Annotated in this window: 53 protein-coding genes and 1 other RNA gene (1 of these 54 only partly in view); 27 read left to right on the top strand and 27 right to left on the bottom strand. The window is 72.3% G+C overall.

Annotation, left to right across the window (positions count from 1 at the left end):
• Together H958_RS41945 and H958_RS0132040 are read left to right on the top strand one after the other, a co-directional pair.
• Nucleotides 1-202 (top strand): hypothetical protein (locus H958_RS41945; protein ID WP_037412205.1); only part of this gene is annotated, 202 nt, incomplete at its 5' end.
• 806 nt (nt 203-1,008) lie between these two features.
• The gene (locus H958_RS0132040) at nt 1,009-3,498 is read left to right on the top strand and encodes an aminotransferase class III-fold pyridoxal phosphate-dependent enzyme (RefSeq protein ID WP_028061643.1); all 2,490 of its coding nucleotides are present in this window, start codon (nt 1,009-1,011) and stop codon (nt 3,496-3,498) included.
• Here H958_RS0132040 and H958_RS0132045 read toward each other — a convergent pair.
• Nucleotides 3,470-4,504, bottom strand: coding sequence for an ATP-dependent DNA ligase (locus H958_RS0132045; protein WP_196807668.1), 1,035 nt, complete (start codon nt 4,502-4,504; stop codon nt 3,470-3,472). The genes H958_RS0132040 and H958_RS0132045 overlap by 29 nt on opposite strands.
• A gap of 74 nt (nt 4,505-4,578) precedes the next feature.
• On the bottom strand, nt 4,579-5,373 hold the full coding sequence (locus tag H958_RS0132050) for a helix-turn-helix domain-containing protein (protein ID WP_028061645.1): 795 nt from the start codon (nt 5,371-5,373) through the stop codon (nt 4,579-4,581).
• Nucleotides 5,374-5,460: 87 nt separating this feature from the next.
• Between H958_RS0132050 and H958_RS41950 the strand changes: the two genes are divergently transcribed.
• From H958_RS41950 to H958_RS41955, 4 genes are all read left to right on the top strand, one after another.
• Nucleotides 5,461-6,861, top strand: coding sequence for an MFS transporter (locus H958_RS41950; protein WP_081686498.1), 1,401 nt, complete (start codon nt 5,461-5,463; stop codon nt 6,859-6,861).
• Nucleotides 6,862-7,057: 196 nt separating this feature from the next.
• Nucleotides 7,058-7,390, top strand: a complete 333-nt coding sequence (locus tag H958_RS0132060) for a hypothetical protein (protein ID WP_028061646.1) — start codon at nt 7,058-7,060, stop codon at nt 7,388-7,390.
• Complete coding sequence (locus tag H958_RS0132065) at nt 7,387-8,565, top strand: helix-turn-helix transcriptional regulator (protein WP_028061647.1); 1,179 nt, start codon at nt 7,387-7,389, stop codon at nt 8,563-8,565. The genes H958_RS0132060 and H958_RS0132065 overlap by 4 nt, the downstream gene beginning before the upstream one ends.
• Before the next feature lie 86 nt (nt 8,566-8,651).
• Nucleotides 8,652-9,437: a class I SAM-dependent methyltransferase gene (locus H958_RS41955; RefSeq protein WP_051325101.1), complete on the top strand. Its 786-nt coding sequence runs from the start codon at nt 8,652-8,654 to the stop codon at nt 9,435-9,437.
• Nucleotide 9,438: 1 nt separating this feature from the next.
• On the opposite strand, the gene H958_RS0132075 is transcribed toward H958_RS41955, so the two are convergent.
• Complete coding sequence (locus H958_RS0132075; RefSeq protein WP_156028449.1) at nt 9,439-9,906, bottom strand: hypothetical protein; 468 nt, start codon at nt 9,904-9,906, stop codon at nt 9,439-9,441.
• Between the two features lie 587 nt (nt 9,907-10,493).
• Between H958_RS0132075 and H958_RS44520 the strand changes: the two genes are divergently transcribed.
• Complete coding sequence (locus tag H958_RS44520; protein WP_156028450.1) at nt 10,494-11,126, top strand: hypothetical protein; 633 nt, start codon at nt 10,494-10,496, stop codon at nt 11,124-11,126.
• A gap of 644 nt (nt 11,127-11,770) precedes the next feature.
• Here H958_RS44520 and H958_RS0132085 read toward each other — a convergent pair.
• On the bottom strand, nt 11,771-12,373 hold the full coding sequence (locus H958_RS0132085; protein ID WP_196807669.1) for a MarR family winged helix-turn-helix transcriptional regulator: 603 nt from the start codon (nt 12,371-12,373) through the stop codon (nt 11,771-11,773).
• Nucleotides 12,374-12,399: 26 nt separating this feature from the next.
• On the opposite strand from H958_RS0132085, the gene H958_RS41965 reads away from it, so the two are divergent.
• From H958_RS41965 to H958_RS41975, 4 genes are read left to right on the top strand one after another with little or no spacing between them, the layout of a single operon-like run.
• A complete protein-coding gene (locus H958_RS41965; protein ID WP_051325104.1) occupies nt 12,400-12,945 on the top strand; it encodes a YceI family protein in 546 nt (181 codons plus the stop codon).
• Nucleotides 12,926-13,858, top strand: coding sequence for an NADP-dependent oxidoreductase (locus H958_RS0132095; protein ID WP_028061650.1), 933 nt, complete (start codon nt 12,926-12,928; stop codon nt 13,856-13,858). The genes H958_RS41965 and H958_RS0132095 overlap by 20 nt, the downstream gene beginning before the upstream one ends.
• Complete coding sequence (locus H958_RS44525; protein WP_051325105.1) at nt 13,858-14,727, top strand: NmrA family NAD(P)-binding protein; 870 nt, start codon at nt 13,858-13,860, stop codon at nt 14,725-14,727. The genes H958_RS0132095 and H958_RS44525 overlap by 1 nt, the downstream gene beginning before the upstream one ends.
• A gap of 6 nt (nt 14,728-14,733) precedes the next feature.
• Nucleotides 14,734-15,792: an LLM class flavin-dependent oxidoreductase gene (locus H958_RS41975; protein ID WP_037412212.1), complete on the top strand. Its 1,059-nt coding sequence runs from the start codon at nt 14,734-14,736 to the stop codon at nt 15,790-15,792.
• A gap of 106 nt (nt 15,793-15,898) precedes the next feature.
• On the opposite strand, the gene H958_RS0132110 is transcribed toward H958_RS41975, so the two are convergent.
• Nucleotides 15,899-16,924 (bottom strand): hypothetical protein, encoded by a 1,026-nt coding sequence (locus H958_RS0132110; protein WP_028061651.1) that lies wholly within the window; start codon nt 16,922-16,924, stop codon nt 15,899-15,901.
• Nucleotides 16,925-16,974: 50 nt separating this feature from the next.
• Here H958_RS0132110 and H958_RS45690 point away from each other — a divergent pair, with 50 nt between their 5' ends.
• Nucleotides 16,975-17,244 (top strand): helix-turn-helix domain-containing protein, encoded by a 270-nt coding sequence (locus tag H958_RS45690; RefSeq protein ID WP_081686499.1) that lies wholly within the window; start codon nt 16,975-16,977, stop codon nt 17,242-17,244.
• 11 nt (nt 17,245-17,255) lie between these two features.
• Here the strand turns inward: H958_RS45690 and H958_RS0132125 are convergent, their stop codons facing one another.
• Nucleotides 17,256-17,663 carry a hypothetical protein gene (locus tag H958_RS0132125; protein ID WP_156028451.1) on the bottom strand — a complete coding sequence of 136 codons (408 nt, stop codon included), beginning with the start codon at nt 17,661-17,663 and terminating at the stop codon, nt 17,256-17,258.
• A gap of 237 nt (nt 17,664-17,900) precedes the next feature.
• On the opposite strand from H958_RS0132125, the gene H958_RS0132130 reads away from it, so the two are divergent.
• Together H958_RS0132130 and H958_RS0132135 are read left to right on the top strand one after the other, a co-directional pair.
• A complete protein-coding gene (locus H958_RS0132130) occupies nt 17,901-18,620 on the top strand; it encodes a hypothetical protein (protein ID WP_196807670.1) in 720 nt (239 codons plus the stop codon).
• A 145-nt stretch (nt 18,621-18,765) separates the two neighbouring features.
• A complete protein-coding gene (locus tag H958_RS0132135) occupies nt 18,766-19,989 on the top strand; it encodes a hypothetical protein (RefSeq protein WP_028061654.1) in 1,224 nt (407 codons plus the stop codon).
• A gap of 270 nt (nt 19,990-20,259) precedes the next feature.
• Here the strand turns inward: H958_RS0132135 and ssrA are convergent.
• Nucleotides 20,260-20,643, bottom strand: a transfer-messenger RNA (tmRNA) gene (gene ssrA, locus H958_RS45695).
• 45 nt (nt 20,644-20,688) lie between these two features.
• Here ssrA and H958_RS0132140 point away from each other — a divergent pair.
• Together H958_RS0132140 and H958_RS41980 are read left to right on the top strand one after the other, a co-directional pair.
• Nucleotides 20,689-22,059, top strand: coding sequence for a dihydrolipoyl dehydrogenase family protein (locus H958_RS0132140; RefSeq protein ID WP_028061655.1), 1,371 nt, complete (start codon nt 20,689-20,691; stop codon nt 22,057-22,059).
• Nucleotides 22,060-22,293: 234 nt separating this feature from the next.
• Nucleotides 22,294-23,139: a glutathione S-transferase family protein gene (locus tag H958_RS41980; protein ID WP_037412222.1), complete on the top strand. Its 846-nt coding sequence runs from the start codon at nt 22,294-22,296 to the stop codon at nt 23,137-23,139.
• Here the strand turns inward: H958_RS41980 and smpB are convergent.
• From smpB to ftsE, 7 genes are all read right to left on the bottom strand, one after another.
• On the bottom strand, nt 23,129-23,569 hold the full coding sequence (gene smpB / locus H958_RS0132150) for an SsrA-binding protein SmpB (RefSeq protein ID WP_028061656.1): 441 nt from the start codon (nt 23,567-23,569) through the stop codon (nt 23,129-23,131). The two genes, H958_RS41980 and smpB, sit on opposite strands and share 11 nt — an antisense overlap.
• A gap of 12 nt (nt 23,570-23,581) precedes the next feature.
• Nucleotides 23,582-24,898: a transaminase gene (locus H958_RS0132155; RefSeq protein ID WP_028061657.1), complete on the bottom strand. Its 1,317-nt coding sequence runs from the start codon at nt 24,896-24,898 to the stop codon at nt 23,582-23,584.
• Entirely contained in the window at nt 24,895-26,589 is a 1,695-nt protein-coding gene (locus H958_RS41985; protein WP_037412560.1) for a ribonuclease R family protein, read from the bottom strand. The genes H958_RS0132155 and H958_RS41985 overlap by 4 nt, the downstream gene beginning before the upstream one ends.
• 65 nt (nt 26,590-26,654) lie before the next feature.
• Entirely contained in the window at nt 26,655-27,848 is a 1,194-nt protein-coding gene (locus H958_RS0132165; protein ID WP_028061658.1) for a S41 family peptidase, read from the bottom strand.
• Nucleotides 27,849-27,908: 60 nt separating this feature from the next.
• Nucleotides 27,909-28,298, bottom strand: coding sequence for an ATP-binding protein (locus tag H958_RS44530; RefSeq protein WP_081686502.1), 390 nt, complete (start codon nt 28,296-28,298; stop codon nt 27,909-27,911).
• An 87-nt stretch (nt 28,299-28,385) separates the two neighbouring features.
• Entirely contained in the window at nt 28,386-29,279 is an 894-nt protein-coding gene (ftsX, locus tag H958_RS0132175; protein WP_028061659.1) for a permease-like cell division protein FtsX, read from the bottom strand.
• Entirely contained in the window at nt 29,276-30,094 is an 819-nt protein-coding gene (ftsE, locus tag H958_RS41995) for a cell division ATP-binding protein FtsE (RefSeq protein ID WP_081686503.1), read from the bottom strand. The genes ftsX and ftsE overlap by 4 nt, the downstream gene beginning before the upstream one ends.
• A gap of 81 nt (nt 30,095-30,175) precedes the next feature.
• Here ftsE and H958_RS0132185 point away from each other — a divergent pair, with 81 nt between their 5' ends.
• The 3 genes from H958_RS0132185 (at nt 30,176) to H958_RS0132195 (ending at nt 32,718) form a co-directional block, all read left to right on the top strand.
• Nucleotides 30,176-31,423: a M16 family metallopeptidase gene (locus H958_RS0132185; protein WP_028061660.1), complete on the top strand. Its 1,248-nt coding sequence runs from the start codon at nt 30,176-30,178 to the stop codon at nt 31,421-31,423.
• A gap of 86 nt (nt 31,424-31,509) precedes the next feature.
• Nucleotides 31,510-31,869 carry a hypothetical protein gene (locus H958_RS0132190; protein WP_028061661.1) on the top strand — a complete coding sequence of 120 codons (360 nt, stop codon included), beginning with the start codon at nt 31,510-31,512 and terminating at the stop codon, nt 31,867-31,869.
• Nucleotides 31,870-31,989: 120 nt separating this feature from the next.
• Nucleotides 31,990-32,718 (top strand): hypothetical protein, encoded by a 729-nt coding sequence (locus H958_RS0132195; protein WP_028061662.1) that lies wholly within the window; start codon nt 31,990-31,992, stop codon nt 32,716-32,718.
• On the opposite strand, the gene nadA is transcribed toward H958_RS0132195, so the two are convergent.
• A complete protein-coding gene (gene nadA / locus H958_RS0132200) occupies nt 32,715-33,692 on the bottom strand; it encodes a quinolinate synthase NadA (protein WP_028061663.1) in 978 nt (325 codons plus the stop codon). The two genes, H958_RS0132195 and nadA, sit on opposite strands and share 4 nt — an antisense overlap.
• Nucleotides 33,689-34,525 (bottom strand): carboxylating nicotinate-nucleotide diphosphorylase, encoded by an 837-nt coding sequence (gene nadC / locus H958_RS0132205; protein ID WP_028061664.1) that lies wholly within the window; start codon nt 34,523-34,525, stop codon nt 33,689-33,691. Before nadC ends, nadA begins: the two co-directional genes overlap by 4 nt.
• 108 nt (nt 34,526-34,633) lie before the next feature.
• On the opposite strand from nadC, the gene H958_RS0132210 reads away from it, so the two are divergent.
• Entirely contained in the window at nt 34,634-35,752 is a 1,119-nt protein-coding gene (locus H958_RS0132210; RefSeq protein ID WP_037412225.1) for a hypothetical protein, read from the top strand.
• On the opposite strand, the gene prfB is transcribed toward H958_RS0132210, so the two are convergent.
• A protein-coding gene (prfB, locus tag H958_RS0132215; protein ID WP_156028452.1) for a peptide chain release factor 2 occupies nt 35,749-36,859 on the bottom strand; the annotation gives its coding sequence in 2 pieces (ribosomal slippage) (nt 35,749-36,780 and nt 36,782-36,859; 1,110 coding nt in all). The genes H958_RS0132210 and prfB overlap by 4 nt on opposite strands.
• 36 nt (nt 36,860-36,895) lie before the next feature.
• Between prfB and H958_RS0132220 the strand changes: the two genes are divergently transcribed.
• Nucleotides 36,896-38,365: a phospholipase D-like domain-containing protein gene (locus H958_RS0132220; protein ID WP_028061667.1), complete on the top strand. Its 1,470-nt coding sequence runs from the start codon at nt 36,896-36,898 to the stop codon at nt 38,363-38,365.
• Between the two features lie 160 nt (nt 38,366-38,525).
• Here the strand turns inward: H958_RS0132220 and H958_RS42000 are convergent, their stop codons facing one another.
• From H958_RS42000 to H958_RS0132240, 3 genes are read right to left on the bottom strand one after another with little or no spacing between them, the layout of a single operon-like run.
• Nucleotides 38,526-39,902, bottom strand: coding sequence for a circularly permuted type 2 ATP-grasp protein (locus tag H958_RS42000; RefSeq protein ID WP_051325108.1), 1,377 nt, complete (start codon nt 39,900-39,902; stop codon nt 38,526-38,528).
• The gene (purU, locus tag H958_RS0132235; RefSeq protein WP_037412228.1) at nt 39,899-40,720 is read right to left on the bottom strand and encodes a formyltetrahydrofolate deformylase; all 822 of its coding nucleotides are present in this window, start codon (nt 40,718-40,720) and stop codon (nt 39,899-39,901) included. Before purU ends, H958_RS42000 begins: the two co-directional genes overlap by 4 nt.
• The gene (locus tag H958_RS0132240) at nt 40,717-41,598 is read right to left on the bottom strand and encodes a LysR family transcriptional regulator (RefSeq protein WP_028061669.1); all 882 of its coding nucleotides are present in this window, start codon (nt 41,596-41,598) and stop codon (nt 40,717-40,719) included. The genes purU and H958_RS0132240 overlap by 4 nt, the downstream gene beginning before the upstream one ends.
• A 69-nt stretch (nt 41,599-41,667) precedes the next feature.
• Between H958_RS0132240 and H958_RS0132245 the strand changes: the two genes are divergently transcribed.
• Nucleotides 41,668-41,862 (top strand): hypothetical protein, encoded by a 195-nt coding sequence (locus tag H958_RS0132245; protein WP_156028453.1) that lies wholly within the window; start codon nt 41,668-41,670, stop codon nt 41,860-41,862.
• Here H958_RS0132245 and secA read toward each other — a convergent pair.
• Both secA and hpf read right to left on the bottom strand, forming a co-directional pair.
• Complete coding sequence (gene secA / locus H958_RS0132250; RefSeq protein ID WP_028061671.1) at nt 41,840-44,683, bottom strand: preprotein translocase subunit SecA; 2,844 nt, start codon at nt 44,681-44,683, stop codon at nt 41,840-41,842. The genes H958_RS0132245 and secA overlap by 23 nt on opposite strands.
• A gap of 44 nt (nt 44,684-44,727) precedes the next feature.
• Nucleotides 44,728-45,108, bottom strand: coding sequence for a ribosome hibernation-promoting factor, HPF/YfiA family (hpf, locus tag H958_RS0132255; RefSeq protein ID WP_028061672.1), 381 nt, complete (start codon nt 45,106-45,108; stop codon nt 44,728-44,730).
• A 79-nt stretch (nt 45,109-45,187) separates the two neighbouring features.
• Here hpf and H958_RS0132260 point away from each other — a divergent pair, with 79 nt between their 5' ends.
• Nucleotides 45,188-46,420: an EAL and HDOD domain-containing protein gene (locus H958_RS0132260; RefSeq protein ID WP_196807672.1), complete on the top strand. Its 1,233-nt coding sequence runs from the start codon at nt 45,188-45,190 to the stop codon at nt 46,418-46,420.
• A gap of 86 nt (nt 46,421-46,506) precedes the next feature.
• Here H958_RS0132260 and H958_RS42005 read toward each other — a convergent pair whose 3' ends face one another.
• Nucleotides 46,507-47,175, bottom strand: coding sequence for a ComF family protein (locus H958_RS42005; protein WP_051325109.1), 669 nt, complete (start codon nt 47,173-47,175; stop codon nt 46,507-46,509).
• A 152-nt stretch (nt 47,176-47,327) separates the two neighbouring features.
• Here H958_RS42005 and H958_RS42010 point away from each other — a divergent pair, with 152 nt between their 5' ends.
• Nucleotides 47,328-48,176, top strand: coding sequence for a cytochrome c oxidase assembly protein (locus H958_RS42010; protein ID WP_051325110.1), 849 nt, complete (start codon nt 47,328-47,330; stop codon nt 48,174-48,176).
• 12 nt (nt 48,177-48,188) lie between these two features.
• Here H958_RS42010 and H958_RS42015 read toward each other — a convergent pair whose 3' ends face one another.
• The gene (locus tag H958_RS42015) at nt 48,189-48,890 is read right to left on the bottom strand and encodes a CDP-alcohol phosphatidyltransferase family protein (protein WP_037412229.1); all 702 of its coding nucleotides are present in this window, start codon (nt 48,888-48,890) and stop codon (nt 48,189-48,191) included.
• A gap of 160 nt (nt 48,891-49,050) precedes the next feature.
• Between H958_RS42015 and H958_RS42020 the strand changes: the two genes are divergently transcribed.
• Nucleotides 49,051-50,376, top strand: coding sequence for a glutamate decarboxylase (locus H958_RS42020; RefSeq protein ID WP_037412232.1), 1,326 nt, complete (start codon nt 49,051-49,053; stop codon nt 50,374-50,376).
• An 8-nt stretch (nt 50,377-50,384) separates the two neighbouring features.
• Here H958_RS42020 and H958_RS0132285 read toward each other — a convergent pair whose 3' ends face one another.
• Nucleotides 50,385-51,176: a nitrilase-related carbon-nitrogen hydrolase gene (locus tag H958_RS0132285; RefSeq protein WP_028061765.1), complete on the bottom strand. Its 792-nt coding sequence runs from the start codon at nt 51,174-51,176 to the stop codon at nt 50,385-50,387.
• Between the two features lie 27 nt (nt 51,177-51,203).
• On the opposite strand from H958_RS0132285, the gene H958_RS0132290 reads away from it, so the two are divergent.
• Nucleotides 51,204-52,034 carry a PhzF family phenazine biosynthesis protein gene (locus tag H958_RS0132290; RefSeq protein ID WP_037412235.1) on the top strand — a complete coding sequence of 277 codons (831 nt, stop codon included), beginning with the start codon at nt 51,204-51,206 and terminating at the stop codon, nt 52,032-52,034.
• A 115-nt stretch (nt 52,035-52,149) separates the two neighbouring features.
• Entirely contained in the window at nt 52,150-52,650 is a 501-nt protein-coding gene (locus tag H958_RS42025) for a DUF302 domain-containing protein (RefSeq protein WP_037412236.1), read from the top strand.
• 70 nt (nt 52,651-52,720) lie between these two features.
• On the opposite strand, the gene H958_RS0132300 is transcribed toward H958_RS42025, so the two are convergent.
• Both H958_RS0132300 and ahcY read right to left on the bottom strand, forming a co-directional pair.
• Nucleotides 52,721-53,929: an adenosylhomocysteinase gene (locus H958_RS0132300; protein ID WP_028061675.1), complete on the bottom strand. Its 1,209-nt coding sequence runs from the start codon at nt 53,927-53,929 to the stop codon at nt 52,721-52,723.
• On the bottom strand, nt 53,919-55,202 hold the 3' portion of the coding sequence (gene ahcY / locus H958_RS0132305) for an adenosylhomocysteinase (protein WP_028061676.1). 138 nt of this gene lie beyond the right edge of the window; only the last 1,284 of its 1,422 coding nucleotides appear in the window; the start codon falls outside the window, past its right edge — the gene reads right to left on this strand; it ends in the stop codon at nt 53,919-53,921. Before ahcY ends, H958_RS0132300 begins: the two co-directional genes overlap by 11 nt.

Here is a 55,202-nt window from a genome sequence, read left to right on the forward strand (position 1 = left end):
CTGCTGCACCGGCGCCGAAGACGACGCGGACGACGGCTTCGACGCCGTGCCAGTCACCGTCTTGGCCGCCGTCTGCACCGGCGCCGACGACGACGCGGACGACGGCTTCGACGCCGTGTCAGTCACCGTCTTCGCCGTCTGCTGCGCTGGGGCGGAGGACGGCTTCGACGCCGTGTCGGTCACCGTCTTGGCGACCGTCTGAGCCGACGTGGTGGACGTGGCCGGGGGCTGTGTCTGCAGGACGCCGGCGGAGGCCTTCGCCGGAAGGGCGAGGAGCGCGACGGCGAGCAGCGTGGTGGTCGCACGCCGTCGTACCCGGCTCTTCCCACTCCCCACTGGCACCGTAGTCTGATGAGCGATTGCCCTGGACCTGGTGCATCAACTCCTGCATCGACTCCCGCCCTGTCAGCCTCCGGACATGGCGGGCGCGCCGATGTGGCGTGCCCGATCTACGGCGCTCCGTCCGCAGCAGGCAGACGAAGCCGGTGCCCGGACTCCGAGATGTCGAGGAAGCGGGTTCCTTGCCCGTACCACGCGTAGGTCACGAGAGCCTCGTCGACGTCGAAGTAATGCGCCGAGCAGAATGCGAGTCCTTCCCTCCACGTTCGCTTTTTCTCAAACGGATTCCATGCGTCCGCCGCCGGCCGAAGTCCTCCGGTCCCCAAGAGGTAGTCGTCGCGCTTGTATCGCGACGGCGCTTTCGCCCGGACCGGCCGGACACCCAGGCCACTCCGGCGGGGTCCACCTGAACGTCGTGCGAGTAGGCCGTGACGCCGTCGACATCGCCCGCTCGTGCTTGGAGCCGCGGTCGTACTCGAGGAAGCCGATTCGCGGTCGCACCCTTGGCCTCGGGCAGCTTCGCCGGCAGCTCGTCGTTTTGATCGCTCCCCGCGGCTGCGATACCGACGCAGCCGCCGGCGCCGCGCACGTGGCGCGCACATCACCCGAGGGCTGGTGCCACCCTTCTCCCCACGGTCCCTCCTATGGTTGGCGTGAGACGAGTCGCGTATGAGAAGAGATGAAGCGGAGCGAGTGGCGCGCGAGGCGTTCGGCGTGACGGCGACGGCGTCCCCGCTGCCCGGCGAGCTCGACCGCAACTTCAGGCTCAGGCGCGACGACGGCACCAGCCTGGTGCTCAAGCTCCACGCCCCCGCGGCGGATCGGTCCGCGCTCGCGCTCCAAGACGCCGTGCTGGAGCACCTGGCCGCCCGCACTCCGGCGCCGCGCCTGCTCGGCTCGACCGTCGTCTCTGTCGCCGGGGAGGAACGCGTCGCGCGACTGCTGAGCTGGCTCGAGGGGCGCCCGTGGGCGGAGGTCGAGCCCGCGCCGGAGCGGCTGGAGCAGCTCGGCGCCGTCGTCGCCCGGACCGACCGCGCGCTGATCGGCTTCGAGCACCCCGCGATGCGGCGGCCGCTGCGCTGGAACCTGCTCGAGGTGCCGGCCGAGCTGGCGAAGCTGCTCGACGGCCGCCCCCGCGAGCTCGTCGACGAGGTGCTCGCCCGCGTCCCGCGCCTGGACGACCTCCCGCATCAGGTGATCCACAACGACGCCAACGAGCTCAACGTGCTCGTCGGTCCCGACGGCGCCGTGAGCGGGCTGATCGACTTCGGCGACACGGTCTGGAGCGCGCGCGTGTGCGGGCTCGCGGTCGCCGGCGCCTACGCGATGCAGGGCCACGCCGATCCCGTCCGCGCCGTCGTCCCGCTCGTGCGCGGCTATCACGCCGTCGCGCCGCTGCGCGCGGACGAGCTCGCCGTGCTGTACGACCTGATGCGCACGCGGCTCGCGGTCAGCGTCTGCATGGCGGCGTGGCAGCATTCGCGAGACCCGGACAACGACTACCTGCTCGTCTCGCAGGACGGCGTCGTCGAGCTGCTCGAGCGCCTGCGCGAGGAGGATCCGGACCTCGCCCACTTCCGCTTCCGCGACGCCTGCGGCTACGACGCCAACCCGCGCGCACGGGCGGTCCGCGAGCACCTGATGACCTTCCCGCCCCCGCGCACCGGCGCGCGCGTGGTCGGGCGCTACATGGAGGACGGCCGCGTCGGCGTCGAGCTGAGCGAGCCGGTCGCGCCGACCGGCGTCGCCCGGCATCGCACGCGGGGCGGCGTGCCGTTCTGGACGATCCACGACGGCAACGAGGTGCGGCTCGCGACGCACCCCGTCTTCGGCGTCGCCCGCGTGAGCGAGGACTTCGACCTGTGGCGCAGCATCTTCCCGGACCCGGGCCTGCTGCTCGGGATCGAGACCGCCGCTCGCGTCGAGCAGCCCGATCTCGTCGCCAAGCGCCGCATCCGGATGAGCGCAGCGCTGAGCCTCGCCTACCGCGAGCCGCTGCACATCGCCGGCGGCGAAGGCGCGCACCTGATCGACGCCGAGGGGAACGCGTGGCTGGACCTTGTCAACAACGTCGCCCACGTAGGGCATGGCCATCCCCGCGTTGTCGCCGCCGGGCAGGCGCAGATGGCGCGGCTGAACACCAACACGCGCTACCTGCACGAATCGGTCGTCGAGTACGCGCGGCGGCTCGCCGCGACCCTGCCCGACCCGCTGAACGTCTGCTTCTTCGTGAACTCCGGCTCAGAAGCGAACGACCTGGCGCTGCGGCTCGCGCGCACCCACACCGGCCGCGAGGACGTGCTCGTGCTCGACCACGCCTACCACGGCAACCTCAGCTCGCTGATCGCGCTCAGCCCGTACAAGTTCAACCGCGCGGGTGGGCGCGGGAGGCCGGCCGGCACGCACGTCGCGCCGCTCCCGGACCCGTATCGCGGCGCGCTCGGCGCGACCGCCGCGCCCTACGCCGACGCCGTCCGCGAGCTGTGCGAGCGAACGCCGCCGGCCGCGTTCTTCGCGGAGTCGCTGCAGAGCTGCGGCGGCCAGATCGTCTACCCGTCCGGCTACCTCGAAGCCGCGTTTGCACACGTGCGCGCGGCTGGCGGCGTGTGCGTCGCCGACGAGGTGCAGATCGGATTCGGGCGCGTCGGCGACGCGTTCTGGGGCTTCGGCGACGCCGTGCCCGACATCGTCACGATGGGCAAGCCGATCGGGAACGGCCATTCGCTCGCCGCCGTGGTCACGACGCCGGAGATCGCCGCGTCCTTCGTGACCGGGATGGAGTACTTCAACACGTTCGGCGGCAATCCGGTATCCGCCGAGATCGGGCTGGCGGTGCTCGACGCGATCGAGACCGAGCGGCTGCAGGCCGCGGCGCGCGAGCGCGGCGCCCAGCTGCTCGAGGGCCTGCGCGCGATCGAGCACCCGCTGATCGGCGACGTGCGCGGCCGCGGGCTGTTCATCGGCGTCGAGCTGAGCCTCGCCGGCAAGGCCCCGGCGACTCGCGAGGCGGCGGCCGTCAAGGAGGCCCTGAAACGCCGCGGGATCCTGATCTCGACCGACGGCCCGGACGACAACGTGCTCAAGATCAAGCCGCCGCTGGTGATCTCCGAGGCCGACTGCGACCGGTTCCTCAGGGCGCTGCGCGAAGTGCTGCCCTGACGTCCAGCGCGACCGGCTGCTCGAGCTGGCCGAAGTCGCACGACTCGGCGTCGCGGTCCGGGCGCCAGCGGACGAACGTCGCGGGATGGCGAAGGAAGCCGCCGTCCATGTGGTCGTAGCGGACCTCCATGACGCGCTCGGGCGAGAGCGCGACGAACTTGCGCTCGCGCGCCGGGTTCCAGCGGTTGCCGTCGCGCTCGGCGTGCATCGCCTCGCCCCACGGATGCTGCGCGCGCTCGATCCGCAGCGGCGCCAGCTCGGTCAGCAGGTCCCGCCGGCGAGCGAGCGCGAACGACGCGGTCGCGCCGATCGGGACCAGCCCGCCGAACGCGCCCGCCCACGAGCGCCCGCCGCCGTCGTCGTAGAGGCCGAGCAGGAGCGAGCCGATCGCGTCGTCGGCCGTCTTGTGCAGCCGGTAGCCGGCGACCACGCAGTCGAGCGTGCGCTGGTGCTTGATCTTGAGCATTGCGCGCTTGCCGGGCAGGTAGGGGAGGTCGCCGTCCTTGGCGATCACGCCGTCGAGCCCGGCGCCCTCGAAGCGCTCGAACCACTCGCGCGCGACGCCCTCGTCGCGCGTGACCGGCGTCAGGTGCAGCGGCGGCGACCACGCCATCGCCTCCAGCGCCGCCCGGCGCTCGCGGAACGGGCGCGGCAGATCGGGGAGGTCGAACGCGATGAAGGTCGCGGGCGTCTCGGCCGCGAGCCGGTCGACGCGCGACGCCGCCGGATGCACGCGCTGCTGGAGCGCGAAGAAGTCGAGCCGGCCCGAGGCCGCGATCACGACGATCTCGCCGTCAACGACGCAGCGCTCCGGCAGCGTGGCGAACGCCGCGACCAGGTCGGGGAAGTAGCGCGCCATCGGCTTGCCGTTGCGGCTGAGGATCTCGATCTCCCCGCCGTCGCGCACGACGATCGCCCGGAACCCGTCCCACTTCGGCTCGTAGTAGAGCCCCGGCGGGATCTCCGCGACGAGCTTGGCCAGCATGGGCTTTACCTGCCGGGTCATGGACGCGCCTGCCATCACAGCAGACGATGCCGCCGTGACCGACCGGCTGCCGGCCGCGGACCCCGAAGCGGCGCTCACGCTCCTCGCAGGACCTCTGCCGTCGCCGCGTCGGCCGGGAAGAACGCTTCGATCGAAAGCTCCTGGACGGTGATGTCCAGCGGCGTCCCGAACGTCGAGACGATGCTCATGAAGCGCAGCTCGCCGTCACCGCGTCGCAGCCGCAGCGGCACGACGATCTCGCCCGGACCCGGCATCTCGACCACCGGCTCGGGCTGGTCGCACGGGTAGCCGCGCAGCTCCTCGAGCAGCGCCGTGAGCTGCGGGTCGTGCGTCGCCAGCACCTGGCGACGCAGGCGCGCGAGCAGGTGCGCGCGCCATTCGCCGAGGTTGGCGATCCGCGGCGCGACGCCGCCCGGGTGCAGGGCGAGCCGGAGTACGTTGACGGGCGGCTCGAGCTGCGCGGGATCGACGCCTTCGAGCAGCAGCCCGACGGCGGCGTTGGCGTCGAGCAGCTCCCAGTGGCGGTCGACCACGACCGCGGGATACGGCTCATGGCCGGCCAGCACCTGCCGCACCGCCGCCCGCACGGTCCGCATCCGCTCGTCGTCCATCTCGCTCTCCGCGTAGGCCGGCGCGTAGCCGGCGGCGAGCAGCAGCTCGTTGCGTTCGCGCAGCGGCACGTCGAGGTGCTCGGCGAGCCGGACGATCATCTCCCGGCTGGGCTGTGCGCGCCCGGTCTCGACGAAGCTGAGGTGCCGCGTGGAGACCTCGGCCTCGAGCGACAGCTCGAGCTGGCTCAGGCGCCGCGCGTCGCGCCAGCTCCGCAGCAGCTTTCCGACGGTGGGCTGGTCGAACGTCGCGGCTTGCATGGAGATGAACCTAGTGCGGCCGCGGAACGCGTCCCATTACCTGCGACGTCATCGACGCGCACCGCCGCCGGCGGCAGCGTTCCGCCCATGAGCTCCCTCGCATTCGCACCTCCGAGACCAGCGGAGCGCCGCTGGGCCGCCCTGCCCGTCGTGCTCGCCGGGACCTTCATGGTCGTCCTGGACTTCTTCATCGTCAACGTCGCCATGCCCGCGATGCAGGCCGACCTGCATGCGAGCACGGGCGCGATCGAATGGGTCGTCGCGGGCTACGGCCTCACGTTCGCCACGCTGCTGATCACCGCCGGCCGCCTCGGCGACCAGCTCGGCCGCCGGCGGATGTTCTCGCTGGGCCTCGCGCTCTTCACGGTCGCGTCCGCCGCCTGCGGACTGGCCGGATCGCCGGAGCTGCTGATCGCCGCGCGCGTGTTCCAGGGCGCCGCCGCCGCGCTGCTGTCGACCAACGTGCTGTCGATCATCGGCGTCACGTACACCGGGCCTGACCGCCTGCGCGCACTCTCGATCTACGGCAGCGTGCTCGGGCTCGCCGCCGTCGGCGGACAGCTGATCGGCGGGGTGCTCGTCGAGGTGGTCGGATGGCGCAGCATCTTCCTCATCAACGTGCCGGTCGGCGCCGCCGCGCTGCTCGCCACGCCGCGGCTCGTCCCCGAGTCGCGGGCGGATCGCGGCGCCAGCCTCGACCTCGCCGGGACCGCGCTGATCACCGTCGCGCTGGTCGCGATCGTGCTGCCGCTCGTCGAGGGCCGCCAGCACGGCTGGCCGCTGTGGACGTGGCTCTGCCTCGGCGCCGCCCCGCTCGCCCTGGCCGCGTTCGCGATCCACCAGCGCGCGCTGCACGCGCGCGGCGGGACGCCGCTGCTCGACCCCGCGCTGTTCCGCGACCGCGGCTTCAGCGCAGGACTGCTGACGCAGCTCGCCTTCTGGTCCGGGCAGGCGTCGTTCTTCCTCGTGCTCGCGCTCTACCTGCAACAGGGGCGCGGGCTCAGCGCGCTGGAAGCCGGGCTGGTGTTCACGATCATGGCCGCGGCCTACCTCGCCACGTCGTCGCGTGCCGCGGCGCTCACCGCCGCGCACGGTCGCCGGGTCCCCGCCGTCGGCGCGCTCCTGCTCGCGGGCGGCCACGCCGTGCTCGCGACGACGGTCGCCGAGATCGGCAGCGGCGGCTCGGTCGCGGCGCTCGTGCCCGGGCTGCTGCTGATCGGCGCCGGCATGGGCCTCGTCATCACGCCGCTCGCGTCCACGGTCCTGGCGAGCGTGCAGCCGCACCAGGCGGGTGCGGCCTCGGGGGCGTTCTCCACCGTGCAGCAGGTCGGCAACGCGATCGGCGTCGCGGTCACCGGGATCATCTTCTTCGGTGCCGCCGGGCACGGCGTCGCACACGCGTTCGAGCTGAGCCTGATCGAGCTCGCGGCGATGTGCGCGGCGGTGGCGGCGCTGACCCGGATCCTGCCCGGCGGCTCCGAGGCGTGAGGTCCGGAGGCGCCGCCGCCCTCACGCGGCGGCGCCTCCTCCCCCCGGCCACCTGCTCGAGTGCGGGCCGCGGGCGGATCCGGACGTCAGCGACGCCCTGCGTCGCGCCGCCGCGGCCGCCGGGACGCCGCGCGCGGCAGCGGCCTACCTCGAACGGGCGCTCGAGGAGCGCGCGCCCGGCGACGACCGCGGGCGGATGCTGACGCTGCTCGCGGCGGCCGCGTTCGACGCGGGCCTGCCCGGCGCGCGCCGCCGCCTGCATGAGGCGCTGGACGAGGTGCGCGACCCCGCCGGGCGCGTGGACGTGCTCACGCGCCTCGCCGGGCTGGACCGCGCCGGCGATCCCGGCCTCCTCGAGCTGCTCGAGCGCGAGCTCGCGACGGCGGCCGATCCCGCCGCGCGCTTCGCACTCGAGGCGGCGGCGCTCGATGCCCTGCTCGCGCTCCCCGGCCGCCAGGCGGAGCGGGCGCGCCGCGCGGCGGCGGTGGAGACCTGTCCCGGACCGCGGACCCGCTGCTCGCGCGCGTGACACTCGCGCACCGCGTGTGGGCCGGGATCGAAGGCGGCACCGAGGACGCGCGAGCGCTCGGCGCGGCCGCGGGCACGGCGCTCGAGGGCGGACTGCTGCTGGACCACGTCCGCGAGCGCTCGGCGTTCACGCTGTGCGCCCGCGCCCTGACGCTGACCGGAGACGCCGCGGGCGCCGCGCGCGCGATCGGCGCCCTTCGCGAGGAGGCGACGGCACGCGGCTCGCTGCGCTTGCGCGCGGCGGCGTCGTCGCTCGCCGCCGAGCTCGCGCTTCGCACCGGCAGCATGATCGAGGCGGAGCATCAGGCGCGGCTCGCGCTCGGCGCCGTCCCCGGAGAGGGGCTCGACGCCGTCACGGGCGGTGCCGTCGAGGTGCTGCTGTGCGCCCTGGCCGAGCGCGGCGCGTTCGCCGAGGCCGGCGGCCTGCTGCGCGAGCACGGGCTCGACGACGCGCTCGACGACTCGATCTGGAAGGCCGGCGTGCGCCACGCCCGCGCGCGGCTGCGGCTCGCCGAGGGCGACTTCGAGCGCGCGTACGCCGACGCCGCCGGCGCCGGCCGGCTGCGCGAGGCGCAGAGGAGCCCGAACCCGGCGCTGACGCCGTGGCGCTCGACGGCGGCGCTCGCGCTCGCGCACCTCGGGCGCCGCGCTGAGGCCGCCCGGCTCGCGAGCGCGGAACTTGCGCCGGCCGAGCGCTTCGGGGCGTCGCAGCCGATCGCCGCCGCCCTGCACGCGCGCGCGGTCGCCGAGGCCGATCGCGAGGCGCGCGCGGCGCTGTGCAAGCGCGGGCTGGCGCTCGCCGCGGGCCTGGAGTCCGTGCGGCTGCGGCTCGAGCTGGGCAGCACGCTCGCGTCGCTCGGGCGGCGTCTCGAGGCCCGAGAGGCGCTGCGCCCGGCGCTCGCCGACGCCGACGCCGCGGGCGCGGCGCTGCTCGCCCGGCGGGCGCGGCGGGAGCTCGCCGCGACCGGGCTGCGCCCGCGTCAGGCTGCGCTCGACGGCGCGGCGGCGCTGACGCCGCGCCAGCGCCAGATCTGCGAGCTCGCGGCGGCCGGCAAGGGCAACCGCGCGATCGCGCAGGAGCTGTTCCTGAGCGTCAAGACCGTCGAGACGCATCTCGCCGCGGGCTTCCGCAAGCTCGGTGTCAGCGCGCGCTCCCAGCTGGCCGGCCACATTTGAGGCGCGTCATGACCGTTCGGAGTGCCAGCCGGAGCCGTCCGACCGGTCAGCCGAACGCGCCCGGCGGCCGTCGCAGGCTGGAGGAGATGCACACCGACCAGGACTTCAAGGCCCATCAGCGCGCGATGTGGGCGGGCGGCGACTACCACGCGTTCGCGACCGCTTCGCTGTGGGACTTCGGACCGCTGCTCGTCGAGGCGACGGGCATCGCCCCGGGGCAGCGGGTGCTCGACGTCGCTGCCGGGACCGGCAACGTCGCGATCCGCGCCGCCGAGGCCGGGGCGGATGTGATCGCCTCCGACCTCACGCCCGAGAACTTCAGCGCCGGCCGCCGCGAGGCGGAGGCGCACGGCGTGGAGATCGAGTGGGTCGAGGCGGATGCCGAGGCGCTGCCGTTCGACGACGACGCGTTCGACGTCGTCACCTCCTCCGTCGGCGCGATCTTCGCCCCGCACCACCAGGCCGTCGCCGACGAGCTGCTTCGCGTGTGCCGGCCCGGCGGCACCATCGGGATGATCGCGATCGTCCCCGACGGCGCCGTGATCGACATGTTCGACATCATCACCCGCTACGCGAAGGAGTCGGTGCTCGGCGAGCAGACCCCGATCGAATGGGGCCGCGAGGAGCACGTGCGCGAGCTGTTCGGCGACCGCGCCGAGCTCACGTTCAAGCGCCGGTCGTTCAACCCGAGCCCGCTCGCCGACGTCGACCTCTTCAAGCGCTACCACCCCGTCGTCCGGATGCTCTACGCCGAGCTCGCGGATGAGCCGGAGCGCATCGACGCGCTCAACCGCGACCTCGACGCGATGGCCGCCCGGTGGCACGACGACGCCCAGCGCGTGCTGGTCATCGTCGCCCGCAAGCGCGGCTAGGTCATCCCCGCGCCGCCCACGCCTGCTTCCCGCTCGCGCACGGCCGGAAGCGGTGCCCGGGCTGGGTGGTCCGGACGCGGGCCTCGAGCGTGCCGGTCGCGCCGTCGGCGCGGAAGGCGCCGGTGACCTTGACGCGGAAGTGGTCCACGAGCCCGCCCTTGTAGCGGATCACGTAGCGCTCGCTGCGCGTGAACGTCCCATCCGGGCGGATCTTCGTGATCGGCGTGACGTTGGTCATCGGGAACGTCCCAGGGCGGCAGTTCATGGTCGCGTCCCAGTTCGCCCACACCTTCCCGTTGTGCGTGGCCGTCAGCGAGATCGGCAGGCGCACGCCGCCGGCGGACTGGGCCGTGAGGCCGTGGAACACCGACCGCGGCGGCGGCATCGCGGCGGGCGCGGCGGGCGCACTCTCGCTCCGCAGCGCGAAGGGCAGCGTCCAGCCACGACAGCCGCGCAGGCTCACCCTCACGGTCCCGCGCGGTGATGCGCCCGTCGGGACGCACGAGCATGCCGAGCGACGGATACGCCATCCGCTTGCCCTTCAGCGCGGCGCCACCGTAGGCCGTCCCGGCGGCGGCGAACGAGGTGCCGCGGAGCGGCGACGTGAACGCGGATCCGGCGGCGGACGCCGGAGCGATGGCGGCAAGCCCGGCAGCCGCGAGGAGCAACCCCACAGTGCGTGGCATGGCGCCCGAAGTACCCCGACCAGTGAGCGTTCAGCCGTCGTTGAGCCGGCTCTGCGCGGCGCCTCCGGCCTGCCGGGAGTGATGACCGCGCTGCCGAACCGGGGTGCGCTGATCGCCTAACCGAACGCTGAGGTGCCCTGTCGCGAATCACCGAGTGACGTCCACTCCGGCACCGCCACGAAAGTCAACCGCGCCTGAGAGGGTCTTGTCACGGCTTCCCGGGTAAAGGCCCTCGGGCCAGGCTCGTGCCTGGTCCGGGGAGCATGCCCGGCGAACCGTCCCGCAGGAGGTCGATGTGTCTCGTAGGTGTTTCGTCCCACTGGTGGTCGCGGGGACCATTCTCAGCGCCGTGGCGCTTCCGGGAACGGCGATGGCCGCCGGCGATCCCGTGGCGGTGCTCGCCGGCGCCGCGTCGACGCCACAGGGACGGCTGAAGGTCTCGGTCGACGTGAAGCGGTTCCGTGCAACCTCGTCGGGCACGAAAGCCGACGGAACGGCGACCGCGACGCTCGGGGGCCTCGGCGGCATGCCGACGACCGTCAGGAAGAAGGTGCACCTCTCCGCCGCCAAGGGCGGCAGCTGCACGATCCTGACCCTCGACCTCGACACGCTCGACCTCACGCTGCTCGGACTCAACGTTCACCTGGACAAGGTCAACCTGGCGCTCACCGGCAAGCGCAGCGGCGGTGTCCTGGGCTCGCTCTTCTGCTCGCTCGCCAACGCGAAGGTGAAGACCGCCCGGGCCTCGGCGGCGCACCGGCTGAACGCGGCGATGCGGCGCACCGGAGTGGTGCGCCCGATCTCCTTCACGGTGCCGGTGCGTGCGGTCGCGAGCCAGGCAGCGCCAACGTGCAGTGTTCTCGAGCTCACGCTCGGGCCGCTGCATCTCGAGCTGCTGGGGCTCGTTGTCGACCTCAACAAGGTTCACCTCACGATCACCGCAAACCCGACGGGCGGCGTGCTCGGCAGCCTGTTCTGCGGCCTCGCCAACACGCACCTCTAGTCGATCGCGGAACGCCGGCGAAGGACTTCACCGCCCAGCGGGGATCACGATCGGCCTCGCGTGGCACCTTCTCGCTTGGGTCGTCGTTCTCGCCGGCGTCGCGTCGTTCTTGGCCTTCAAGGCGGCCACCGTCGCCAGCGGCGTCGACGTCGCGAGGACCGCGACGGGCGGCTGCAGGCGGTCACAGGGTTCCTTGAGCTGCCGTCCGCGGCCTAGCGAGTCCCTCCGACCGGCACCGTTATCCGGTCCTCGGTTCGCTCCGCCCGGGTCTCCGCGCGAGGGCTTCTCGTGGCCGGCGGACGGCGCTGGCAACGCAGTGGGTCAAGTTGCCCGCGCGGCCCGCGCGGCCGCGTGATCGATCCGAGTGCGGACAGATCGAATTGGCGATTTGCGGGGCTCCTGATGCGCTCTCGGGTCGGTCTGCACAGCGGGCGCGCGGGATCTTGCACAGTCCGGCCAAGCGCCGGGCGCGACGCGTCTTCGGCGCCACCGGCGGGCCCGTGGATGACCTCAGCGCCGCCGAAATCGCCGAGCTCGCGGACATGACGCGCGGGTCGCGCGCGGCGATCGTGCTGGAGATACAGGCCAAACGACCCGTCCAGGCCTCAGATCGCCCCCGCAGCCCCCTACCGCGAGGTGGGCGGTCAGCCGTAGCGCACGGTCTCCGCGACGGCGCTGCAGGCGCTTTCAGGATCGACGGCGAGCCCGTCGCGCAGGGCGAGCAGCAGGTCGCGGAGCTGCTCGCGCTGGTCGGTGTCGAGCGCGGCGAACAGCGCGTCCTCGGCTTGTTTCTGCGCGGCCGACGCGTCGGCTAGGTGGCGTTCGCCTGCGGCGGTGAGCGTGACGAGGTGGCGGCGGCGGTCGGCGGGGTCGCGCTCGCGGGCGACGAGCCCGTCGGCTTCGAGCGGGTTCAGCAGCGTGACGATGATGCTCGGGTCCACGCCCATCGTACCGACCAGGTCGCGCTGCGCGAGCCCGCCGTGGTCGTGCAGCAGGCCGAGGATCTGAAATTGGCGCGGCTTGAGGTTGTGCGCGGTGTGCGCGTCGCGCAAGCGGCGCATCGCTTCCTGGCCGATCAGCGCCAGCAGCAGGCCGGGGCTCGTGCGGTGCTCGTCAAGGACGCTGCCGGATGAGGGTGTGATGGGGGTGGTGGGTGGGGTCATTAGGAGTCCGTTTCCTTGGGATGCGAATACTATAGTGCAATCAATCGTTGAGAGCGCTGTATTTCTTTCGTAACCAACGAACACCCATCTCCCTGGAGCCCCACCCGACCATGAGCACCACCGCCCCCGCCGCCCAGATCACCGACGGCGCCTGGCAGCTCGACCCGGCGCGGTCGAGCGTCGAGTTTCACGTGCGCCACTTCTACGGCCTGGTGACCGTCAAGGGCGCCTTCGCCGACTACGACGGCACGCTTCAGCTCGGCGCCACGCCGGCCGTCGAGCTGACGCTCCAGGCCGCCAGCCTGGACACCAAGATGGTCAAGCGCGACGAGCACCTGCGCTCGGGCGACTTCTTCGATGTCGAGCACCACCCGCAGGTGCGCTTCGTCTCCGAGCGCGCCGAGCTCGACGGCGACACGCTGCGCGTCCAGGGCCGGCTTCACGCCGCGGGCCGCCAGATCCCGTTGGAACTCGACGCCACCGTGCGCGAGCTCGACGACGAGCTGGAGATCGAGGCCGTCGCCGAGGCCGACCACCGCGAGCTGGGCATGACCTGGAGCCCGCTCGGAATCCTGCGCGCCCCAGCAAGCTCATTGTCCGCGGCCGCCTCGTGCGCCGCTAAAGGAGACCCGACCCATGCGAGCCATCGCCCTTAATTCCGCCGACACCGCGCCCGCCCTGCGCGAGGACCTGCCCGCCCCCACCGCGGCCGAGAACGAGGTGCTCGTGCGCGTGCACGCCTCCTCGCTGAATCCGGTCGACAACTCGATCGCCTCCGGCATGCTCGCCCAGTACGGCGTGCCCTACGAGTACCCCGTCATCCTCGGGCGCGACTACGCCGGCGTGGTCGAGCAAGTCGGCGCCGCCGTCAGCGCCTACCGGCCCGGCGATCAGGTCTTCGGGTTCGTCCTTCACGCCAACCCGACCGCGCGCGCCGGCGCCTGGGCCGAGCTGATCACCGTCACCGAGGAGCTCTCGATCGCCCCCGCGCCCGAGGGCGTCGAGCTGGCGATCGCCGGCGCCGCGCCGCTGGCCGGCATCACCGCGATCACCGCCGTCGACGCGCTGGAGCTCTCCGAGGGCGACGTACTGCTCGTCGTCGGCGCCACCGGCGGCGTCGGCAGCCTGGCCGTCCAGCTCGCCGCCCGCGCCGGCGCCCGCGTGATCGCTCCGGCGCTGCCCGAGGACGAGCAGTTCCTGCGCGAGCTCGGCGTCACGGACGTGATCACGCGCGGCGGCGACATCCCCGCGCTCGTTCGCGAGCTCGCCCCCGACGGCGCCGACGCCCTGTTGGACCTCGTCAACTACGCCCCCGGCAGCTACGACGCCGCCCTCAAGCCCGGCGCGCGCGTGGCGTCACCGACCGGCGCCGCCGGCGAGGGCCCGGGCCGCACGATGGTCATGGCCGCGCCGACCGCCGAGAACCTCACGCGCCTCGGCGCGCTGCTGGCAGACGGCGCCCTGCGGATCCCCGTGCAGGCGACCTACCCGCTGGCGCAGGCCCCGGAGGCGCTCGCTGCGCTGACCGGCCAGCACACGCAGGGCAAGCTCGCGATCGAGGTCCGCTGATGCTGCTGATCACCGGAGCCAACGGCAAGCTCGGCCGCGTGATCGTCGAGGAGGTGCTGCGGCGCGCGCCCGACGCGCCGCTCGCCGTCAGCGTCCGCGACGCATCCGCGGCCGCTGACCTCGCCGCGCGCGGCGTCGACGTGCGCCAGGCCGACTACCACGACCTCGACTCGATCCGCGCCGCCCTCGCCGGCGTCGACCGGCTACTGCTGATGCCCACGCCGGCGCCTGACCCCGACGCGCGCGTCGCCGAGATGATCCCGGTGGCACAAGCCGCGGCGGAGGTCGGCGTCAAGCACATCGTCTACCCCGGCGCCGCCGAGGTCGAGGGGCTCGATTTCCCGCTGCTGAGCTCGCACACCCGCGTCTACGACGCGATCGTGGCCACCGGGGTGCAGGCCACGCACCTGCGCGTGAACATCTACGCCGAACTCATCGCCGGCGAGGTCACCGGGGCCGTCGCCGCGGGCGAGCTGGCCGCGCCCGTCAACGGCGCGCGCGTCGCGCCGGTGCTGCGCGAAGACATCGCACCGGCGATCGCCGCCGTGCTCACCCAGGACGGCCACGAGGGCAAGACCTACGACCTCACCGGCCAGGACGCGGTGAGCTGGAGCCAGCTCGCCGAGCTCGCGTCCGCGCGCGCCGGCAAGCCGGTCCCCTACCGCTCGATCGACGACACCGAGGCCGCAGCGCGCCTGGAAGCGGCCGGCATCCCGGCCCCGTTCGTCCCCGCCATGCTCGGGTTCTACGCCGCCTACCGTGCCGGCTGGTCCGGCACGCCCTCCGGCCACATCGAGCAGCTCACCGGCCGGCCCGCCACGCCCACCCTGGACGCGATCGGCGCCGTGCTCGACGGCACCGCCAAGTAGCTCGGCATGGAACTCGGGATCATCTCGCTCAGCGACCTCACGGCCGACCCGCACACGGGTCGGCCCGTCGCGGCCATGGACCGGCTCGACGACACGCTCGCCTACGCGCGCGCCGCCGACCAGCTCGGCCTCGACGTGTTCGCCCTCGGCGAGCACCACAGTCACAAATTCGCCGTCGCCTCACCCGCCGTCGCGTTGGCCGCGATCGCCGGCCAGACCGAACGGATCCGGCTCTCAAGCGGCGTCACCGTGCTCAGCGCCCTGGACCCCGTCCGCGTCTACCAGGACTTCGCGCAGCTCGACCTGCTCAGTCACGGCCGCGCCGAGATCATCGCCGGCCGCAGCGCCTTCGCCGAGCCGTTCGCGCTCTTCGGCGCCCCGATCAACGAGTACGACGCGCTGTTCACCGAAAAGCTCGACCTGCTCCTGCGCCTGCGCGAACACGACCAGCTCACCTGGTCCGGGCGCTACCGCCCGCCGCTCGTAAGCGCCGAGATCGCCCCGCGCGCCGTCCAGGCACCGCTACCGGTCTGGGTCGGTGTCGGAGGCACACCCGCCAGCGCCGCCCGCGCCGGGCACCTCGGCCTGCCGATGACGCTCGGCTACATCGGCGGCACCCTCGCGCACGCCCGCCGCACGGTCGAGATCTACCGCTCCGCCGGCGAAGCCGCCGGCCACGACCCCGAGATGCTGCCGGTCGCGATCTCCACGCACTTCTACGCCGCCGACTCCGAGCAGGACGTCGCCGGCGTCTTCGATCACTACCGCCACTACCTGCACCCCGAGACCAACAACGGCCGCGGCTTCGTCGTCGACCGCCCGGCCTTCGACGCCGCCCGCCGCCGCGACGGAGCGCTGATGATCGGCACCGCCGAGCAGCTCACCGAGAAGATCCTCGACGCCCACGCCGAACTCGGCATCACCCGCTTCATCGGCCAGTTCGACTGGGGCGCACTCCCCTCCGAGCGCGTGCAGGACTCGATCGCGCGCCTGGCGATCGAGATCGCACCCGCCGTACGCGCGACCGCGAGTGCGACCGTGGCCGCCGGGTCCACTTCAGCATGAGCGGGGCATCCGGATTCGGACGCTCGTCGTCGGCTCACGTGGCGTGACGGCGGTGCGCCCGCTCGGTTGCGGGGCTGCGTTGGGCACCGCTGATCCGCTCGTCTGGCTAGCTTCGGACTTGGTTGCGGGCGGTGCGGCGGATCCCCGAGGCGGTGGTGCCGTGGCGCTTGGCGGCGCGATCGACGACTGACGGGCTTGGGATCGCGCCGCGGGAGGCCGCGGCGAGCTCGCGGTGCAGGCGCTGGGTGAGCGAGCGGGCGCCGGCCTGGCGGTAGGCGTCAGCGACGCCGGCGATGATGTCGTCGAGATCCTCCCACGAGCGCATTCGACGAAGTGTGGCCGCAGCCGGAGGCGGCGACGCGTGGGCGTCGTGAACCGCGGTCTCATCGGGGCGTTCGACGTGGGCGGGTGGCCGTGCTGGTGTCCATTTTCCCGCGGCGGCCCGGAGCACCGTGACCTCGGCGGCGTAGGGGGCGACGGCCTTGAGGTTGACGGTGGGGATGTCGCGAGCGCGGGCGTAGTTCTCGATCGCGGCGATGCTCCAGGGCAGGCAGCCGAGGTCATCGATGAAGCGGTCGGTGACTTCGAGCTGGGTGAGGCCGCGGATCCTGCCGGCGCTCGTGTCGGGTTCGGCCAGCCCGGCGGCGCGGCAAGCGGCGTCCCAGCCGAACTGGATCTCGATCTGCGCGACGGTCGGCAGCGCTTGCATCGATGGCGGGCTGTGGCGGTGGGCGCGGCGCTGGTGGGCGATGAGCGCGTCACGCTCGGCCGCGTAGCGCGCGGGCCACAGCCCTGCCAGGCCGGCGCGGGCGGCAATCAGGCGCAGCGCGACGACGACCTCGTCAATGCCGAGTTCGCGTGGCGGGTCGCGGCGGGCGAGTCCGAGCCGATGCGCGGCGCTCGCGCCCCCGCCGGCGTGCGCGATCGCGAGCAGCTCGTACCAGCCGCTACCGAGCCGTCGGGTGATCTGCTTGGCGGCCGGCGCGTGGGGATGGCCGGCGTGCACGCGGGCGGCGTCGAAGGCTGCGGGCGCGACCTGGGTCGGCTGGCCGGGCGCGACGTGCGCGCTGACGTCACGGACGGCGTCGATCAGCGCGTCGTCGCTGTAGCGGGTGCGGAACGCCGCGGCCATCACCGTCAAGCTAGCCCGCGGCGGCGGCCGGCAGCAGGTAGCTTGGCGGGGTGTCGTTGCCGGTGCGCAGCTCGTCGCGGATCGCCGGCCTGCGCCGGCGGGCGGGGTTGCGCCAGGACGAGCTGGCCGAGACGGTCGGGGTGTCGGTGGCGACGTTGCGGCGGTTGGAACGCGGCGAGATCGACAACCCGCCGTTGCGCTACCTGCAGAAGATCGCGATCGCGCTGGACGCCCAGCTCGCAGACGTGATCGAGCCCGAATGGCGGCAGTGGTGGCCGCGCCCGGGCGCGAACACGCCCCCGGACTTCGGCGCGCGCTGACATCAACACGGTCAAGCCGCTGCCCACGCGCGCTGGTCGTCGTGTTCGCGCAGGCGCTGTTGCCAGACGCGCCCGAGCGCGTTCTGGAACTCCCGGCCGGCTGAGCGCTCGGGCAGGTCGAGCTCGCACGCCAGCGCGATGACCATGTCGGTGCCGATCTCCTGACGGTCGCCGTGACGGGCGCCGCCGGTGTCGAGCATGCCGCGCGCGGCCCAGCGGTCGAGCGTGCTGACGCTGACGGCCAGCACGCGCGCGGCGACGCGCTTGGGCACGGTCGACCCCAACCCGCCGCGGGCCTGCTGGTAGACGATCTCCAGCCGCCGGTGCTGGGCTCGCTCCCAGTCCTCCAGGCCGCTGATCGCCCGCCGCGAGGCCGCGGCGCAGCGCACAAGCCGTTCGCAGTCGCTGGATCTTCCCATGGCGTCGACGCTACGCGCCGACCCGGATCAGATGGTCACGCACGCGCCAGGCTCAGCGGCCGTGCAGCGTTCTCACCCCCAGCAACGCCGCGTCCACGCCCCATAGGTAGTGGCCTCACCTCCTGACACTGCGGCACGCGCCTCCCGCGCCGATCACGCAAAGCTGATCGGTGATCACGCTGATCTGCTCGTTACGGGAGCGTTGCGGCGTTCCCGGAACCGCATCTTGGCGGCACCGTGAGCCCCCGCCCGCTTCCCGATCATGTCGAACCCGCCCGGATTCGCCGCCGCGGCGACGGGCTGCTTGACCGCCGCCGGCAGATGCCGGTCTACCGCGTCGGCACAGCGGCGTTCTCCGAGCACGACGACGAGCTCAACCAGCACGGTGTCGTGCGCTTGGCGCTCGACACGGGCATGGCCGACCAACTCATCGCGAACACCAGCTACGACCGCGAGAGCATCCGCAAGCGCCATCCCGGCAAGTGGGCGCTGGCCTTCCTGGCGTTCGCGAACTCCTCCACCCCTGACATCAAGCGCTGGTGGGCTGACAGCGGCATCGACGTGTGGCACGCCGCCGGCTTTGTCGGCAAGCCCAGCTACGACCTGACGTGGAAGCGCTTTGACGAGCTGGAGGCCAACGGCGCCGGCGAGGCGTTCTTTGAGGCCTCCGCCCTGCCGATCCGCACGGCGATGATCGCCACCGGCGGGCTGGTCGACTTCGACGTGCACGTCGACGGCACCGAGTCCGAAAGCCACGCCCGCGTGATCCACGACTGCGGCCCGGGCGAGCACTGCCCGGGCTGGGGCGAGCGCAGCACCCGCCCCGACGGGACCGCGGGTCGCACGAAGTCCGGGCAGGGCCGTCCGCAGCCGCTCTCGATCGCCGACGCCAGGGGGCCAGGGGGCAGCGGGCCAAGGCCGCCGAGTGGCTGCCCGAGGACGAACACGCGGCGCTGATCGGCGACGCCGACGAGCTGGTCGAGGAGCACGACGACGGCAACCTGATCGGCAAGCGGGTGCGCGTGGCCGGGCATTGGTTTCGGATCACGGACCCGACCGCCGGCGTGCGCACCCAGGTCGGCGGACGCAACGGCATCAAGTCGTGGGTGGGTTCATCGACTTCAAGCTCGTCGACCACTTCTCCGGCGAGCCGCTCGTAACGGTCGTTGAGTCCGCCTCGGTGCAGGAGTACGACATCCTCCCAGAGGCCTACGCACGACTGAAGCGCATCCTCGCCGGCCTCCCCGACGGGATCGCGCACCCCGCGCCACGGTCAGTGGTCGGCGACAAGGGCCCGGCGATCAACCGCACCTACCAGCTCCTGGCCGACGACGGCGTGTTCTGCATCATGCCCGAGCGCGGCACCAGCGCCCAGCCCACGCCCGGGGACCGCTTGCGCACCGACCGCGACTGGGTCGCGCGCTGCGAGAACTGCGGCGGCGAGACCAGGTTCGTCTCGGCCACCACGAGCCCGCACGCCCGGATCATGTTCGAGTGCATCGCCCAGCCCTTCGCCGAGTGCAAGGGACGCCAGCAGCTCGGAGTCGCCCACGACCCACGCCAGGTGCTGATGCTGTGGCGCACCGAGGAGCTCTACAAAGCGCTGGAGCCCTCCCACGGCCGCTACGAGCGCGCGCACCGGCTCGCCCGCCAGCGCAACGGCTCAGGCGGCAAGCACTACGCCACGCGCCCCAAACGCAAAGGCCGCGAGTGGCAGCAGATGCGCGCGCACGCGAGCACGTTCTCGACCTGGCTGAAGATCTGCTGGCGCAACGGCTGGCTCGACGGCGCCACCAGCCGCGTGCTCGCGCCCGCGCTACAGGACACCTGCCGCGACCGCAAGGACGTCGACCACGTCGAACGCCTCACCGAACGCCGCCGAGCGCTGCGGCTGCACCAGCCGTACGGTCCGCGCGCCCGCGACCTCGGCCTCGGGCCGCTCACCCATGTCCACCCCGCCGGCGTCAAACCCCCGCTGCTGACCGAGATCCCCAGCAGCCGCGGCGGCGCGCACCGCCGCACGCTCACACCGCTCCCCAGCACGCCGCCCGAGCCGGTCCCGGCACCGCCCGAGCCGAAGCTCCCGCGGGCCAAGGCAGCGAGTGAGGTCAAGGCTGAGCGCGGCCCCTCCGCCGAGGAACGCCACCGAGCCGACAAGGCCAAGCGGCGCACGCGCGCACGCGACCCGCTCAAGCCCACGCACTCCGGCCGCGCTGTCCGTAGCCGCGATCCCGGCTGGGACAAGCGCCTCCAACAGGACACCGGCCCGCCCGCCGACACCCGGCCGCCGCCGTCCAGAGCGGCGGACGACGACCGGCCCTTCTAACCCACCACCCCATCTGACCGCAAGCCGCCCCGCCGGGCCAACTGGCCCTGGGCGGCTTTCGTCGTTAACACCCCGAACACGACGAGCCGCGCCCGTCAACCGCTCCTCAAAGCCCACCGAGGGCATCCGCAGAGCTCACAACACCCCCGCACAGGACCGCAGCCGCTCCCCAACGGCCAGATCGGTGCGCAGAGCCCGGCCCTTAACGACAAACTCCGTAAGGATCGTCCCTGCAAATCAGCAGTTTCAATCCTTACGGAAATCTGTCCCGAGTGGAGACGGCGGGAATTGAACCCGCGTCCGCAATCGCGCAAAAGGTGGTATCTACGAGCGTAGCCGGTGCTCTAGATCTCGCCCCTCACTCGCCATCACCGGCGGGGTCGTGAGGGGCCAGCCTGATCGAAATGTCCCCTTGGTCGGCTCAGGCCGGCGTTCCGCGGGTGAGCCTGCTATCTGACTCGGCCTGATCCCGGCGCAGGCTCCGGGGGCCAAGGCTCAACTCTAGTTTCGGCTAGAGAGCGAGCGCGAAATCGTGGCTCTCGCGAGCCGCGACAGTGTTCTTCGCATTTGTTGTTACCGGGGTTTTACGAGGCCTCCGGTACCTCGACTCGCAACCACCCCCACGAACCGACCACGTCGAAGCCTGTCGTCCCCGGGGTGTTTGTCCTCCCATTCTATCGACCCGTAGGGTCAATGGGCATGAGGAGCTTCGATGTCGTGGTGATCGGTGCCGGGCCTGCCGGCGAGGTGGCGGCCGGACGGCTGGCGGACGGCGGACTGGAGGTGGCGATCGTCGAGGACCGGCTCGTCGGCGGCGAGTGCTCGTACTGGGCATGCATGCCCTCGAAGGCCCTGTTGCGGCCATATGAGGCGCTCGCGGAGGTCAAGCGGATCCCCGGCGCCGCCCAGGCGGTGAGGGGTTCCCTCGACGCTCCCGCGGTGCTCGCGCGCCGCGACGAGATCATCCACGACCTCGACGACGCGACGCAGCTGCCGTGGCTCGAGGACCGCGGGGTCGCGCTGTTCCGCGGCCACGGCGCACTGACGGGCGGGCGCCGGGTGACCGTCGGCGGCGAGGAGCTCGAGGCGCGCCGCGCGGTGATCCTCGCGGGCGGCTCGGTGCCGATGTTCCCGCCGATCGAGGGCCTCGACGGCGTCGAGGGCGCGTGGACCAACCGCGAGGCGACGACGGCGAAGGAGATCCCCGAGCGCCTGCTCATCCTCGGCGGCGGCGTCGTCGGCGTCGAGATGGCGCAGGCGTTCCAGACGCTCGGCAGCCAGGTCACGCTGATCGAGGGGGAGCGCCGGCTGCTCCCGCGCGAGGAGGAGTTCGCGTGTGCACAGGTGACCGACGCGCTCGCCTCCTACGGCGTTGAGATCCGCACCGGTCAGAAGGCCACGAAGGTCAGCCAGAGCGACGGCACGGTGACCGTCACGACCTCCGACGGCACCACCGCCGAGTCCGAGCTCCTGCTCGTCGCGCTCGGCCGCCGCCCGTCGACCGAGACGCTCGGGCTCGAGAGCGTCGGCCTCGAGCCCGGCGGGACGGTCGCGGTCGACTCGCTCTGCCGCGTCCCGAAGCACCCGTGGCTGTACGCGATCGGCGACATCAACGGCCGCGCGCTGTTCACCCACATGGGCAAGTACCAGGGCCGGCTGGCGGCCGACAGCATCCTCGGCCACGACCACGCGATCTCGCACGGCGCCGACGGCCCGCTCTCCCCGCGCGTGATCTTCACCGACCCGCAGGTCGCCGCGGTCGGCCACACGACCGACACGGCGGCCCGGGCCGGGCTGGAGCTCGACGTCTACGACACCGAGACCTCCGGGAACGCCGGCGGCTCGTACTACGGCCGCGGCGCCCCCGGCACCGCCCGCTTCCTCGTCGACCGCGAGCGCCGCCTCGTCGTCGGCTGCACGATCACGGGCGCGGAGGTCGCCGACTTCCTGCACGCGGCGACGATCGCGATCGTCGGCGAGGTCCCGCTCGAGCGCCTGCGCCACGCCGTCCCGAGCTTCCCCACGCGCAGCGAGATCTGGCTCAAGCTGCTCGAGCAGGCGGGCGTATAAGTTCGATCTTTATCGAAGGAACTGGTACGATGTTCATCGAACTAGATGACAGGAGGCCAGATGCCCACCGAGCCCACCCCGACCCCTCCGCCCAAGCCCCCGTTCCGCCGCCTCGTGGTCTTCGTCCCCCTCGAGACCAGCAGCTAGAAGCAGGCGCTCGTCACAAGCGACGGCTCGGCGGTCTCCAAGAGATCGCCGAGCCGCGCGGGCGACGGGGCTGCTTACGCTGAAGACATGACGAGCGGAGCCTTCGTCCGGCAGGAGAGCCGCTTCCGCGGCTTCCCTGACGGGCCACCGGAGCAGCACCACCTCTACATCGCGCTCGCGTGCCCGTGGTCGCAGCGCACCGCGATCGTGCGGACCGTCCTCGGGCTCGACGACCGGCTCGGCGTCTCCTACGCCGACCCCTACCGCGACGAGCGCGGCTGGGCCTTCAGCGGTGGGCGCTTCACCGACGACGTCAACGGCTTCGCCTTCCTCAGCGAGGCGTACGACCGGACCGATCCCGGCTACGACGGCCGCGTCTCCGTGCCGGTCCTGTGGGACAAGGAGCGCGGCGAGATCGTCTCCAACGAGTCCGCCGACATCGTCCGCATCCTCGACGCCTGGGCCGGCGGCGACCTCTACCCGCCCGAGCTTCGCGAGGAGATCGACGAGCTCAACGGCTGGGTCTACGCCGAGCTCCAGAACGGCGTCTACCGCGCCGGCTTCGCCCGCTCCCAGGAGGCCTACGACGAGGCCTACCGCGGCGTCTTCGCGGCGCTCCCGCGGCTGGACGACCTGCTCGCCGGCCGGCGCTACCTGACCGGCGACGCGATCACCGAGGCCGACTGGCGCCTGCTTCCCACGTTGCTGCGCTTCGACGCCGTCTACCACACGCACTTCCGCTGCAACGGCGCGCGGATGATCGAGTACCCGCACCTGCTGCGCTACACGAAGGACCTCTTCGAGCAGCCCGGCGTCGCGGCGACGTTCGCGCTCGACGAGATCAAGCGCCACTACTACACGACCCACGACGAGCTGAACCCCAAGCGGATCATTCCCCAGGGCCCGATCGACCTCGGGTTCACTAGCGCCTGAAGCTGCGCTCCATCTCGCGCTTGAGCTCGCGCTCCTTGATCGCCTGGCGCTTGTCGCCGACGTCCTTGCCTCGCGCCAAGGCGATCTCGACCTTCGCGCGCGGGCCCTTGAAGTAGAGCCGCGTGGGGACGAGGGTGAGCCCCTTCTCCTTGGTCTTGCCGATCAGCCGCTCGATCTCGCGCCGGTGCATGAGCAGCTTGCGCGGGCGCTCGGGCTCGTGGTTGTCGCGCGTCGCCGGACCGTACGGCGGGATGTGCACGTTGTGCAGCCACACCTCGCCGTTCTGGATCGACGCGTAGCCGTCCTTGAGCTGCGCCTTGCCGCCGCGCAGCGACTTGACCTCGGTGCCCGTGAGCACGAGGCCGGCCTCCCACCTGTCCAGCAGCTGGTAGCGGTAGTTCGCCTGGCGGTTGGTCGCGATGTCGGCCATCGGCGCTCGACGTTAGCGAAGCTCGGCGACCGCCTCGGCGAAGACCTCGGTGTGGCGGTCCACGTCCGCGGCCGTCGTCGTCGGCGCCATCAGCGCCATGTTGTGGAACGGGGTCAGCAGGACGCCCCGGTTCAGCGCGTGCAGGTGCAGGAAGCGCTCCAGCTTCGGATCCGATGCCGCGTGCGCCTGCGTCCCGTTGCGCGCCGGCGACGGCTCGAAGCGGTACTCCGCGCGACAGCCGAGCCGCGTCACGTTCCACGGCCTGTCGCCCATCGCCTCGCGCACGCCGGCCGCGAAGCGCTCGGCGAGCGGGATCGTGTGCTCCCACGCGCCGTCGGTCAGCACGCTCCCGAGCGTCGCGCGCATGGCGGCGAGCGAGAGCGCGTTGCCGGCCAGCGTGCCGCCGACGCCGCCGGTGTCCTCGTAGTCGGCCTCGGCGGCGTCGAGCATGCCCTGCGCGACCTTCCAGGAGAGCCCGAGCGCGCCGGTCGGCACGCCGCCGCCGATCGCCTTGCCGATCGTCAGCAGGTCCGGCTCCAGTCCCCACGCCTGCGTGCAGCCGCCGGGTCCGGCGGAGAACGTGTGCGTCTCGTCGATGATCAGCAGCGTCCCGTGCGCGCGGGTGAGCGCGCGCAGCGCGTCGTGGTACGGCGCCTCCGGGAGCACGATGCCCATGTTGGTCATCGCCGGCTCGGCCAGGACGCATGCGACGTCCTCGTGGGCGAGCGCGGCCTCGAGCGCGTCGAGGTCGTTGAACTCGATCGCCCGCGTCGTCTGCGCGACGTCGACCGGCGGCCCGACGTTGCCCGCGCGCGAGACGGTCCGGCCGCCCGCGTCGACCGCGAACGCCTCGTCGACCGAGCCGTGGTAGCAGTAGGAGTAGACCAGCACCTTCGGCCGGCCGGTCAGCAGCCGTGCGATCCGCAACGCGGTGCGGTTCGCGTCGGTGGCGGTGAGCGTGAACAGCCAGCGCTCCAGCCCGAAGCGGCGCGTGAGCTCCTCCCCCACCCACGCCGCGTCCTCGGTGGGCAGCATCGTCGTGATGCCGGTCTTCGCCTGCAGCGCCTCCAGCACCGGAGGCGGCGCGTGGCCCGCCATCGCGCCGGTGTCGCCCAGGCACAGGTCGATGTACTCGTGGCCGTCGACGTCGACGATCCGGCTCCCGCTCGCCTCCGCGACGGCAACCGGATAGCCGCCCGCCCACAGCATCATCCAGGGCATCGGGACGCCGCCGAACAGCGACCCGCGCGCACGCTCGTGCAGCTCCGCCGACCGGGGATGCCCGGTCCGGAAGCGCTCGAGCTCGCGCTCGATCAACGCATCGATCACGACCGGAGTTCTACCGGCACGAGGTCGGTCCGGCCTCGCGGCGCGTCGACCTTCTCGACCTGGACGAGCACCGGATCGCCGATCCGCAGCGCGCGCCCGGACTCGGAGGCGACGAGCGCGGTCTCCTGCTCGTTGAGCTCCCACCAGCCGCCGCGCAGCCGCCGGACCGGCAGCATGCCCTCATAGCCCTCGAACGCGACGAAGGCGCCGGCGCCGATCACGCCCGTCACCTCGCCCTCGAACTCGGTCTGCCACCCGCGCGCGAAGAGCGCCTGCTCGAGCAGGAACGCGCGCGCCACGTCGTCGGCGGCTCGCTCGATCTGCATCGCGTCGCGCTCGCGCAGCGAGCACCACTCGCCCGCCTTCTCCAGCTCCGACGCGCGCACGACCGGCTCGCCGGCGCCGATCGCGCTCAGCAGCGAGCGGTGGCAGATCAGATCCGGGTAGCGCCGGATCGGCGACGTGAAGTGGCAGTACTGCGACGAGCGCAGGCCGTAGTGGCCGAGGTTGCGAGGCGTGTAGCGCGCCTGCTTGAGCGAGCGCAGGACGAGCGAGGTGAAGCCGATCCGGCCGTGCCCGCGGCGGCGTACCTCCGCGTCCACGAGGCGCGAGACCTCGGCGGCGACGTCGCCCGCCTGCTGCGGAGTCATGTGGCGCGAGAGCGCGGGCGTCGGGACGCCGAGCGACTCGAGCTGCTCGACCAGGCGCTCGATGCGGGGCGGGTCCGGCCGCTCGTGCACGCGGTACAGCGCGGGCAGCTTGCGCGACTCGAGCAGCCGTGCGACGGCCTCGTTGGCGGCGATCATCAGGTGCTCGATCAGCCGGTGCGACTCGGTCTGCTCGGTCGGGTCGAGCCCGGTCACGTGGCCCTCGCGGCTGAACGCGAACTCCGGCTCGACCGACTCGACGGCGAGCGCCCCGCGCGCCTCGCGCGCGGCCTGCAGCGCCGCCGACACCTTGCGCGCGGCCGCGAGCGGCTCCCCCCACGGCGCCTCGGCGCGGTCGATCCCCGCGAACACGCGGTCGACGGCGGGGTAGTCGAGCCGCGCGTCGGAGCGGATCACGCTGCGGTGGAAGGCCGTGCGGCGGACGCGCGCGCCGTCGAACTCGAGCTCGACCGTGACGGCGAGCCGGTCCTGATGCGGGACCAGCGAGCACGCGCGGTTGGACAGCGCCTCCGGCAGCATCGGCTCGACCAGTCCCGGGACGTAGACCGAGGTCGCGCGCCGGAACGCCTCGCGATCGACCGCGCTGCCGGGCCTCACGTGCGCGGCCACGTCGGCGATGTGCACCCAGACGCGGATCCCGCCGTCGTCGAGCGCCTCGGCCGAGATCGCGTCGTCGAAGTCCTTCGCTCCCGGCGGGTCGATCGTGAACGTCGGCAGCTCGCGCAGGTCGGTGCGCGACTCGTCGGCGCAGGTCTCCTCGGCCGCGATCCGCGCCTCGCGCTCGACCAGCGGGTCGAAGCGGCGCCGCAGCCCGCGGTCGATCATCAGCGCCTCGAGCACGTCGCGCGCGACGTCGGGCCGGCCGATCCGCCGCACGACCTTCCCATGCCCGCCGCGCGCGCCCACCGGCTGCACCAGCACCAGGTCGCCGGCGTGGACGTTGCGCGGCTTGTCGATCGCGATCCGGTGCGAGCGCGTGAAGAACGGCGTCGCCGCGAGGAAGCGCCCGTGCTTCTCGAGCACCGCGACGATCGGACCGCTGAGGCGCTCGGGGGGCCGCGACCGCTCGGCGGTCCGCGCGCGCTGCCTCACAGCTTCCCCGCGACCGTCTCCAGCGCCTTGTCGAGCGCCTCGTCCGGCTTGGTGTGGGGGTCGTCCTGCGCCTGCACGTCGGGAGTGATGCCGGCGCCCTTGCGCACGCCGCCACCGCCGAGGTTGCGCCCGCTGGGCGTGAAGTACTCGCCGACCGTGATGTCGAGCGCGCCGCCGTTGGACAGCCGCTCGATCTCCTGGAAGACGCCCTTGCCGTACGTGCGCGTGCCGACCACGGTCGCGCGGTGGCGGTCCTGCAGCGCGCCGGTGACGATCTCCGACGCCGACGCCGAGTTCTGGTTGACCAGGACGACGACCGGGACCTTGCCCGAGATCGCGCCGCCGGTCGCGTTGTAGACGTGCTCGGGCCGGTTGCGGCCCTTGGTCGAGACGACGCGGCCGTCGGGGACGAAGATCGAGGCGATCTGCACCGCCTCGTTCAATAGGCCGCCGCCGTTGTCGCGCAGGTCGAGCACGACGCCCTGGGCGCCGTCGCCGAGCTCCTTGCGCACCGCCCCGCCGACCTCGCCGTGCGCGCCGGACGTGAAGCTCGCGAGATGCACCCACGCGATCTTGTGCGAGCCCTTCGTCTCGAGCTTGCTCTCCACCACCGGCACGTCGACCTTCGCGCGCTTGAGGCGCACGTCGCGCGTGCCCTTGCCGCTGTCGATCGTCAGCGTCACCGAGGTTCCCGCCCGGCCCTTGATCAGCGCGGTCGCCTGGTCGGACGTCTTGCCCGCCAGCGCGCGGCCGTCGACCTTGACGATCACGTCGCCGGCGCGCAGGCCGCCGTCCTTGGCCGGCGAGTTGTCGTAGACCTGGTTGATGCGCAGCCCCTGCTTGACCGCCGTCACGGTCATGCCCACGCCCTCGAACTCGCCCTCGGTCGACTCCTGGAAGCCGGTGTAGGCGGTGGGCGAGAAGTAGTTGGAGAACTGGTCGTGGAGCGACTCCACGGCGGCGCCGATCGACTTGTTGAGCAGGTCCTTGCGGTTCACCGGGCGGTAGTAGTCGCGCTCGATCGTGTCGATCGCCTCCTGGTAGAGGCGCCCGTCGGAATCGGCGACCAGCGTGTCGCGGGCGAACCCCGGAAGCCTGTCGGGGTGCCCGCCGAGCCAGATGCCCAGGACGAGCGCCAGCGGGATCAGGACGGCGAGGAGGGAGGCCGGGTACCGGCGACGGCGGCGCATCTCGGGACGATCACGGTATCGAGCCGCCTCAGCGGCGCCTAAGCACGCGAGAGCGGCTCCTCAGGCTCCGCGGCCGCCCCGGCGCGCGCCGAGCTCGAACCAGACCCGCGCCTGGCCCTCGATGTCCGCCGCCCAGCGGTCGGCGACCTGGGCCATGAAGTGCAGGCCCCATCCGGAGTCCTTGGGGTCGCCCGCGCGCCTCGGCACGGGCGTGAATCCAGGGCCCGGATCCAGCACCTCCACGCGCAGCCGCTGCGGGTCGACGTCGATGCGCAACTCGATCTCCCCGTCCTCTGCGACGTGCTCGACGGCGTTGGCGATCAGCTCCGACACGAGCAGGCGGGCGTCCGCGAGCCGGTCGGCGTCGATCTGGCCGGCCAGCCGGTCGAGCACCCGGCGTGCCTCCGCAGCCGAACCGGGAGCCTTCGGGAGGACTTCCGAGTAGAACATGGTCCATCATCCGGGTACCCGCCGTACCCGCTTTGCACCATCATGTTGCCCGTCTCGATCGAGCGCCGACTGTGCTCGTGGGCCGCGTCAGACCCGGAGGAACCGGCGCAGCGAGAGCCCAGAGCCGGCGGCCGAGACGGAGATCGCCGCGCACAGCAGGATCGCGATCAGCGCCGGGAAGTTGATCGTCTCCGGGGAGGCGATCAGCGCGAAGTCCTTGGCCAGCGGGTCGACGACGGCGATCTTCGCGACGGCGAGCAGCAGGATCGCCAACACCCCGCCGAGCGCGCCGACGATCACGCCTTCCAATACGAACGGCCAGCGGATGAACCAGTCGGTCGCGCCGACCAGCTTCATCACCTCGACCTCGCGCCGGCGGGCGTAGAGCGAGAGCCGGATCGTGTTCGCGATCAGCAGGATCGACGCGATGCCCAGCAGTCCGGCGAGCAGCGCCATCGTGATCTTCACGACGCGCGTGACCGAGAGGATCTTGTTCGTGTCCTCCTCGCGGTTGCGCACCTCGTCGATCGCGGGGTCGACGACGGTGCGGCCGCCGGAGGGCGACTGCGGCGCGAGCGCGTCGCGCAGCTTGCCGATGTCGTCCGGCTTGGCCGGCGTGACGCGGAAGGTGTCGGGAAGCGGGTTCGAGCCGAGCAGCTGGTAGGCCTCGGGATTGCGCTTCTTCTCCTCGTCGTACGCCTGCTTCTTGGAGACGAACTTCACGCTCTTGACCGTCGGCTGCTGCTGGATCAGGCGCTGGACGCGGTCGATGTCCTTCTGCGTCGCGTCCGTCTTGAGGAAGACGTCGGCGATCACCTTGCCGCGGACCTCGTTGGCCGCGCCCGTCGTGGCCTGCACCACAGGGATGAAGACGCCGAGCACGAGCACGGTGACGAGCACGGTCGCCATCGCGGCGAACGACGGCACGGCGTTGCGCTTGAGCGCGCGCAGCGCCTCGCGCACGAAGAAGACCGGCCTCATCCCTGGGCGCTCCGCATCCGGATCGCGAACTCGCGCGTGTTCTCGCGCGCCGCGTAGGCACCGGCCTGCTCGTCGCGCACGATGCGGCCCTGGGAGAGCTCGATCACGCGACGGCGCATCTTGTCCACCATCGCCACGTCATGGGTGGCGACGAGGACGGTCGTGCCCGTCTGGTTGATCCGGTAGAGCAGCTGCATGATCCCGATCGAGGTCTCGGGATCGAGGTTGCCGGTCGGCTCGTCGGCGATCAGCAGCGGCGGGTGGTTGACGAACGCGCGCGCCACCGAGACGCGCTGCTGCTCGCCGCCGGAGAGCTGGTCGGGGCGGTTGTGGAGCTTGGTCGAGAGGCCGGTCAGGCGCAGGATGTCCGGCACCTTGTCGCGGATCTCGCGCCGGCTGCCGCCCGTGACCTGCAGCGCATAGGCGACGTTCTCGTAGACGGTGCGGTTCGGCAGCAGCTTGTAGTCCTGGAAGACCACGCCGAGGTTGCGGCGGTAGTACGGCACGCGGGCCCGCGGGATCTTCGCGAGGTCGCGGCCGGCGACGCGGATCTCCCCCGCGGTCGGGTCGGTCTCCTTGATCAGCAGCCGCATCGTCGTCGACTTGCCCGAGCCCGACGCGCCGACGAGGAAGACGAACTCGCCGGGGTAGATGTCGAAGCTGATGCCGGCGAGCGCCGCGTCGACCGCGTTGTAGCGCTTCTCGACGCTGCTGAAGGAGACGACGGCGCCCGTCGCGGGCGGCCGGGGCGTGTCCGGGCGATGCGGGTCGTCGCGGTGGCGGCGCCGGCGCAGATGTCGTTCGGTTGCAGCCATGACCAGGGCTCGATGCTACGAGGCAAGGTTCGCTTTGCCCGCAACGTTCCCTGCAAACGACGTTTGAGTACGCTCATCCGCATGGCCCGCATCGAGTCATCCTCCCTGCCGAACGGCCTTCCCCTGCACCGGGTGGAGCTGCCGACGCGATCGCTGACCGCCCTCGTCGCCTTCGACGCGGGAGCGCGGACGGAGCGGCCGGAGGAGAACGGGATGGCGCACTTCCTCGAGCACCTCGTGTTCAAGGGCGGCGTCAAGTACGACGACTACCGCAAGGTCAACCAGACGGCGGAGACGATGGGCGCGGTGCTCAACGCCTACACCTCGCACGATCTGGTCGCCTTCCACATCACCTGTCGCGCCGAGGTGGCGGCCGAGGCGATCGACCTCCTTACCGACTTCGTGGGCCGCCCGAAGATCGACGCCTCCGAGCTCGACCGCGAGCGCGGGGTCGTGATCCAGGAGATCGCGCGCGCGCACGACCAGCCGTCGGTCGTCGCCGAGCACCTGATCGATCGCGCGGCGTTCGGCGAGCACCCGCTCGGCCGCCCGGTCCTCGGGCCGGAGGAGCACCTGCGCAGCTTCACCCGCGACGCGATCGTGGCGTTCCGCACCCGCCAGTGGTCGGGCTCGCGCGGTGGCGCCTTCCTGGTCGGCAACCTCGAGCACCTGCCCGAGGACCGCGAGCTGGCCGAGCTGTTCGGGCGCTTCCCGTCGATCTCGAGCAACGGCTCGTTCGAGCCGGCGCCGGCGTTCGACCCGACGACGCTCGTGGAGCGGCGCGACTCCAACCAGTCGCACCTGCGGATGTCCTACCGGCCGGGGATCACCGCGCGCGACGCGCGCGCGCGAGCGGCGCTGAACGTGTACTCCACGCTGCTCGGGGGCTCGATGGGGTCGCGCCTGTTCGACGAGATCCGCGAGCAGCGCGGGCTCGCCTACTCGGTCTACGCGCTGGATCACACGTTCGCCGACGTGCCGATCCTGCAGCTGTCCGCGGGCCTGGAGTCCGGCAAGTGCGTCGAGGCCTACACGCGGATGCGCGAGATCGTCGACGACCTGCGGACCAACGGACCCGACGCCGGAGAGGTGGAGCGGGCCCGGGCCTACGCGGCGGGGCGGCGCGTGCTCGCGTTCGAGAACACCAACGCCGTCGCGCGCCACGCCGCCAACCAGACGGTCGTCTTCGGGCAGGACATCGACCCGGACAAGGCGATCTCGGCGCTCGACGAGGTGACCTTCGAGGAGGTCGACGCGATCGCGCGCGGCATCTCGGAGGACCTGTCGGTCGCCTGCGTGGGTCCGCACGACCTCGCGGACTTCAACTAGCGCCCGTGGGCAGCACCTACCAGGACTGTTAGAACCGGCATGCTGACCTTGCCGCATGCCGCTCGAGGGGCCACAATGGGCCGCGCGTGACCCACGTTGAGCTCAATCACCGCGAGCTCGAGCGCTACGTCCGACGGGTCTCGGACCGGTGGCCGCTCGATCGGGCGGTGCTCGGCGGCGCCCGCGTCGCCGACCTCCGCGGCGCCGGGCCGCAGCGCGAGCGCGGGCCGGAGTACGTGATCGTGCTCGTCTCGGAGTACTTCGACGGCGTGCCGTGGCTCGAGCGCGTCTATGTCGCCGGGACGCTGTGGGACGCCTACGAGATGGGCGCGCCCGCCGACGTCCACGCGTACACCCAGGCGGAGTTCGACCGCAAGCGCGAGTCGCTGGCGTCGGTGCGCGACGCGGTCGAGCACGGGCTCGAGCTGCTGCCAGAGCACGCGTAGCGGGCTCCCGGGCGTCCGGGCACGGACGACATCCGTCCAGCGGCTCCAGCCGCCGCACGTACGGGTCGATCACCCGTGCGACCGACCTTGTCCCGAGCCCCTACGGAGAACTCGCCCAGCATGCCCATCATCGCCCGGACCTTCAGCGCCGTCGCGCTGGCGGTCGCCGCCGTGCTCGTCCCCACCGCCGCGGCCTCCGCCAAGCCGGCCCCCAAGGCCAAGACGGCCGCCAGGTGGGCGAAGAAGAACCACCTGTCAGGCGCATGGCGCGTCAAGGACGCCGACAAGGACGGCCTGAAGAACCTCGAGGAGTTCAAGCTCGGCACGAACCCGCGCAAGGCCGACACCGACCGCGACGGCCTCCGCGACGCGGACGAGATCACCGTGGGCGACGACCCGACCGATCCCGACACCGACGGCGACAAGGTCAAGGACGGCGCCGAGCACGCCGGCGTGGTGACCGCGTTCGACGGCACGACCGTCACGATCCGCCAGTTCAAGGGCGGCAAGCTGAGCGCGCCGCTCGCGGACGGCGCCGACTGCTCCCCCGCCGGCGCCGGCGACGACGACTCGGCCGGCGACGACTCCGGCGACGACTCCGGCGACGACGGCGGCTACTGGGGCGACGACGGCACCGACTCCGCAGGGGACGACGAGAGCGGCGACGACGACACCGGCGCCGGCGCGTCGACCGCCGACGACGACCCGACCGAGGTCGACCTCGGCGCCGGCGATTCGGCGGCCGGCGACGACGGGTCGTGCGGCGACGCCGGCGTCGAGAAGGGCGCCGTGATCCGTAGCCTCGAGCTCGAGGACGGCGCGATCGTCGCCGTCGAGCTCGCGGGCTAACCGATCGCGACCATCCGCTCGATGGGGAGCCGCGCGCGCTCCGCGATCGCGTCCGGCACCTTGACGACGCCGGACATGTCCCGCAGCGCGTCGCGCAGCTTCGGCAGCGTGATCATCTTCATGTAGCGGCACGTGGCCGCCTCGTTGGCGGCCACGAAGTCGATGTCCGGGCGCGCCATCTGCAACGGGTGCAGCATGCCGGTCTCGGTCGCCATGATCGCCGTCGTGCCGGCCGGCGCGGCCGCCGCCCAGCCCATCATCCCGCCGGTCGAGAGCATGTGGACGCCCTCGGCGGGGACGTCGCCGGCGGCGACGTACTCCATCACCGACGTCGAGCAGCCGCACTCGGGATGGATCAGGAAGTCGGCGCCCGGGTGCGCGGCGCGCATGTCGGCGATGTCGCGCGGGCGGATGCCGGCGTGGACGTGGCACTCGCCGTCCCACACGTGCATCTTGCGCCCCGTCGTCTTCTCCACGTAGGCGCCGAGGAACATGTCCGGGCCGAACAGGATCTCGGTGTCCTCGCCGTGGGTCGCGTAGATGTGCTCCACGACCTGGACGGCGTTGGACGACGTGACGCAGTAGTCGGTCTCCGCCTTCACCTCGGCGGTCGTGTTGACGTACATGACCACGAGCGCGCCCGGGTGCTGCGCCTTCCAGGCGCGCACCTGCTCGGCGGTGATCGAGTCGGCGAGCGAGCAGCCCGCGTCGAGGTCGGGGATCAGCACGGTCTTCTCGGGCGAGAGCACCGAGGCGGTCTCGGCCATGAAGTGCACGCCGCAGAACGCGATCACGTCCGCGCCGGTGCGCGCGGCCTCCTGCGAGAGGCCGAGCGAGTCACCGACGAAGTCGGCCACGTCCTGCACCTCGGGCAACTGGTAGTTGTGGGCCAGGATGACGGCGCCCCGCTCGGCGGCGAGGGCGCGCACCTCCTCCTGGAGCGCAGGGATGGATTCCAGCGAAAGGAGCGTCACGGGAGCGTCTCCAAGATCAGCGACAGGTCGAGGACGGGGGCCGAATGGGTCAGGGCGCCCATCGACACGAAGTGTACTCCTGGAATGGTCGCGTAGACCAAAACTGTCTCATCATCGATGCCGCCGGACACCTCCAGCTCGGCCCGTCCGGCGACCTGGGCGACCGCGTCGCGGACCCGCTCGGGGCTCATGTTGTCCAGCAGCAGGCGCGGCGCGCCGGCCTCCAGCGCGGCGTCGATCTCCGCCGCGTCGCGCACCTCGACGGCGAGCGGCAGGTCCGGCCGGGCGGCGCGCGCGCGGCGCACCGCCTCCCCGACCCCGCCGGCCAGCGCGGCGTGGTTCTCCTTGATGAGGATGAAGTCGAACAGCCCGATCCGGTGGTTGACGCCGCCGCCGTCGGCGACGGCGCGCTTCTCGAGCATCCGCATGCCGGGGGTCGTCTTGCGCGTGTCGAGGATCCGGGCGCCGCCCGGGCCGACGGCACGCACGATCCGGGCGGTCTTCGTGGCGACGCCGGATAGGCGGCCGAGGAAGTTCAGCGCGGTGCGCTCGCCGGTCAGCAGGGCGCGCGCGGAGCCCTCGACGCGCAGCACGCCGGCGCCCGCCTCGCGCCATTCGCCCTCAGGGCCGAGGCGCGTGAACGCGACCTCAGGGTCGAGCCGCTGGAAGACCGCCTCGGCGACTTCCAGGCCCGAGATCACGCCGGCGGCCTTCTGGGTGATCGTGGCGAGGCCGCGGGCCTCGCCGTCGACCGTCGCGGCGGTCGTGGCATCCCCCTCGCCGACGTCCTCGGCGAGCGCGCGGTCGACGAGGTCGGTCTCGAGCTCAAGCATCGTCCTGCGAGTGTAGCCGAAAAGGTCGTTGCGACCAAAACGACCCTCATACGACCGCCCGCTGACACACCGGGAACCGGTCGGCGGGGACTTTGAGAGAGTCCCGGCATGCGGGTCACGACATGGGAAGCGGAGCGCATGCGCCGCCGCCAGGACGAGGCGGATGCGGCGCCGGCGCACGGCGACGAGCGGGCGCGGATCCTGCGCCTGCAGGCCGGCGCGGGCAACCAGGCGGTGGCGAAGCTGCTGCGCGTGAGCGACGGCGGCAAGAAGCGGCTCAAGAAGCAGCCCGGCGGCGTGACGCTCACGGCCATGACCGCCTTCCAGAAGGCCGGCGGCCTCAGCGACGGAGACGTCGACGCGATGCTGCGGCTCGGAGACGAAGAGCTGGCGGAGGCGATCAAGCTCGACGCCAAGTCGTTCAAGGGTTGCGAGGACGAGACGGACATGAGCGCTCGCCTGCGCTACGCCAAGGCGGCGTCGGAGAAGCCGAAGACGGCCGCGGTCAAGCAGTCGCACCCGCGCGACGAGGTGATCGCGGACGTCCAGGGCAAGGGCGTGCTCGAGCCCAGCGCGCGCGATTTCGTCCACCGGGAGGGCGTGGGCGCGGTGAGGACCTGGATCGCCGGCAAGAGCAACGCGGCCGTGCAGGCCGCCGTCCGCCTCTGCACGACCGCCGGCGCGACGCTCGGCGACATCGACTCGCTGCTGCTGCTCGACGCGGGCCTGCACGCCTACGGCGCCGGCGTCGTGCTGCCGCTCGCGGCGGACCACTGGATCGACGCGGCGCGCGTCGCGCTCCAGCAGACGCAGGCCGACAACAGCGTCAACTACCTCACGGCGTGGCTCTCGCTCGGGGCGACGGCGGCGAGCGCGCAGACGTTCAAGGACCTGGTCCGGCTCAAGGGCCGCCTCCAGGACGGCGTCCCCGGCATGGCCGTCTTCCAGGCGGACACCCGCTTCATGAGCGCGCACGACTACCCGGACAGCCGCACCGGGTTCCTGCGCTACCAGTTCGGCGGCGGGAGCTTCGTCGAGCTGCACACGCACTGGAACGAGCACGTGCACAAGCTCGTGTCGATCCACGTCAAGGAGGGCCCGGACAAGAGCACCGAGCTCAACGCGTGGCCGGCCCAGTTCTTCGGCGAGGTCAACACCGCGGTGCTCGCCGCGCACAACGCCGCGGCCGGCGTGCTGGCGCCGACCGGAGGCGCCCTTACGCTCTAGCTGCGGGCCTTCGCGTGCGCTTCCAGCCAGGAGCGCACGAAGCCGTCCAGGTCGCCGTCGAGCACGCCGTTGGCGTTGCCGACCTCGAAGTCGGTCCGGTGGTCCTTGACCATCGTGTACGGGTGCAGCACGTAGGAGCGGATCTGCGAGCCGAAGTTCACGTCCTGCGCCTCGCCGCGCTCGCGCGCGATCTCCTCCTGGCGCTCGCGCTCCTGGCGCTCGATCAGCTTCGAGCGCAGCATCGCCATCGCGGTCGCGCGGTTGGCCGACTGCGAGCGCTCGTTCTGGCACTGCACGACGATCCCGCTCGGCTTGTGCGTGATCCGCACCGCCGAGTCGGTCTTGTTCACGTGCTGGCCGCCGGCGCCCGACGCGCGGTAGGTGTCGACCTGCAGGTCGTCGTCGTCGATCGCGATCTCGCCCGCCTCCTCCACCACCGGCGCGACCTCGACGCCCGCGAAGGACGTCTGGCGGCGGTTGGCGGAGTCGAACGGCGAGAGGCGAACGAGCCGGTGCACGCCCTTCTCGGCGGAGTAGAGCCCGTAGGCGTTGTCGCCTGAGACGCGGAAGGTCGCCGACTTGATGCCGGCTTCCTCCCCCGGGCTCGCCTCGAGCAGCTCGACCTTGAAGCCGCGCCGCTCGGCCCAGCGCATCTCCATCCGCAGCACCATCTCCGCCCAGTCCTGGGCGTCGGTGCCGCCGGCTCCGGCGTTGACGGTGACCAGCGCGTCGCCGGAGTCGTAGTCGCCTGTGAACAGGCGCTGCTCCTCGAGGTCGTTCAGGCGCGCCTCGACCGAGGCGATCGACTCCTCGAGCTCCTCGGCCAGATCGGGATCCTCGTCGGCCAGCTCGGCCAGCCCTTCGAGGTCCTCCCCGTCGGAGCGCAGCTTCGTGAAGTTGTCGAGCCGGCGCTGCAGCCGCGTGTGCTCAGCGCCGACCTTGGCGGCGGACTCCGGGTCATCCCAGAAGCCGGCCGCGCCCATCTCCGTCTCGAGCGTCTTCAGGCGCTCTTCGAGCCCAGCCGGGTCAAAGATAGTCCGAGAGCAGGGACAACTGCTCACGGATGGCGGCGAGGCGGTGCGGCGTGGGTTGCGACGGATTGGCCATGTGCGACAGGTGAGGCTAGCGGGTACGCGAAACCCCATGCTCGACCGACTCGACGCCGCCGTCGGAGACGGGCTGGAGCGCGCCATGGTCCACCACCACATGCGCCGCCTGCGCCGCCACGGGCGGATGGACGCGCTGGCCCCCGCGAGCCCGGGCCTGTGGGCCGCGACCGCCGCTGCGCCGCGCGACGGCAACGCGCTCGAGGTGCTGATCGACGGCGCCAACGCGCTCCCTCGGATGGCGGAGGCGATCGGCGCGGCCAGGCGCCACGTGCACATCTGCTCGTGGCACCTGCAACCGGACTTCGAGCCCGTGCGCGACGGCGCGCGCCGGCCGGTGCGCGAGCTGCTCGCCGAGGCCGCCGAGCGCGTCCCCGTGCGGGTGCTCGTGTGGGCGGGCGCGCCCGTGCCGGTGTTCAAGCCGAGCCGCGCATCGGTGGAGCACGCCCGCGAGCAGCTCGTGCGCGGGACCAGGATCCGGTGCCTGCTCGACGCTCGCGGGCGGATGATGCACTGCCACCACGAGAAGATCGTGATCGTCGACGACGAGGTCGCGTTCGTCGGCGGCATCGACCTGACGGCGCTGGCCGGCGACCGCTACGACTGGAGCGAGCACCCGCTGCGCGAGGGGATCGGCTGGCACGACGCCTCCTCGCAGATCCGCGGGCCTCTGGTGCGCGACGTCGCGGCGCACTTCGCGCTGCGCTGGGAGGCGATCGCGTGCCGTCAAGGAATCCCTCGCCGCGACGGAGGGCCCGGAGCGGGCGAGGCGCTCGAGCTGCCGGAGGTGCCGGCGCCGGCCGGCGACGTGACCGCGCAGCTGGTGCGCACCGTGCCCGAACGCGCGTATCCGGCGCTCCCGCGCGGAGAGTTCTCCACGCTGGAGGCCTACATGCGCGCGCTGCGCAGCGCTCGCCGCCTGATCTACCTCGAGAACCAGTTCCTGTGGTCGCCCGAGGTGGTCGACGTGCTCGAGCGCAAGCTGCGCGAGCCGCCGGGCGACGACTTCCGGCTGGTCGTGCTGCTCCCCCACAAGGCCAACAACGGCCAGGACGACACGCGCGGGATGCTGGGCCGGCTGGTCGCCGCCGACGCCGGCGCCGGCCGCTTCCTCGCCGCCACGATCCACTCGCGCACCGCCGAGCGCTCGGGCCCGCTGTACGTGCACGCCAAGATCGGGATCGTGGACGACGAATGGCTGGCGGTCGGCTCGGCCAACCTCAACGAGCACAGCCTGTTCAACGACACCGAGGTCGACGTCGTCACCTGCGACCCGCGCCTCGCCCGCGACACGCGCCTGCGGCTGTGGGCCGAGCACCTCGAGACCGCGCCGCACGAGGACCCGGTGAAGGCGATCGACGAGCAGTGGCGCCCGATCGCGTCCGAGCAGCTCGAGCGCCGCCGCCGCGGCGCGCCCCTCACCCACCACCTGGTCGAGCTGCCCGGCGTCTCGCGCCGCTCGCGCCGCCTGCTCGGACCGCTCGACGCGCTCGTCGTCGACGGTTGACGTCAGACTTGTATCAGGGCGCCGAACCGGCGCCTCTTCATCCTCGTATGGATGGGATGACCGTTGGAATGATCGCCGCCGGAATCGGCGTGTTCGCGAAGGTCGGGTTCCTGGTGCTCACCGGGGGCTGGGACCGCGTCGTGGACCGCCTGACCGGGGACTAGGGCAGAACCCAGGTGTCCTTGGCGCCGCCGTTCTGGGAAGAGTTGACCACCAGCGCGCCCTCGTCGCGGGCGACGCGCGTGAGCCCGCCCGGGAGCACGCGCGGCTCGCCTCCCTCGCCCATGAAGACGAACGGGCGCAGGTCGATGTGGCGGGGCGCCAGCTCGTTCCCCGAGACCGTCGGGTGGGTGGAGAGCATCACCATCCGCTGGGCGATCCAGTCGCCTGGCGAAGCCTCCACCTGCTTGCGCACCCGCGCGACGTCCTCGGGCTTGGCGTGCGGCGCGATCAGCACGCCGACGCCGCCGTGGCCCGCGCGCGGCTTGAGCACGAGATCCTCGAACTCGTCCAGCGCCCGTTCGAGCTGGTCCGGCTGCGCCAGGTCGTAGGTGGGGACCGAGCGGATGACCGGCTCCTCGCCGAGATAGAAGCCGATCATCGCCTCGACGTAGGCGTGGGCGAGCTTGTCGTCGGCGACGCCGGTGCCGTACTGGTTGATCAGCCCGAGCGCGCCGTTGCGCAGCGGCTCGAGCAGCAGCTCCCCGAGCGGGTCCGCGACGCGATCGGAGTCGGTGCGGCGGTACACGACGTCGATCGGGAAGCCCTCGCGCCGGTGGCGCAGGCGGCCGCCCCGCACCTCGATGTCGCGCGTCTCCACCAGCGGGATGCCGAGCGCGCGCGCGAGCCAGCCGTGCTCCCAATAGGCCGAGTTCGTCTCCCCGTCGGTGAGCACGGCGGCCTGCGGCGCGTGGTGGCCGCCGCTGCCCTGCGGCGTCGCGGCGTGCAGCGCGTCGGCGAGCAGGTCGATCTCGCCGTCGAGCGGCCGCGGCAGCGCCGGCGGCGGCACGTCGAGGTGCCGGCTGACGGCGACGCGGGCGGCGTGGATGTAGGCGAAGCCGCTCGGCGTGCGCAGGTTGTCCTCGAGCACGAGCCACTCGCCGGAGCCGTCGCGCACGACGTCGAGCCCGGCGATCCCGATCCACGACCCGCTCGGCGGCTCGACCCCGCGCATCTGCGGCTCGTAGTACTCGGCGGTGTCGATCACGTAGTCCGGGACGACGCCTGCGGCGACGATCCGCCGCTCGCCGTAGACGTCGGCGACGAACGCGTTGAGGGCGCGCACGCGCTGGGCCAGGCCCCGCTTGACCGCGACCCAGTCCTCGGCCGTGATCACGCGCGGCACCGGGTCGACGTGGAAGCGCGCGTCGCCGTGGAGCGAGCGGAACCCCACGCCGGCGCGCAGGAGCGTCTCGCTGACGCGCGCCTCGAGCTCGGTGGGGCCCGCGGCCAGCACCGCCTCGACGGCCGCCCTGGCGTGCGGGCGCAGCTCGCCGTCGGACGCGTACGCCTCGTCGTAGGTCGTCAGGACGCTCAAAACACGACGGTCCGGTTGCCGTGGACGAGCACGCGGTCCTCGAGGTGCCACTTGACCGCGCGGGCCAGCACGGTCCGCTCGATGTCGCGCCCGATCCGCATCATCGCCTCCGGTCCCTCGCGATGGGAGACGCGCGCGACGTCCTGCTCGATGATCGGCCCCGCGTCGAGCTGCTCGGTCACGTAGTGCGCCGTGGCGCCGATGATCTTCACGCCCCGCTCGGCCGCGCGCCGGTAGGGGTCCGCGCCCGCGAAGGCCGGGAGGAAGGAGTGGTGGATGTTGATGATCGCGGTCTGCAGTTCGGTGAGGAACTCGCCGGACAGGATCCGCATGTAGCGCGCGAGCACGACCAGGTCGGCGTCGCGCAGGAGATCCAGGAGCTCCGGCTCGTTCGGGTATGGGACGTGGTGATAGTCCACGCCGAACGCCTCCACATCGGACCGATGGTCCGGATGGTTGGACGCCACGAGCGGGATGTCGGCGAGCAGCTCCCCGCGCCGGTGACGCCACAGCAGGTCCACGAGACAGTGGTCTTCGCGCGAGACGAGCAGCACCATGCGCTTCGGCACGTCCGCGTCCGCCAGGCGCCAGCGCATGTCGAAGCGCTCGGCGACGTCCTGGGCGAACGCGTGCCCCACCGCCGCCAGGTCGCCGCGGTCGAGCGAGAACTCCATCCGCATGAAGAACTCGCCGCCCTCGGGGTCGGTCGAGTGCTGGTCGGAGCTGACGATGTTGGCGCCCGACGCCGCGAGGAACCCGGCGACCGCCGCGACGATGCCGTGCCGGTCGGGGCAGTTGATGAGCAGACGGCCGTTCATAGCTGCGCGGCGACGGCCGCGAATGCGGCCACGATACTTTCGGCGAGCGGATGGCGCCCGCCCGCCGGGATCATGGCGTAGACGTCGCGCTCCGGCCCTGGTCCTTCGATCGGTCTCAGCTCGATCCCCTCGAGCGCGTCCGCGACGAGCCGCGGCACGAGCGTGACGGCGAGGCCTTGCGAGACGAGCGCGCGCATCGCCAGCGGATCGCGCAGGATCGAGACCAGTCGCGGCTCGAAGCCCGCGGCGCGGCAGGTGCGGGCGATCAGGTGCGACCCCGAGGGCGCGGTCCACGGCTCGTCCGCGAGCGCCGACACGGGCACGCTGTCGAGCGCAGCGAGCCGGTGGCCCGGGGGGAGCGCGACGAGGAACGGCTCGTGCAGCAGGTCGCGACGCTCGACGCCCTCGTGCTCGCGGCGGGGCAGCGTCGAGTCCTGGAAGCCGACGGCGGCGTGCAGCTCGCCGCGCGCGACGCGCTCGGCGAGCGCCTCGCTGCCGCCCTCCTCGATCAGCACCTCCGCGCCGGGCGCCTGCTCGTGCAGACGTGCGACCGCCTTGGGCACCAGGCACGCGAGGGCGCTCGGGAACGCGCCGACGCGCAGCCGCATCCGCGCCGCCTCGGAGAGCTCGGCGAGCTGGGTCGCGGCGAGCTCGAGCCGCTCCGCGATCGCGTCCGCGTGCTCGAGCAGCACCTTGCCCGCGGCGGTCAGCTCCAGGCCGCCGGGCTCGCGCGCGAGCAGCCGGGCGCCGATCTCCTTCTCCAGCGCCGCGACCTGCTGCGAGACGGCGGGCTGCGTGAGCGACAGCGCGCGGGCCGCCGACGAGAAGGAGCGCTCGGTCGCCACGGCGCGGAACGTGAGCACGCGCCGTGGGTCCATAGGCGCAGCTTATCGCTGTACCAAAGTCATTATTTGAACGAATGGAAGGCGCGCCGCACCATGAACCGCATGCTTCCCATCGCGATCATCAACAGCCGCCAGCTGACGCGCCGCGCGACCATCGGCGCGCGGGCGGACGACCCGGTCGTCCCCGAGCGGCCGCGGCGGCTCGGCCGCCGGCGCAGGGCCGCGGCGGCTCAGGCGCCGCGCGGCGCCCAGGCCGGCGCGAGCGCGCCGGCGCTCACGCCCCGTGGCACTTCTTGAACTTCTTGCCCGAGCCGCACCAGCACGGGTCGTTGCGGCCCAGCTGCTGGCTCTCGTCGACGCGGCGCTGCTGCACGACCGGGCTCTCCGCCACGGCGGAGGGCTCGCCCGGCTCCCCGTAGGCGCTCGGCTGGTCGGCGGCGGTGCCGCCTGAGTAGGCCAGCGCGCCGAGCCCGCTGCTCTGCTGCGGCTGCGCGGGGAAGTACTCCTGCGGGGGCGCGTCCTCACCGGAGCCGTTCTCGGCCTGCACCTCGACCTCGACGTTGTAGATCATGCGCGCGAAGTCGGACCAGATCGAGTTCATCAGGTCCTCGAACAGCGTGAAGGCCTCGTTCTTGTAGGCCACCAGCGGCTCGATCTGGGCGAACCCGCGCAGGTGGATGCCCTCGCGCAGGTAGTCCATGTCGTACAGGTGCTCGCGCCAGCGCTGGTCGATGATCTGGAGGATCAGGTAGCGCTCGAGCGCGCGCATGAGCTCGGAGCCGAGCTCCTCCTCGCGCTCGTCGTAGAGGTTCAGCGCGTCCTCGACGAGCATCCGTTTGAGCGCCTCGCGGTCGACCGCCTGGCGGTCGATCTCCTCGGGCCCGAAGTCGACGTGGTAGATCTGGTCCAGCTGGCTCCACAGCGCGTCGAAGTCCCACTCGTCGGCGAAGTCGCCGGGCGTGAACTCGTCCACCGTGCGGCTGATCACGGCCTCGATCTGCTCGCGCGCGACCTCGGCCATGTCGCGGCCCTCGAGCACCTCGTCGCGGTACCGGTAGACGACCTCGCGCTGCTGGTTCATGACGTCGTCGTACTCGAGCACGCGCTTGCGGATGAGGTAGTTCTGCTCCTCGACCTTGCGCTGGGCGTTCTCGATCTGCTTGGAGAGGATCTTCGCCTCGATCGGCTCCTCCTCGCCCTCGTCGGTCTTCGGGCCGAGGCGGTCGAGGATCTTGTAGATGCGGTCGCCGGCGAACAGGCGCACGAGCTCGTCCTGCGCGGAGAGGAAGAAGCGCGACTCGCCCGGATCGCCCTGACGGCCGGCGCGGCCGCGGAGCTGGTTGTCGATCCGGCGCGACTCGTGGCGCTCGGTGCCGCAGATGAACAGGCCGCCGGCGTCGAGGACGACCTGCTCGTCGGTCTCCACGCGCGCCTCGACGGACGGCAGGATCTCGGCGAAGCGCTCCTCGTAGTCGGGGTCGCCGGGGCGCAGGCCGAGCTTCGCGAGCTCCACCTCGGTCAGGTGCTCGGCGTTGCCGCCGAGCTTGATGTCCACGCCGCGGCCGGCCATGTTGGTCGCGATCGTCACGGCGCCGGGGCGGCCGGCCTCGGCGATGATCGCGCCCTCGCGCTCGGCGTGCTCTGGCTTGGCGTTCAGGACCGAATGCGGCACGCCCATCTTGCGCAGGCGCTCCGAGAGCAGCTCGGAGACCTCGACCGAGATCGTTCCCACGAGCACGGGCTGGCCCCGGTCGTGGCGCTCCTGGATCTCGCGTACGACGGCGCGCCACTTGCCCTCTTGGGTCTTGTAGATCTGGTCGTTCTGGTCTTTGCGGACCATCGGCCGGTTGGTGGGGATCTCCACCACGCCGACCTTGTAGATCTTCATGAACTCCGTGGCCTCGGTGAGGGCCGTGCCCGACATGCCCGCGAGCTTGTTGTACATGCGGAAGTAGTTCTGGAGCGTGATCGTCGCGAGCGTCTGGTTCTCCTCGCGGACGCGGACGCCCTCCTTGGCCTCGACGGCCTGGTGCAGGCCCTCCGACCAGCGGCGGCCGTCCAGGATCCGGCCGGTGAACTCGTCGATGATCTTGACCTCGTCGTCGATGACGGCGTAGTCGACGTCGCGCTTGTACAGCGACTCGGCCTTCAGCGACTGGATCAGGTGGTTGACGAGGCCGCCGTTCTCCGCCTTGTAGAGGTGATCGATGCCGAGGAAGCGCTCGGCCTTCTCGACGCCCTGCTCGGTGATCGAGACCGTCTTGTGCTTCTCGTCGAACTCGTAGTCGTAGTCGGCGACGAACTCCTTCTTGGCGCGCGGGTCCAGCCCCTCCGGCTTCTTGCCGGCCACCAGCTGCGGAGCGAGCTTCGCGAAGCGGTCATACAGGTCGGCCGCCTGCTCCGGGGCGCCGGAGATGATCAGCGGCGTGCGCGCCTCGTCGATCAGGATGTTGTCGACCTCGTCGACGATCGCGAAGTTGTGCATCGCGACCGGCCGGCCGTCCTCGCCGATCCGGCCGCCGTGCTGGACCTTCTCCTCGAGGGACGTGGCCATGTTGTCGCGCAGGTAGTCGAACCCGAACTCGGAGTTCGTGCCGTACGTGATGTCCGCCGCGTAGGCCGCGCGCTTGTCCTCGTAGGGCTGCATGTTCTGCAGCACCCCGACGGTCAGCCCGAGGCCTTCGTAGATCGGCCGCATCCAGTCCGCGTCGCGGCGGGCGAGGTAGTCGTTGACGGTGACGACGTGGACGCCCTTGCCGGCGAGCGCGTTGAGCACGACGGCGAGCGTGCCGGTCAGCGTCTTGCCCTCGCCGGTGCGCATCTCGGCGATCTGGCCGTCGTGGAGCACCATGCCGCCGATCAGCTGCACGTCGAAGTGGCGCATGCTCATCGTGCGCCGGCCGACCTCCCGGGTGAGCGCGAAGCTCTCCGCCAGGAGGTCGTCCAGCGACTCGCCGTTACCCGCGCGCTCGCGTAGGCCGGCGAACTGCTCCTTGATCTCGTCGTCCTCGAGCAGCTCGAGCTCGGCCTCCCAGGCGCCGATGCGCTCGACGCGCTTGGCGTAGGCCTTGAACTGCTTCGCTTCGCCCATTCGGAGGGCGCGCTCGAGGATGGACATGGTTCCCTAGCCTAGCGGGGCACAGGGCCCATTCAGGCCCCCCTTCACAGGCCGGAAGGGGTCTGTTCCTCCAGCGCCGGGGCGGTCGCGGCGCCGTTGCGGGATTGGTCGGCGGCGGCGCGCGCCTCGCGCCGGCCGCGGCGCTTGTCGCGGTGGCGCTTGACCTGCCGGGCGAGGTCCTCCGAGACGAGGTTGACGGCGTGCTTGGGGTCCTTCGAGGCGCTCTTGGCGCGCAGCGTCGTGCCCTTCAGCTGAAGCGTCGCCTCGGCGGTCACCGGGTCGGTCGGCGTGCGGACGTCGGCCAGCTCAACCTCAAGCACGGCGAGCTCGGAGACCTGCTTGCCGATCTTGTCCATTCGCCGCTCGACGCATTCCCGCAGATCGTCGGTGACCTGAAGGTTGCGTCCCTTGACCTCGATGTGCATGAGACTCCTCTCTGCAGGGGTCGACGGACTACCAATCGTATCCTCAAGCCGGACGCTCCTACGGCCGACCACTGGGTCTGTGAGCGCCACCGCCCCCGTGCCCTCCGAGCGCCGCGAGGAAGTCGCGGTCGTCCGGCATCCCATCGCGGACGCGCGCCACGTGGTGGTCGGCTACGAGCTGCGCTTCGGCGGCTCGATCGACCTCGGCGATCCCTCCATGGACGCCAAGGCGACGTCGGCGCTGCTGGTCGACTCGTTCGGCGACATCGGGCTCGAGACGCTGGCCGGGCGCCATCCCGCCTGGGTGACGATCGCCCGCAACTTCCTCGTGGAGGTCGGTCCGCCGCCGGTGCGCCCGGACCGCGCGGTGCTGCAGATCAAGGCCTACCAGGCGCGCGACGACCTGCTCGCGATCCTGCAGCAACTGGCACGGTCGGGCTACACGATCGCGCTGGACGAGTACGAAGGACAGACCGGCAGCGGCGTCGAGGAGCTGATGACGCTCTGCTCGATCGTCAAGATCGACATCTCGCGGATCGCGGCCGAGGAGCTGCCGGCGGTGCTGCGGGCGCCCAGGATGCAAGGCGCGCTGCTGGTCGCGACCGAGGTCGGCGACCACGCCGCGTTCGAGCGCTGCCGCGAGCTCGGCTTCACCTACTTCCAAGGCGAGTACTTCGCCCAGCCGCGGCTGTTCAAGGCGCGCGGCGTCGCGACCTCGGGCCTCGGCTCGCTGCGCCGGATCGGCGAGCTGACCGCGGGCGACGTGTCGTTCGAGGACCTCGAGCGCGTCATCGCGTCCGACGTCGGACTGTCTTTGAAGTTGCTGCGGTACGTGAACAGCGCGTTCTTCGCGCTGCCGCGGACCGTGAACTCGGTGCGCGAGGCGCTGAGCATGCTCGGCGTGCGGACCGTGCGGCGGTGGGCGACGGTGATGGCGATCTCCTCGATCCCGGACGTGCGCGACGAGCTCGTGGCGCTGGCGCTGCGGCGCGCGCACATGTGCGAGATCCTCGCCGGGTCGGCGCTGCCCGAGGAGCGCGAGACGCTGTTCACGATCGGGCTGTTCTCGGTCGCCGACGCGCTGCTGGACGTGCCGATGGCCGAGGTCCTCGACACGCTCCCGTTCTCCGAGGAGATCCAGGCAGCGCTGCTGCGGCGCGAGGGGCCGAAGGGCGAGCTGCTCGCGGCGGTCACGGCGTACGAGCGCGGGGAGTTCCCGACCCTGACGGTCCCCGGCCCGGCCCCCTCCCTGGCCGGCGCATACCGCGCCGCGCTGGAGTGGGCCGACGAAGCCGGCCGCGCGATCGCGTAGGCGCGCGCGCCTCGCGCGCCGCCCCGCGTGCGATCGCGTAGGCGCGCGCGCCTTCGCGCGCCGCCCCGCGTGCGGGAGGCGCGTGATCACAGCGTCCTCGCGTAGCTGAGCGCGGCGGCCACGGTCGTTCCCGCGGCGGTCAGGGCGCGGGCGGCCGCGTCGAGCGTCGCGCCCGTGGTGTGGACGTCGTCGACGAGCAGGGCCAGCGGCGGCGTGTCGCGCGCGGTGAACAGGAGCCGGCCGGCCTCGCGGCGGGCCTTGCGCCCGGCGCCGACCTGCCGGCCGGAGCGGTCGCGGCGCTCCAGGCAGGGGACGAGCGGGCGCTCCAGGCGGCGGGCCAGCGCCTCCCCCAGTGCTCCCGCCGGATCGAAGCCGCGCCTGCGGCGGCGGGAGCGCACCGTGGGGACCGGAACGATCGCCGCTTCGCCGCGCAGGGGCGCCGGGAGGTTGGCGGCCATGTGCGCCGCCATCAGGTCGGCGACCGGGAGGGCGGAGCGGAACTTGAGCGCGGCGACGAGGTCCCGGGCCACGCCCTCGTAGGCCATCGGCGCCCACGCGCGGTCGAACGCGGCGGTCGCCGCGGGGCACGCGCGCCGCCGGTGCGACGGCAGCGCGCAGCGCGGGCAGCCGCGCCGCAGCCACGGCAAGGCGCGCGTGCACGACGCGCACAGCCGCTCGCCCGCGGCCGTGGGCGTATGACACGAGACGCAGCCGGGCGGCGCGACGATCGCGATCAGCTCCGCGAGCGCGTTCACCGCCGCGCCTCCACGGTCCGCGGAAGACGCGCGGGGCGCGTGGGCGCCGGTGCCGATCGCAGTCGGGGCTTCATCCGGTCCCCATCGTCCCGCGTGCCTCATAACGGATCATCACGCGTCCGTAACAATGCTGTGTCGTGTCTGCGACGGCGGTGCCTGTCGAAGCTGGGTGGACGTTCGCGCCGATCGTGCTGATCGCGTTGGTCTGCTACGTCGCCATCTACGTCTGGCGCTGGCGGATCTCGCGTGCGCAAGGCGGCGCGCGGGCGGCTCCCGTCGGGCGGCTGGTGCTGTGGTGCACCGGCGTCCTGTGCCTGTTCATCGCCCTGATCTCGCCCGTCGACGCGATCGGGGAGCAGCTGGCGTCGGTGCACATGGTCCAGCACCTGCTGATCGCCGACCTCGCGCCGATCTGCCTCACGCTCGGGCTGACGAAGTGGATCCTGCGGCCGGCGACGCGCCGGATCCAGCGCCTCGAGCACGCGGCCGGCCCGTTCGGGCACCCCGCCTTCGGCGTGATCGCGTACGTCGGCGCGATGTGGCTGTGGCACGTGCCCGCGATGTACAACGCCGCGCTCGAGCACTCGGTGATCCATGTGCTCGAGCACCTCAGCTTCGGCGCCGCCGGGCTCTTGTACTGGTGGCACCTGCTGTCGCCGATCCGCAGCCGGATGCGCCTCGGCGGGCTCGGGCCCATTCTCTACATGGCGTCCACGAAGGTGCTCGTGGGCTTCCTCGGCGTCCTGCTGGCGTTCTCGCCCACGCTGCTGTTCGACTTCTACGACGTCAACGGCACCCGCTGGGGCCTGAGCCCGATCGACGACCAGCACGTCGCCGGACTGGTGATGGCGCTCGAGCAGTCGATCGTGATGGGCATCGCGCTCGCGTACCTGTTCGCGCGGATGCTGGCCGAGTCCGAGGCGGAGGACCAGCGCGCGGAGCGCTACGGCGAGCGCGAGGAAGAGGCCGCGCCGCCCGCGGAGCGCTACGGCGCGGTCTAGCGACGACCTCCATCAGCCGGCGGCGCGCGGCTCGCGCAGCGCCAGCAGCCGCAGATTCCCGAGCGCCCGCGCGAAGCCGGCCACCAGCATCGCGCCCGCCGCGCCGAGCGCGGCGACGTCGAGCAGCGTGAGCGTCTGGCCGAGCAGCGGCAGCGCGGCGCGGGCGCCCAGCGCCGTGACGACCAGCAGCAGCATCAGGCCGAGCCGCGCCTCGGTCGGTCCGAGGCGCCCGTAGCCGAGCGTGAACACGCCGAGCGCCTGCGTCTCGAGGTAGCTGTTGATCGACAGCGCCAGGTACGCGATCACGAGCACGAGCGCGACCGTGAGGTGCATGTGCGCGGTCAGCCCGAGGCCGATGCCGACCAAGGCGGTCGAGACCGCGTCCGCGAGGTGGTCGAGGTAGTAGCCGTAGCGCGGGCGCTCGGCGCGGCGCACGCGCGCGAGCGTGCCGTCGAGCGAGTCGCCGAGCCACTGCACCACGAGCAGCCCCGCCATCCCCCACAGCCACCCGAGCGCGCCGAAGGCCGCGAAGCCGCCCGCGGCGAGCAGCGCGAGGGCGGTCAAGTGATCCGGCAGGACCTGCGCCGGCAGGCGGCGCGCGATCGCCTCGAGCAGGCGCTGCTCGGGACGCGCGAGCAGGAAGGCCTTCTTGCGCGGGGCGGTGGCCCCGTCGGATTCGGGCTGCGACCTGCGCCGAGGCGGCTGAACGTCCATGTGTGCATCCTCCTTGTTGACCGGCGGTTGGCAACGCGCAACGTACACCGCCGCGGGCAGCTTGTCGACCGATGGTCAACAACTCCCAACACGCGCCTGGACGCGGCCCGCTCCCTGCAGCCGCGCCCCACGCTCATCGGCGGGCTGTAGCGTCCGGGCCATGACGCGGCGCCACGACGAGATCTGGGTCCGTCCGCAGCTCTCGCTCGGCCGCCGGGTCAGCATTCCGCGCGACCGCATCCCCGAGCACGCGGTCGACCCGCAGACCGCCTACCAGCTGGTCCACGACGAGCTGCTGCTGGACGGCAACGCCCGGCTGAACCTCGCCACGTTCGTGACCACCTGGATGGAGCCGCAGGCGCGCGTGCTGATCCAGGAGTGCCTCGACAAGAACCTGATCGACAAGGACGAGTACCCGCAGACGGAGGAGCTCGAGCGGCGCTGCGTCGAGATCCTGTCGAGCCTCTGGCACGCGCCCGGCGATCCCGCCACGGGCACCTCGACGACCGGCTCCTCCGAGGCATGCATGCTCGGCGGACTCGCCCTGCTGCGGCGCTGGCGGGCGCGCAATCCGGGCCGCGACCGGCCGAACCTGGTGATGGGCGCCAACGTCCAGGTCTGCTGGCACAAGCTCTGCCGCTACTGGGACATCGAGGCGCGCATCGTCCCCGTCGGCGACGGAACCACGCACCTCTCCCCCGAGCGCGCCGCCCAGGCCTGCGACGAGAGCACGATCGGCGTCGTGGCCATCCTCGGCTCGACCTTCGACGGCTCCTACGAGCCCGTCCAGGCGATCGCCGGCGCGCTCGACCAGCTCGACGTCGACGTCCCGATCCACGTCGACGCCGCCTCGGGCGGCTTCATCGCCCCGTTCCTGGACGCGGAGCTCGAGTGGGACTTCCGCATCCCGCGCGTGCAGTCGATCAACGCCTCGGGCCACAAGTACGGCCTCGTCTATCCCGGCGTCGGTTGGGCCGTCTGGCGCGATCCGGAGGCGCTCCCGCGGGAGCTGCTGTTCGAGGTCGACTACCTCGGCGGCAAGATGCCCGACTACGGGCTGAACTTCTCCCGCCCGGGCGCCCAGGTGATCGCGCAGTACTACACCTTCATCCGCCTCGGCCACCAGGGCTACGAGCGCGTCCAGCAGGACTGCCGCGACGTCGCCACCTGGCTCGCGCACCACATCGAGGAGCTGGGCCCGTTCGAGCTGCTCTCACGCGGCGACGAGCTGCCGGTGTTCGCGTTCAAGCTCCGCGACGGCATCCCGTACAGCGTCTACGACGTCTCCGAGAAGCTGCGCGCGCACGGCTGGCTCGTCCCCGCCTACCCGATGCCCGAGGGGATGGACGACGTGCACGTGCTCCGGATCGTCGTCCGCAACGGCTTCACGCGCGACATGGCGGATCTGCTCGCCCGCCACCTCGGGGACATCGTCGAGCGCCTGGAGCAGCCGGACGCCGAGCCGAGGCCCGGCTTCCACCACTAGCTCGAAGCTCAGTACACGTCGACGCGCCGGTCGGCCAGCACGTCGTTGCGCTCGCTGATGCGCTTGTCGCGCGCCTCGGCGAGATCGACCGGCGCGCGCAGCAGCTGCGGCTCGGCTGAAGCGCGCGCGCCCGCGAGCGGGAAGCCTGACGGCGCCAGCAGCGAGCTCCCGCCGACCCAGTCGACGCCGCGCTCGCGCCCGCAGCGATCCGCGGCGGCGATGAAGACGCGGCTCGAGGACGCCGCCGCCATCGCGCGCACGACCTCCATCGGCCGCTCGCCCTCGGGCCGGCCCTCGTCGGGCCAGTTGGTCGGCACGCAGATCAGCTCGGCGCCGCGCAGCGCGAGCCCGCGCACGACTTCGGGGAACTCGATGTCGAAGCAGACGCACAGCCCGAGCCGCCCGACCGCCGTCTCGACCACGGGCGGGAACGCGTCGCCCGGCGTGAAGAAGAGCTTCTCGCGATCCCACAGGTGCAGCTTGCGGTAGCGGGCGAGCACGCCGGACGCGTTCACGATCGCGGCCGAGTTGTAGAGCACGTCGCCGTCGAGCTCGGCGAACCCGCCCGCGACGATGCAGCCCGCCGCCGCCGCGGCGTCCACCCACGGCGCCAGCGCCTCGGTCGCCGGCCGCGCCACGGCGCGCGCCTCCTCGGGCGACTCGAACACATAGCCGGAGGTCGCGAGCTCCGGCACCACGACCACATCGGCCTGTGCGCGCGCGATCGCCTCGCGCACCGCGTCCTGATTGGCCTCATAGGCGCCGACCACCGGCGCCATCTGCACGCATGCGACCTCCACAGCCGCAGAGTTTCTAGCATCGCGCGCATGAGCGCCCCTCTGCACTACGCCGCCTTCACCGACCACCCCGCGGGCGGCAACCCCGCCGGCGTCGTGCTCGACGCCTCCGGGCTGAGCGACGAGCGGATGCTGGAGATCGCCGCGGAGCTCGGCTACTCGGAGTCGGCGTTCGCGCTCGCGCGTGGGGGCGGCGAGTACGACGTGCGCTACTTCAGCCCGCTCGCGGAGGTGCCGTTCTGCGGCCACGCGACGATCGCCACCGCCGTCGCGATCGCCGAGCGCGACGGCGCCGGCCCGCTCGTCTTCCACACGCAGGCCGGCGAGGTCCGGGTCGACACGAGCGGCTCGGCGGGTGCGGTGACCGCGACGCTCACGAGCGTCGTCCCGCACGTCGAGGAGGCGCCGGGGACGCTGCTCGCGCCGGCGCTCGACGCGCTGCGCTACGCCCGCACCGATCTCGACCCGGCACTCCCGCCCAAGGTCGGCTACGCCGGCGCCCGCCATCTGATCATCGGCGCCGCCACGCGCGAGCGCCTGGCCGCCCTCGACTATGACTTCGACGCCCTGCAGCGGGTGATGCTCGACCACGACATCACCACGGTCGACCTCGTGTGGCGCGAGGACGCGACGACATTCCACGCGCGCAACCCGTTCCCGGTCGGCGGCGTGGTCGAGGATCCCGCGACGGGCGCGGCGGCCGCCGCCTTCGGCGCCTACCTGCGCGAGCTGGGCCTCGTCACGCCCCCGGTCACGGTGACCGTGCGCCAGGGCGTCGACATGGGCCGCCCGAGCCTGCTGGAGGTCGAGATCGGCGCGCGGCCGGAGATCCGGGTGACGGGCGCCGCCGTCGCCATGTGAGCGCGGTCACGGCCGCGCCGGCGCACGTTGGCGTGCAGCGAGGTACACGACCGGGCCGTCCGCAACCCCGGCGCCTTCCCGCCGGCCGTCCCGGCCGACATCCTCCGCAGCGATCATGAGCTCGCCCAGCGTCGAGGAGAAGCCGCTGTCGATCGTGCACGTGAAGATGACCACGCCGCGGCCCTACTCACACGTCACGCGCTTCATCGAGTCCCACCTCGGCCGGCTGACCGATTCCATCCGCAGGCTCGCGGAGCAGCGCGAGACCGAGCAGCTGCGGGCCGCGCTCGCCCGCGCCGCCGGCATCTACGGGCTGGCGCTGCATTACACGGCGGCGCACGGGCGGCTCCTGCAGCTCGAGGGCGCCGAGCAGCCCCTGGTGGCCTACTCCATCGGCAACGTCCTGCTATCCGAGCAGATGGCCAAGGTCGACTTCGCGACCGGCCTCTACGCGCCGCTGCGCGTCGTGATCTACGGCAACGCCGAGGGCGGCACGACGCTCGAGTACGACAAGCCGTCGTCGCTGTTCGGGCAGTTCCAGGATCCGCGCATCGACGCCGTCGCGGCGACGCTCGACAGCCGCCTCGACACGCTGCTGCGCGCCGCGGCGACCTAGGAGCCCGTTGGTCTTTCCCCGCCGCGCGATGCGGCACGCCCGCGGCGCCGCTTCAAGGATCAACAGACTCCTAGGGCGTCCAGGTCGAGAGGTACTCGCGCTGCTCGGGCGTGAGCTCGTCGATCCGCACGTCGAGCGCGGCGAGCTTGAGCGACGCCGCCTCGCGCTCGATCTCCTCCGGCACCGCGTGCACGCCGGGCGTCCAGCCGCCGCGCGCGAGCGCCTCGGCCGCGAGCGCCTGCAGCGCGAACGACATGTCCATGACCGCCGCCGGATGCCCGGCCGCGGCCGCCAGGTTCACGACGCGGCCGGCCGCGAGCAGGTTCAGCGCGCGGTCGCCGACCTGGTAGCGCTCCACGAGCGGCAGCACCTCGCGCACGTCGCTCGCGGCGGCGCGCAGGTCGGCGAGCGAGATCTCGACGTCGAAGTGGCCGGCGTTGGCGAGCACGGCGCCGTCCTTCATGCGGGTGAAGTGCTCCGCGCGGAGGACGTCGCGGACGCCGGTGAGCGTGATGAAGACGTCGCCGCGCTCGGCGGCGTCGATGGCGCGCATCACCGCGAAGCCCTCCATCCGCGCCTCGAGCGCGCGCAGCGGGTCGACCTCGCAGACGATCACCGCCGCGCCGAGGCCATGCGCCCGCAGCGCGACGCCGCGGCCGGTGGCGCCGTAGCCGAGCACGACCACGGTGAGGCCGGCGAGCAGCACGTTGGTCGCGCGGACGATCCCGTCGAGCACCGACTGGCCGGCGCCGAAGCGGTCATTGAACGCGCGCTCCGCGCGCGCCTCGTTGACCGCGATCACCGGGACCAGCAGCCGGCCCTCCGCCTCCATCGCGCGCAGGCGGACGAGCCCGGTCGTGGTCTCCTCGGTGGCGCCGAGCATCTCGCCGAGCCGGCCCGGGCGCGCGGCGTGCAGCGCCCCGAGCAGGTCGGCGCCGTCGTCGAGCGTGATCCGCGGCTCGCGCGCCACCACGGACGCGACGCCCGCCGCCCAGGAGTCGGGGCCGCCGGCGTGGACCTCCGCCTCGGCGGACAGCGCCGCGGCGACGTCGTGCTGGGTGGCGAACGGGTTGGAGGCGCACAGCGCCACCTCGGCGCCGCCGGCCTGCAGCGCACGCACGAGGTTCGCGGTCTCGGACGTGACGTGCAGGCAGGCGCCGACCGTCAGGCCCGCGAGCGGGCGCTCGCGGGCGAAGCGCTCGCGGATCGAGCGCAGGACGGGCATGCGCCCGTCCGCCCACTCGATCCGCGACAGCCCTGTATCGCGGCTAGTAGCGATAGTGGTCCGGCTTGTAGGGGCCCTGGACCGGGACGTCGATGTAGGCGGCCTGCTCCGGCGTGAGCTCGGTCAGGCGGGCGCCCAGCGCGTCGAGGTGCAGGCGCGCGACCTTCTCGTCGAGGTGCTTGGGCAGCACGTAGACCTGCTTGTCGTAGCTGCCGGTCTTCGTGAACAGCTCGATCTGGGCGATCGTCTGGTTCGTGAAGGAGTTCGACATCACGAACGACGGGTGGCCCGTCGCGTTGCCGAGGTTCAGCAGGCGGCCCTCGGACAGCACGATGATCGTGTGGCCGTCGGCGAAGCGCCACTCGTGCACCTGGGGCTTGATCTCCGTGCGCTCGATGCCCGGCAGCTTCGCCAGGCCGGCCATGTCGATCTCGTTGTCGAAGTGGCCGATGTTGCCGACGATCGCCTGGTGCTTCATGCGCGACATCTGCCCGGCCGAGATGACGTCCTTGTTGCCGGTCGCCGTGATGAAGATGTCGGCCGTCTCGACCACGTCCTCGAGCGTGGCGACCTGGTAGCCCTCCATCGCCGCCTGCAGCGCGCAGATCGGGTCGATCTCGGTGACGATGACGCGCGCGCCCTGGCCGCGCAGCGACTCCGCGCAGCCCTTGCCGACGTCGCCATAGCCGAGCACGACGCAGACCTTGCCGCCGATCATCACGTCGGTGCCGCGGTTGATGCCGTCGATCAGCGAGTGGCGGCAGCCGTAGAGGTTGTCGAACTTCGACTTGGTGACGGAGTCGTTGACGTTGATCGCCGGGAAGAGCAGCTTGCCCTGGGAGGCGAACTGGTACAGGCGGTGCACGCCCGTGGTCGTCTCCTCGGTGACGCCCTTGATGCTGGCCGCCGCGCGCGTCCACTTCTGGCCGTCCTCGGCCAGGTTGCGCGTCAGCGTCTCGAGGATGATCCGGTGCTCGTCGCTGTCGGCCGTGGACGGATCCGGCACCGCGCCGGCCGCCTCGTACTCGACGCCGAGGTGGACGAGCAGCGTGGCGTCGCCGCCGTCGTCGAGGATCATGTTCGGACCTTCGCCGTCCTGCCACGTGAGCGCCTGCTCGGTGCACCACCAGTACTCCTCGAGCGTCTCGCCCTTCCAGGCGAAGACCGGGATGCCGGCCTCGGCGATCGCCGCCGCGGCGTGATCCTGGGTCGAGAAGATGTTGCACGACGCCCAGCGGACCTGTGCACCGAGAGCGACGAGCGTCTCGATCAGCACGGCGGTCTGGATCGTCATGTGCAGCGAGCCCGTGATGCGGGCGCCCTTCAG

It is taken from the genome of Candidatus Solirubrobacter pratensis, assembly GCF_000425945.1.
In the GTDB taxonomy this organism is placed as follows: domain Bacteria; phylum Actinomycetota; class Thermoleophilia; order Solirubrobacterales; family Solirubrobacteraceae; genus Solirubrobacter; species Solirubrobacter pratensis.

Bases quoted from the DNA above. Each gene is read 5' to 3' on its own strand.
- H958_RS41975 (WP_037412212.1), top strand. From the start codon at position 14,734: ATGGAACTCGGGATCATCTCGCTCAGCGACCTCACGGCCGACCCGCAC.
- ftsE (WP_081686503.1), bottom strand. From the start codon at position 30,094: ATGGCTGCAACCGAACGACATCTGCGCCGGCGCCGCCACCGCGACGAC.
- H958_RS0132040 (WP_028061643.1), top strand. From the start codon at position 1,009: ATGAGAAGAGATGAAGCGGAGCGAGTGGCGCGCGAGGCGTTCGGCGTG.
- hpf (WP_028061672.1), bottom strand. From the start codon at position 45,108: ATGCACATCGAGGTCAAGGGACGCAACCTTCAGGTCACCGACGATCTG.
- H958_RS0132195 (WP_028061662.1), top strand. From the start codon at position 31,990: ATGCCCATCATCGCCCGGACCTTCAGCGCCGTCGCGCTGGCGGTCGCC.
- H958_RS0132045 (WP_196807668.1), bottom strand. From the start codon at position 4,504: ATGACCCGGCAGGTAAAGCCCATGCTGGCCAAGCTCGTCGCGGAGATC.
- H958_RS0132245 (WP_156028453.1), top strand. From the start codon at position 41,668: ATGCTTCCCATCGCGATCATCAACAGCCGCCAGCTGACGCGCCGCGCG.
- H958_RS42020 (WP_037412232.1), top strand. From the start codon at position 49,051: ATGACGCGGCGCCACGACGAGATCTGGGTCCGTCCGCAGCTCTCGCTC.
- H958_RS0132095 (WP_028061650.1), top strand. From the start codon at position 12,926: ATGCGAGCCATCGCCCTTAATTCCGCCGACACCGCGCCCGCCCTGCGC.
- H958_RS41965 (WP_051325104.1), top strand. From the start codon at position 12,400: ATGAGCACCACCGCCCCCGCCGCCCAGATCACCGACGGCGCCTGGCAG.
- H958_RS0132185 (WP_028061660.1), top strand. From the start codon at position 30,176: ATGGCCCGCATCGAGTCATCCTCCCTGCCGAACGGCCTTCCCCTGCAC.
- H958_RS41980 (WP_037412222.1), top strand. From the start codon at position 22,294: ATGACGAGCGGAGCCTTCGTCCGGCAGGAGAGCCGCTTCCGCGGCTTC.
- purU (WP_037412228.1), bottom strand. From the start codon at position 40,720: ATGAACGGCCGTCTGCTCATCAACTGCCCCGACCGGCACGGCATCGTC.
- H958_RS0132210 (WP_037412225.1), top strand. From the start codon at position 34,634: ATGCGGGTCACGACATGGGAAGCGGAGCGCATGCGCCGCCGCCAGGAC.
- H958_RS41955 (WP_051325101.1), top strand. From the start codon at position 8,652: ATGCACACCGACCAGGACTTCAAGGCCCATCAGCGCGCGATGTGGGCG.
- H958_RS0132240 (WP_028061669.1), bottom strand. From the start codon at position 41,598: ATGGACCCACGGCGCGTGCTCACGTTCCGCGCCGTGGCGACCGAGCGC.
- H958_RS0132125 (WP_156028451.1), bottom strand. From the start codon at position 17,663: ATGGGAAGATCCAGCGACTGCGAACGGCTTGTGCGCTGCGCCGCGGCC.
- H958_RS44520 (WP_156028450.1), top strand. From the start codon at position 10,494: ATGGCCGCCGGCGATCCCGTGGCGGTGCTCGCCGGCGCCGCGTCGACG.
- H958_RS42025 (WP_037412236.1), top strand. From the start codon at position 52,150: ATGAGCTCGCCCAGCGTCGAGGAGAAGCCGCTGTCGATCGTGCACGTG.
- H958_RS0132060 (WP_028061646.1), top strand. From the start codon at position 7,058: ATGCTGACGCTGCTCGCGGCGGCCGCGTTCGACGCGGGCCTGCCCGGC.
- ftsX (WP_028061659.1), bottom strand. From the start codon at position 29,279: ATGAGGCCGGTCTTCTTCGTGCGCGAGGCGCTGCGCGCGCTCAAGCGC.
- H958_RS0132140 (WP_028061655.1), top strand. From the start codon at position 20,689: ATGAGGAGCTTCGATGTCGTGGTGATCGGTGCCGGGCCTGCCGGCGAG.
- H958_RS0132290 (WP_037412235.1), top strand. From the start codon at position 51,204: ATGAGCGCCCCTCTGCACTACGCCGCCTTCACCGACCACCCCGCGGGC.
- H958_RS0132110 (WP_028061651.1), bottom strand. From the start codon at position 16,924: ATGGCCGCGGCGTTCCGCACCCGCTACAGCGACGACGCGCTGATCGAC.
- H958_RS42015 (WP_037412229.1), bottom strand. From the start codon at position 48,890: ATGGACGTTCAGCCGCCTCGGCGCAGGTCGCAGCCCGAATCCGACGGG.
- H958_RS0132220 (WP_028061667.1), top strand. From the start codon at position 36,896: ATGCTCGACCGACTCGACGCCGCCGTCGGAGACGGGCTGGAGCGCGCC.
- secA (WP_028061671.1), bottom strand. From the start codon at position 44,683: ATGTCCATCCTCGAGCGCGCCCTCCGAATGGGCGAAGCGAAGCAGTTC.
- H958_RS0132050 (WP_028061645.1), bottom strand. From the start codon at position 5,373: ATGCAAGCCGCGACGTTCGACCAGCCCACCGTCGGAAAGCTGCTGCGG.
- H958_RS41950 (WP_081686498.1), top strand. From the start codon at position 5,461: ATGAGCTCCCTCGCATTCGCACCTCCGAGACCAGCGGAGCGCCGCTGG.
- H958_RS44525 (WP_051325105.1), top strand. From the start codon at position 13,858: ATGCTGCTGATCACCGGAGCCAACGGCAAGCTCGGCCGCGTGATCGTC.
- H958_RS44530 (WP_081686502.1), bottom strand. From the start codon at position 28,298: ATGTTCTACTCGGAAGTCCTCCCGAAGGCTCCCGGTTCGGCTGCGGAG.
- nadC (WP_028061664.1), bottom strand. From the start codon at position 34,525: ATGCTTGAGCTCGAGACCGACCTCGTCGACCGCGCGCTCGCCGAGGAC.
- H958_RS0132165 (WP_028061658.1), bottom strand. From the start codon at position 27,848: ATGCGCCGCCGTCGCCGGTACCCGGCCTCCCTCCTCGCCGTCCTGATC.
- smpB (WP_028061656.1), bottom strand. From the start codon at position 23,569: ATGGCCGACATCGCGACCAACCGCCAGGCGAACTACCGCTACCAGCTG.